This is a genomic window from Pseudomonas sp. VMV1 (genome assembly GCF_056790235.1).
The window spans coordinates 336,254-393,924 of the sequence record NZ_JBXGSE010000004.1; the positions used below are offsets into that span (position 1 = coordinate 336,254).

Annotated in this window: 46 protein-coding genes (1 of these 46 cut by a window edge); 34 read left to right on the forward strand and 12 right to left on the reverse strand. The window is 65.8% G+C overall.

The features are described 5' to 3' along the window. Window positions 1-95 precede the first annotated feature (95 nt). The 8 genes from ACUCV0_RS15875 (at window position 96) to pncB (ending at window position 7,245) form a co-directional block, all read left to right on the forward strand. Entirely contained in the window at window positions 96-389 is a 294-nt protein-coding gene (locus ACUCV0_RS15875) for a co-chaperone GroES (protein ID WP_007161933.1), read from the forward strand. A 39-nt stretch (window positions 390-428) separates the two neighbouring features. Further along, complete coding sequence (gene groL, locus ACUCV0_RS15880; protein ID WP_017640087.1) at window positions 429-2,069, forward strand: chaperonin GroEL; 1,641 nt, start codon at window positions 429-431, stop codon at window positions 2,067-2,069. Window positions 2,070-2,274: 205 nt separating this feature from the next. After that, window positions 2,275-2,949, forward strand: coding sequence for a response regulator transcription factor (locus ACUCV0_RS15885; RefSeq protein WP_059313698.1), 675 nt, complete (start codon window positions 2,275-2,277; stop codon window positions 2,947-2,949). 2 nt (window positions 2,950-2,951) lie between these two features. Next, the gene (locus ACUCV0_RS15890) at window positions 2,952-4,241 is read left to right on the forward strand and encodes a sensor histidine kinase (RefSeq protein WP_482213098.1); all 1,290 of its coding nucleotides are present in this window, start codon (window positions 2,952-2,954) and stop codon (window positions 4,239-4,241) included. A 90-nt stretch (window positions 4,242-4,331) separates the two neighbouring features. Then, a complete protein-coding gene (locus tag ACUCV0_RS15895) occupies window positions 4,332-5,018 on the forward strand; it encodes a class I SAM-dependent methyltransferase (protein ID WP_059313700.1) in 687 nt (228 codons plus the stop codon). A 27-nt stretch (window positions 5,019-5,045) separates the two neighbouring features. After that, window positions 5,046-5,744 carry a lipopolysaccharide kinase InaA family protein gene (locus ACUCV0_RS15900; protein ID WP_059313701.1) on the forward strand — a complete coding sequence of 233 codons (699 nt, stop codon included), beginning with the start codon at window positions 5,046-5,048 and terminating at the stop codon, window positions 5,742-5,744. Beyond that, window positions 5,741-5,959: a hypothetical protein gene (locus ACUCV0_RS15905; RefSeq protein ID WP_174523126.1), complete on the forward strand. Its 219-nt coding sequence runs from the start codon at window positions 5,741-5,743 to the stop codon at window positions 5,957-5,959. Before ACUCV0_RS15900 ends, ACUCV0_RS15905 begins: the two co-directional genes overlap by 4 nt. 83 nt (window positions 5,960-6,042) lie before the next feature. Then, the gene (gene pncB, locus ACUCV0_RS15910) at window positions 6,043-7,245 is read left to right on the forward strand and encodes a nicotinate phosphoribosyltransferase (protein ID WP_059313703.1); all 1,203 of its coding nucleotides are present in this window, start codon (window positions 6,043-6,045) and stop codon (window positions 7,243-7,245) included. Window positions 7,246-7,272: 27 nt separating this feature from the next. Here the strand turns inward: pncB and selO are convergent, their stop codons facing one another. The 3 genes from selO to ACUCV0_RS15925 all read right to left on the reverse strand — a co-directional run bounded on the left by selO (window position 7,273) and on the right by ACUCV0_RS15925 (window position 13,946). Further along, the gene (selO, locus tag ACUCV0_RS15915) at window positions 7,273-8,733 is read right to left on the reverse strand and encodes a protein adenylyltransferase SelO (RefSeq protein ID WP_454252460.1); all 1,461 of its coding nucleotides are present in this window, start codon (window positions 8,731-8,733) and stop codon (window positions 7,273-7,275) included. A gap of 30 nt (window positions 8,734-8,763) precedes the next feature. Continuing rightward, entirely contained in the window at window positions 8,764-12,108 is a 3,345-nt protein-coding gene (mscK, locus tag ACUCV0_RS15920; RefSeq protein ID WP_482213099.1) for a mechanosensitive channel MscK, read from the reverse strand. 98 nt (window positions 12,109-12,206) lie between these two features. Further along, window positions 12,207-13,946, reverse strand: a complete 1,740-nt coding sequence (locus ACUCV0_RS15925; RefSeq protein ID WP_313647447.1) for a potassium/proton antiporter — start codon at window positions 13,944-13,946, stop codon at window positions 12,207-12,209. A gap of 129 nt (window positions 13,947-14,075) precedes the next feature. On the opposite strand from ACUCV0_RS15925, the gene ACUCV0_RS15930 reads away from it, so the two are divergent. Next, complete coding sequence (locus ACUCV0_RS15930; RefSeq protein WP_313647446.1) at window positions 14,076-14,912, forward strand: 23S rRNA (adenine(2030)-N(6))-methyltransferase RlmJ; 837 nt, start codon at window positions 14,076-14,078, stop codon at window positions 14,910-14,912. 227 nt (window positions 14,913-15,139) lie between these two features. On the opposite strand, the gene msrA is transcribed toward ACUCV0_RS15930, so the two are convergent. The 4 genes from msrA to aceE all read right to left on the reverse strand — a co-directional run bounded on the left by msrA (window position 15,140) and on the right by aceE (window position 23,428). Continuing rightward, window positions 15,140-15,799: a peptide-methionine (S)-S-oxide reductase MsrA gene (msrA, locus tag ACUCV0_RS15935; RefSeq protein WP_059313708.1), complete on the reverse strand. Its 660-nt coding sequence runs from the start codon at window positions 15,797-15,799 to the stop codon at window positions 15,140-15,142. A gap of 80 nt (window positions 15,800-15,879) precedes the next feature. Then, window positions 15,880-18,486 (reverse strand): putative bifunctional diguanylate cyclase/phosphodiesterase, encoded by a 2,607-nt coding sequence (locus ACUCV0_RS15940; protein WP_482213100.1) that lies wholly within the window; start codon window positions 18,484-18,486, stop codon window positions 15,880-15,882. 282 nt (window positions 18,487-18,768) lie between these two features. Next, window positions 18,769-20,757, reverse strand: coding sequence for a dihydrolipoyllysine-residue acetyltransferase (gene aceF / locus ACUCV0_RS15945; protein WP_059313710.1), 1,989 nt, complete (start codon window positions 20,755-20,757; stop codon window positions 18,769-18,771). A gap of 28 nt (window positions 20,758-20,785) precedes the next feature. Continuing rightward, complete coding sequence (gene aceE, locus ACUCV0_RS15950) at window positions 20,786-23,428, reverse strand: pyruvate dehydrogenase (acetyl-transferring), homodimeric type (protein WP_059313711.1); 2,643 nt, start codon at window positions 23,426-23,428, stop codon at window positions 20,786-20,788. 329 nt (window positions 23,429-23,757) lie between these two features. On the opposite strand from aceE, the gene glnE reads away from it, so the two are divergent. From glnE to ACUCV0_RS16015, 13 genes are all read left to right on the forward strand, one after another. After that, window positions 23,758-26,718, forward strand: coding sequence for a bifunctional [glutamate--ammonia ligase]-adenylyl-L-tyrosine phosphorylase/[glutamate--ammonia-ligase] adenylyltransferase (gene glnE / locus ACUCV0_RS15955; RefSeq protein WP_482213101.1), 2,961 nt, complete (start codon window positions 23,758-23,760; stop codon window positions 26,716-26,718). A 113-nt stretch (window positions 26,719-26,831) separates the two neighbouring features. Then, a complete protein-coding gene (gene waaF, locus ACUCV0_RS15960; RefSeq protein WP_482213102.1) occupies window positions 26,832-27,866 on the forward strand; it encodes a lipopolysaccharide heptosyltransferase II in 1,035 nt (344 codons plus the stop codon). Next, window positions 27,867-28,874 (forward strand): lipopolysaccharide heptosyltransferase I, encoded by a 1,008-nt coding sequence (gene waaC / locus ACUCV0_RS15965; protein WP_482213103.1) that lies wholly within the window; start codon window positions 27,867-27,869, stop codon window positions 28,872-28,874. It begins immediately after the preceding gene. Beyond that, on the forward strand, window positions 28,871-29,989 hold the full coding sequence (locus tag ACUCV0_RS15970) for a glycosyltransferase family 4 protein (RefSeq protein ID WP_482213104.1): 1,119 nt from the start codon (window positions 28,871-28,873) through the stop codon (window positions 29,987-29,989). The genes waaC and ACUCV0_RS15970 overlap by 4 nt, the downstream gene beginning before the upstream one ends. Further along, window positions 29,986-30,792 carry a lipopolysaccharide core heptose(I) kinase RfaP gene (rfaP, locus tag ACUCV0_RS15975; RefSeq protein WP_434775847.1) on the forward strand — a complete coding sequence of 269 codons (807 nt, stop codon included), beginning with the start codon at window positions 29,986-29,988 and terminating at the stop codon, window positions 30,790-30,792. The genes ACUCV0_RS15970 and rfaP overlap by 4 nt, the downstream gene beginning before the upstream one ends. Further along, a complete protein-coding gene (locus ACUCV0_RS15980; RefSeq protein ID WP_482213105.1) occupies window positions 30,792-31,523 on the forward strand; it encodes a lipopolysaccharide kinase InaA family protein in 732 nt (243 codons plus the stop codon). Before rfaP ends, ACUCV0_RS15980 begins: the two co-directional genes overlap by 1 nt. Continuing rightward, the gene (locus ACUCV0_RS15985; protein ID WP_271653983.1) at window positions 31,520-32,275 is read left to right on the forward strand and encodes a lipopolysaccharide kinase InaA family protein; all 756 of its coding nucleotides are present in this window, start codon (window positions 31,520-31,522) and stop codon (window positions 32,273-32,275) included. Before ACUCV0_RS15980 ends, ACUCV0_RS15985 begins: the two co-directional genes overlap by 4 nt. Further along, on the forward strand, window positions 32,272-33,693 hold the full coding sequence (locus ACUCV0_RS15990) for a phosphotransferase (RefSeq protein WP_482213106.1): 1,422 nt from the start codon (window positions 32,272-32,274) through the stop codon (window positions 33,691-33,693). Before ACUCV0_RS15985 ends, ACUCV0_RS15990 begins: the two co-directional genes overlap by 4 nt. A 186-nt stretch (window positions 33,694-33,879) precedes the next feature. Next, window positions 33,880-35,622 carry a carbamoyltransferase family protein gene (locus ACUCV0_RS15995; protein ID WP_482213107.1) on the forward strand — a complete coding sequence of 581 codons (1,743 nt, stop codon included), beginning with the start codon at window positions 33,880-33,882 and terminating at the stop codon, window positions 35,620-35,622. Continuing rightward, window positions 35,619-36,752 (forward strand): glycosyltransferase, encoded by a 1,134-nt coding sequence (locus ACUCV0_RS16000; RefSeq protein WP_482213108.1) that lies wholly within the window; start codon window positions 35,619-35,621, stop codon window positions 36,750-36,752. Before ACUCV0_RS15995 ends, ACUCV0_RS16000 begins: the two co-directional genes overlap by 4 nt. Then, the gene (locus ACUCV0_RS16005) at window positions 36,749-37,708 is read left to right on the forward strand and encodes a glycosyltransferase family protein (RefSeq protein WP_482213109.1); all 960 of its coding nucleotides are present in this window, start codon (window positions 36,749-36,751) and stop codon (window positions 37,706-37,708) included. Before ACUCV0_RS16000 ends, ACUCV0_RS16005 begins: the two co-directional genes overlap by 4 nt. Window positions 37,709-37,758: 50 nt before the next feature. Next, window positions 37,759-38,520, forward strand: a complete 762-nt coding sequence (locus ACUCV0_RS16010; RefSeq protein ID WP_482213110.1) for a glycosyltransferase family 2 protein — start codon at window positions 37,759-37,761, stop codon at window positions 38,518-38,520. A gap of 5 nt (window positions 38,521-38,525) precedes the next feature. After that, window positions 38,526-39,692 carry an O-antigen ligase family protein gene (locus ACUCV0_RS16015; RefSeq protein WP_482213111.1) on the forward strand — a complete coding sequence of 389 codons (1,167 nt, stop codon included), beginning with the start codon at window positions 38,526-38,528 and terminating at the stop codon, window positions 39,690-39,692. Here ACUCV0_RS16015 and ACUCV0_RS16020 read toward each other — a convergent pair. Further along, window positions 39,689-40,330 carry a lipopolysaccharide kinase InaA family protein gene (locus ACUCV0_RS16020; protein ID WP_482213112.1) on the reverse strand — a complete coding sequence of 214 codons (642 nt, stop codon included), beginning with the start codon at window positions 40,328-40,330 and terminating at the stop codon, window positions 39,689-39,691. The two genes, ACUCV0_RS16015 and ACUCV0_RS16020, sit on opposite strands and share 4 nt — an antisense overlap. A 117-nt stretch (window positions 40,331-40,447) precedes the next feature. Between ACUCV0_RS16020 and ACUCV0_RS16025 the strand changes: the two genes are divergently transcribed. Beyond that, a complete protein-coding gene (locus tag ACUCV0_RS16025; protein ID WP_482213113.1) occupies window positions 40,448-41,497 on the forward strand; it encodes a glycosyltransferase family protein in 1,050 nt (349 codons plus the stop codon). A gap of 26 nt (window positions 41,498-41,523) precedes the next feature. Continuing rightward, on the forward strand, window positions 41,524-42,363 hold the full coding sequence (locus ACUCV0_RS16030) for a glycosyltransferase family protein (RefSeq protein ID WP_482213114.1): 840 nt from the start codon (window positions 41,524-41,526) through the stop codon (window positions 42,361-42,363). Here ACUCV0_RS16030 and ACUCV0_RS16035 read toward each other — a convergent pair. Continuing rightward, window positions 42,338-42,934, reverse strand: coding sequence for a serine acetyltransferase (locus ACUCV0_RS16035; RefSeq protein WP_434775856.1), 597 nt, complete (start codon window positions 42,932-42,934; stop codon window positions 42,338-42,340). The two genes, ACUCV0_RS16030 and ACUCV0_RS16035, sit on opposite strands and share 26 nt — an antisense overlap. A 104-nt stretch (window positions 42,935-43,038) precedes the next feature. Here ACUCV0_RS16035 and msbA point away from each other — a divergent pair, with 104 nt between their 5' ends. From msbA to ACUCV0_RS16060, 5 genes are all read left to right on the forward strand, one after another. Beyond that, window positions 43,039-44,853, forward strand: a complete 1,815-nt coding sequence (gene msbA / locus ACUCV0_RS16040; RefSeq protein WP_323149306.1) for a lipid A export permease/ATP-binding protein MsbA — start codon at window positions 43,039-43,041, stop codon at window positions 44,851-44,853. Continuing rightward, on the forward strand, window positions 44,843-45,739 hold the full coding sequence (locus tag ACUCV0_RS16045; protein WP_482213115.1) for a GNAT family N-acetyltransferase: 897 nt from the start codon (window positions 44,843-44,845) through the stop codon (window positions 45,737-45,739). The genes msbA and ACUCV0_RS16045 overlap by 11 nt, the downstream gene beginning before the upstream one ends. 1 nt (window position 45,740) lies before the next feature. Further along, complete coding sequence (locus tag ACUCV0_RS16050) at window positions 45,741-47,153, forward strand: PIG-L deacetylase family protein (protein WP_482213116.1); 1,413 nt, start codon at window positions 45,741-45,743, stop codon at window positions 47,151-47,153. A 91-nt stretch (window positions 47,154-47,244) separates the two neighbouring features. Beyond that, a complete protein-coding gene (gene hldE, locus ACUCV0_RS16055) occupies window positions 47,245-48,672 on the forward strand; it encodes a bifunctional D-glycero-beta-D-manno-heptose-7-phosphate kinase/D-glycero-beta-D-manno-heptose 1-phosphate adenylyltransferase HldE (protein WP_271653995.1) in 1,428 nt (475 codons plus the stop codon). Window positions 48,673-48,725: 53 nt separating this feature from the next. Then, complete coding sequence (locus tag ACUCV0_RS16060; protein ID WP_482213117.1) at window positions 48,726-50,201, forward strand: helicase HerA-like domain-containing protein; 1,476 nt, start codon at window positions 48,726-48,728, stop codon at window positions 50,199-50,201. Window positions 50,202-50,261: 60 nt separating this feature from the next. Here the strand turns inward: ACUCV0_RS16060 and lptF are convergent, their stop codons facing one another. The 3 genes from lptF to ACUCV0_RS16075 form a co-directional block, all read right to left on the reverse strand. After that, window positions 50,262-51,035 carry a lipotoxin F family OmpA-related lipoprotein LptF gene (lptF, locus tag ACUCV0_RS16065; protein WP_059313728.1) on the reverse strand — a complete coding sequence of 258 codons (774 nt, stop codon included), beginning with the start codon at window positions 51,033-51,035 and terminating at the stop codon, window positions 50,262-50,264. A gap of 45 nt (window positions 51,036-51,080) precedes the next feature. Next, window positions 51,081-51,512, reverse strand: coding sequence for a DUF4398 domain-containing protein (locus ACUCV0_RS16070; protein WP_007161972.1), 432 nt, complete (start codon window positions 51,510-51,512; stop codon window positions 51,081-51,083). Between the two features lie 268 nt (window positions 51,513-51,780). Further along, window positions 51,781-52,116, reverse strand: coding sequence for a hypothetical protein (locus tag ACUCV0_RS16075; protein WP_059313729.1), 336 nt, complete (start codon window positions 52,114-52,116; stop codon window positions 51,781-51,783). 164 nt (window positions 52,117-52,280) lie between these two features. On the opposite strand from ACUCV0_RS16075, the gene ppc reads away from it, so the two are divergent. The 5 genes from ppc to ACUCV0_RS16100 all read left to right on the forward strand — a co-directional run. Then, a complete protein-coding gene (ppc, locus tag ACUCV0_RS16080; RefSeq protein WP_482213118.1) occupies window positions 52,281-54,917 on the forward strand; it encodes a phosphoenolpyruvate carboxylase in 2,637 nt (878 codons plus the stop codon). Window positions 54,918-55,107: 190 nt separating this feature from the next. Then, window positions 55,108-55,755 (forward strand): adenylate kinase, encoded by a 648-nt coding sequence (gene adk, locus ACUCV0_RS16085; protein WP_482213119.1) that lies wholly within the window; start codon window positions 55,108-55,110, stop codon window positions 55,753-55,755. Between the two features lie 137 nt (window positions 55,756-55,892). Beyond that, entirely contained in the window at window positions 55,893-56,576 is a 684-nt protein-coding gene (tsaB, locus tag ACUCV0_RS16090; protein ID WP_323149312.1) for a tRNA (adenosine(37)-N6)-threonylcarbamoyltransferase complex dimerization subunit type 1 TsaB, read from the forward strand. Window positions 56,577-56,714: 138 nt separating this feature from the next. After that, window positions 56,715-57,074 (forward strand): hypothetical protein, encoded by a 360-nt coding sequence (locus tag ACUCV0_RS16095; protein WP_482213120.1) that lies wholly within the window; start codon window positions 56,715-56,717, stop codon window positions 57,072-57,074. After that, window positions 57,074-57,671 carry the 5' portion of a DUF72 domain-containing protein gene (locus ACUCV0_RS16100; RefSeq protein ID WP_323149314.1) on the forward strand. 260 nt of this gene lie beyond the right edge of the window, so 598 of the gene's 858 nt are visible here — the first part of the coding sequence; the start codon lies at window positions 57,074-57,076; its stop codon lies off the right edge, out of view. Before ACUCV0_RS16095 ends, ACUCV0_RS16100 begins: the two co-directional genes overlap by 1 nt.

Sequence of the window (57,671 nt, forward strand, 5' to 3'; positions counted from 1 at the left end):
GTCATGGATGGGGCGCACCCGGCGCAGCCGGTTAAAACAAACTGCCGATGCAGTCATCGGCGCTGGAAACACTCAGAACTTTGGGAGATACGACAATGGCGCTTCGTCCTCTGCATGATCGCGTTGTGATCCGTCGCAGCGAAGAAGAGACCAAATCCGCTGGCGGCATCGTGCTGCCGGGCTCGGCTGCCGAAAAGCCGAACCGCGGTGAAGTGGTTGCCGTAGGCACTGGACGCGTGCTGGACAACGGTGATGTCCGTGCTCCGGCAGTAAAAGTGGGTGACAAGGTGGTTTTCGGTCCCTATTCCGGCAGCAACGCCATCAAGGTCGATGGCGAAGAACTGCTGGTCATGGCCGAGTCCGAAATCCTGGCCGTCATCGAAGGCTGATCTCCACTCACTTTTCGAATTTCTTAGAGGAAACAGAACATGGCTGCAAAAGACGTCAAATTCGGTGACTCCGCGCGCAAGAAGCTGCTGACCGGTGTCAACACCCTGGCCGACGCTGTCAAGGCTACCCTGGGCCCGAAAGGCCGCAACGTAGTTCTGGAGCGTAGCTTCGGTGCTCCCCTGATCACCAAGGACGGCGTTTCCGTCGCCAAGGAAATCGAGCTCAAGGATCGCATCGAGAACATCGGCGCCCAGCTGGTGAAAGATGTGGCCTCCAAGGCCAACGACGCTGCCGGTGACGGCACCACCACCGCCACCGTGCTGGCCCAGGCCATCGTGACCGAAGGCCTGAAGTCCGTGGCCGCTGGCCTGAACCCGATGGACCTGAAGCGCGGCATCGACAAGGCTACCGCTGCCGTCGTCGCCGAGCTGAAGAACCTGTCCAAGCCCTGCGCCGACAGCAAGGCCATCGCCCAGGTAGGCACCATCTCCGCCAACTCCGACGACAGCATCGGCAACATCATCGCCGAAGCCATGGAGAAGGTTGGTAAAGAAGGCGTCATCACCGTCGAAGAAGGCTCGGGTCTGGAAAACGAACTGTCCGTCGTCGAAGGCATGCAGTTCGACCGTGGCTACCTGTCGCCCTACTTCATCAACAAGCCCGACACCATGTCGGCCGAGCTGGACAGCCCGCTGCTGCTGCTGGTCGACAAGAAGATCTCCAACATCCGCGAACTGCTGCCGGTGCTGGAATCCGTTGCCAAGGCTGGTCGTCCGCTGCTGATCGTCGCCGAAGACGTCGAAGGCGAAGCCCTGGCCACCCTGGTGGTCAACAACATGCGCGGTATCGTCAAGGTCGCGGCCGTCAAGGCTCCGGGCTTCGGTGATCGTCGCAAGGCCATGCTGCAGGACATCGCCATCCTGACCGGCGGTACCGTCATCTCCGAAGAAGTCGGCCTGAGCCTGGAAAGCACCACCCTGGAGCACCTGGGTCAAGCCAAGCGTGTGGTCCTGAACAAGGAAAACACCACCGTCATCGACGGCGCTGGCGTCGAGGTCGATATCCAGGCCCGTATCAAGCAGATCCGTGCCCAGGTCGAAGAAACCTCTTCCGACTACGACAAAGAGAAGCTGCAAGAGCGTCTGGCCAAGCTGGCCGGCGGTGTTGCCGTGATCAAGGTTGGCGCTGCCACCGAAGTCGAGATGAAAGAGAAGAAAGCCCGCGTCGAAGACGCCCTGCACGCTACCCGCGCTGCTGTGGAAGAAGGCGTGGTGCCTGGCGGCGGTGTCGCTCTGGTCCGTGCCCTGGACGCGCTGAAGGATCTGAAAGGCATCAACGAAGAGCAGAACGCCGGTATTAACATCCTGCGTCGCGCTGTTGAAGCCCCCCTGCGCCAGATCGTGACCAACGCCGGTGACGAAGCCTCCGTCGTGCTGGACAAGGTCAAGCAGGGCAGCGGCAACTACGGCTACAACGCTGCTACCGGCGAATACGGCGACATGCTGGAATTTGGCATCATCGACCCGGCCAAGGTGACCCGCAGCGCGCTGCAGGCTGCTTCCTCCATCGCTGGTCTGCTGATCACCACCGAAGCCATCGTGGCTGAGCTGCCGAAAGACGACGCAGCCCCGGCTATGCCCGACATGGGCGGCATGGGTGGCATGGGCGGCATGATGTAAGAGTCGCTCCGGCCCTAGGGCCGAGCCCGAACCCCGGTGATCCTCACGGACGCCGGGGTTTTTTGTGGCCGGCGTTTCCTGGCGGCTACCCTTTGGTGGTCAGTATCCAGGCGGCGCGCTGGTCGCGGTCCGCGGACGCGGTTAGGCTCTGTGCCTAACAGCAAGCATGCGGGCGCCCGAAGAGCTCGCAGAAGAGGTCAGCGACATGCGTATCCTGGTGGTGGAAGACAACCGCGACATTCTCAGCAACCTGCTGGATTACCTCAGCCTCAAGGGCTACAGCGTGGACTGTGCCCAGGACGGCCTGTCCGGGCTGCACCTGGCCGCGACCGAGCATTATGATCTGCTCATCCTCGACATCATGCTGCCCGGCATCGACGGCTACACCCTCTGCCAGCGGCTGCGCCAGGATGCCCGCCGCGATACCCCGGTGATCATGCTCACCGCGCGCGACCAGCTCGACGACCGCCTGGAGGGCTTTCGCTCCGGGGCCGACGACTATCTGGTCAAACCCTTCGCCCTGTCCGAACTGGCCGCGCGCGTCGAGGCGGTGATGCGCCGGGCCAAGGGTGGCGGCCGTCGCCAGCTGCAGGTCGCCGATCTCAGCTACGACCTGGACACCCTGGAGGTGAGTCGCGCTGGCAAGTCGCTCAAGCTCAATCCCATCGGCTTGAAGATTCTCGCCCTGCTGATGCAGAAGAGTCCCCACGTGGTGCGTCGCGAGGTCCTGGAAGAGGCGGTCTGGGGGGAGGACTACCCTGACAGCGACAGCCTGCGCAGCCATGTCCACCAATTGCGGCAGGTGATCGACAAGCCTTTCGAGCAACCGTTGCTGCGCACCATCCATGGGGTGGGCTACAAGTTGGTCGAGCAGGATTAGCCATGGAATATCACCTGAGCCTGTCACGCCGGATCGTCATCGCCTTCGTGCTGATGACCTTTCTGGTCGGTGGCGTGTTTTCCCTGGGCATCGTCGCAGTGGTGCACACCGTCGAGGAGCGGCTGATCTCCACCGATCTGCACAACGAGCTGGAGCGCATGGTGCAACGCGACATGCGCCGGGGCGGCCAGCCGGTGCTGGATCCGGATATGCGCCTGTATTTCGTGCCCCTCGCCGAGACGGCGCAGTTGCCCGACCACCTGCGCGATCTGCCGCCAGGCTTCAGCGAGGTGCAAGAAGACCAGCAGTATTTCTATGCCTATGTGGCGGAGCTGGAGGGCAATCACTTCGTCCTGCTGCAGAACCAGAGCGATTTCGAGGCGCGTGAGCGACTGCTCTACAAGGTGGTGCTGGTGGGTTTCCTGATCAGCGTGGCGCTGGCCTGGCTACTCGGCTGGGCCCTGGCGCGGCGAGTGATCGCTCCGGTGGTGCGCCTGGCCCGCCAGGTGCGCCGCCGTGACCAGATTCTCGACGTCACCCCACCACTGGCGCCGGACTACGCCAAGGACGAAGTGGGCGAGCTGGCCGCCGCCTTCGACGATGCCTTCGACCGCCTGCGTGCCGCCTTGGCACGGGAGCAGCTGTTCACCAGCGATGTCAGTCACGAACTGCGCACCCCGCTGATGGTGATCCAGTCTTCTTGCGAACTGCTGGCCGCTACCCCCGATCTGCCCCCCCGAGCGACGGGGCCACTGGAGCGCATGACCCGCGCCGGGCGGGAGATGCAGGAACTGGTACAGACCTTCCTGGCGCTCGCGCGTAACCAGGGCGACAACGACACCCAGGCGCCGCGGGCCAGCCTGGCCGCGGTGGCGCGCCGGCAGACGGCGGAGTGGCAGGCGCTGGTGGAGGCCAAGGGTCTGCAATGGCGCCTGAGCGTCGCGCCGGAGGCCGATCACTATCTCTGGCACGAGCCCTTCCTACGCTCGGTAATGAGCAATCTGTTGCGCAATGCATTGCACTACACCGAGCACGGCTATATCGCCCTCCAGGTCGGACCTACGGGCTTCGTGGTCGAAGACAGCGGGATCGGCATTCCCGAAGAGCAGCGCGAGGCGATGTTCCAGCCCTTCGTGCGCGGCGCTGGGGGGCGTGGCGAGGGCCTGGGGCTGGGTCTGTCGCTGGTCCGGCGGATCTGTCAGCTGCAGGGCTGGAGCGTGGCGTTGGGCGACAGCGACGTGGGCGGGTGCCGCTTCCAGATTTCTCTCGGCACTGACAGGATAGCGGCCTAGCATTACAGAATTTTCACAAAGGCTTGACCGGTGTTTGACAGCGGCCTGGGTAGGGTAGCGCCATCTCTTTACTCCCCAGGAGTCACCGCCGTGAAAGCGCCCATCGACCTGCCTTTTTCGCAAAAGTACGATGCCGACCACGCCCGCCAGTACTTCCTGAAGCATCAGGATGGCCTGGCGCGCCGCCTGTCCAACTGGCGTGACCAGCAACTGGCACGCCAGGCCCTGAGCATCGCCGGCCAACCCAACCTGGTGCTGGATCTGCCCAGCGGCGCCGGGCGCTTCTGGCCCCTGCTGGCAGAAAAGCGCAATCGCGTGATCATTGGCGCCGACTATTCGGAAAACATGCTGGCCACCGCCCGTGAACAGCAACCTCCGGAAGTCGTGGCCCGGGTAAAGGCGCTGCAGACGTCGGCTTTCGCTATCGACCTGTCCGACAATTCTGTAGATTGCATTTTCTGTATGCGTTTGTTTCACCATGTGGGCGAATCAGCGGACCGTCTGGCGCTGCTGCAGGAGTTTCACCGGGTGACCCGCGACAGCGTCATTCTGTCGCTATGGGTAGACGGCAACTTCAAGGCCTGGCGCCGCCAGGCGCTTGAGCGCCGTCGGCAGGCCCAGGGCCGCGATCGTGGCGGTTACCAGAACAGATTCATCGTCGAGCGCAGCCAGTTCGAGGCAGAAGTCGCCCAGGCCGGCTTTGTCGTCGACCGGGCCCTGGATTTCCTGCCGGGCTATGCCATGTGGCGGGTCTACGTCCTGCGCAAGGCCAATTGAGGTTATTCAGAATAAGAGAGGCAGCTGATGGGCGTCGTGACGCAAGGCGAACAGGGTTTCGATCGTTGGTGGAACACCGCGGGTGACTGGGTGGAAGCCCCCAACGTGCGTCGTGGCGGAGAAAGCGGCGTGCAGCGCCTGCAGCTGCCCGACGGGACTCTGGCTTACGTCAAGCGCCAGGTCGGCCATCTCTATCGCAGCTTGCGCCATCCGCTGGGGCGTCCTACCGCCCTGCGTGAGCGCGATGCGCTGATCGCCTTTCGCGACCTGGGCATCCAGGTCCCCGAATTGCTGTTCTGCGATGCCCAGCATGCTCAGGGCGGCTGGCGCGCGCTATTGGTGAGCGCCGCTCTGGAAGGCTATCAGGATCTCGATCACTGGTATGCCGAAGGCGCTGGCCAGCAGCTCAGCGAGGCCGAACACGAGCGCTTCCTGACTACCCTGGGCGAGGTGCTGGCGCGCATGCACCGGCACCGCTGGCAGCATGGTTGCCTCTATCCCAAGCATATTTTCGTAGCCGAGCGGCCCGGCCCTGAAGGCCGGGAGTTCTCCGTGGCACTGCTCGATCTGGAGAAATGCCGGCAGCGATTGTCACTAGACACGGCCGCTCGTCGGGATATGCTGCAATTACGTCGCCATTCGTCGTGGAACGCTGCGCAATGGCGAACTCTGCTCTACGGTTACCACCAAGCGCTGGGACGGAAAATCAGAGGGTTGGAGCCATGACTTCACAAATTACTCGAGGTTTGCTGGTGGCGGCCTTTTGTGGGGTCACCACGTTGGCCTATGCGAGCTGGTTGCGACCGGCGGCCGTGGTCGTGGGTAGCGAAGGCCTGGAATATTGTCAGACGCCAGTTGCTCGGACCCTCACTAGCTCCAGCACCGGTAGCCAGGATCTGCTGCTGTTCCTCTTCGGCATGACCCAGACGCACAACCGCTAGGCCCCCAGGCGGTCAAGCGCCTTTCGCTTGCCTGGCAAGTTCGGCATGCTGTCGATTGACCAATTAGCTGCCGAGCCCCGCCAATGATGGCCGATAGTTTTTCCGAGCAGGCCGTGCAAAGCCTGCTGGACACCGATTTCTACAAGCTCACCATGATGCAGGCCGTCCTGCACAACTACCCCAATGCGGAAGTCGAGTGGGCCTTCCGCTGCCGCAACGACGAAGACCTGCGGCCCTATCATGCGGCCATCCAGGCCGAGATCGATGCCCTCGCCGATGTCGCCATTAGCGACAGCCAGCTGGCCTTTCTCGAGCGCATTCCCTTCATCACGCCCGACTTCATCCGCTTCCTGCGGCTGTTTCGTTTCAATCCCTCCTATGTATTCCTGGGGGAAGAAGAAGGGCGCTTCACCCTGACCCTGAAAGGCCCCTGGCTGCACCTGATCCTGTTCGAAGTGCCAATCCTGGCGCTGATCAGCGAGGTGCGCAATCGCCAGCGCCATGCCGACCTGCCGCTGCAGGTGGCCCAGGATCAGCTCTATCGCAAGTTCGACTGGCTGGCACGGGAGGCGGGTGCCGACGAGTTGGCCGAATTCAAGATGGCCGACTTCGGTACCCGGCGGCGTTTCTCCTATGGCGTACAGGAAATGGTGGTGCGCAGCCTGAGGGACGACTTTCCCGGGCGCTTCGTTGGCACCAGCAATGTCCACTTGGCGTGGAAGCTGGGCGTGGCGCCCCTGGGGACCATGGCTCATGAATGGCTGATGGCGCACCAGCAACTGGGGCCGCGCCTGATCGACAGCCAGATCGCCGCCCTTGATTGCTGGGTGCGCGAGTATCGCGGTCAGCTTGGCATCGCTCTGACCGATACCATCACCATGGAAGCCTTTCTGCGCGATTTCGATCTCTACTTCGCCAAGCTGTTCGACGGCCTGCGCCACGACAGCGGCGATCCTCTGCAGTGGGCGGAAAAGGCCATCGCCCACTATCAGCAGCTGGGCATAGATCCCTTGACCAAGACCCTGGTGTTCTCCGATTCACTCAATCTGGAAAAGGCCCTCGCCCTGTTCCGCGCCCTGCGCGAGCGGATCAACGTGAGCTTTGGCATCGGCACCCATTTCACCTGTGACATTCCCGGGGTGCAGCCGATGAACATGGTGCTCAAGATGAGCCGCTGCAACGGTCAGCCGGTGGCGAAGATCTCCGATGCCCCGGGCAAGGCCCAGGGCGGTGAGCCGGACTTCCTGCACTATCTGCGGCACGTCTTCCAGGTCAACGGCGCCTGAGGCACGGCGCCTGGCTGGAGCCGGACTTCAAGACGAGCAGCTGATCTCCAGGTGCTTGCCCCAGTCCGGTGGCCGCTGGGCGAAGCGCTCGCGTCCTGGCTGGGCCTCGAAGGGGCGCGACAGCACCTCGTGCAGCAGCCGCACCTCGCTGTAGTCTCCCGCTTCGGCTTTCTCGATGGCCTGCTGCGCCAGGTAGTTGCGCAGCACGTACAGCGGATTGACCGCGTTCATGCGGGCAGTCCGCTCCGCCGTCGTGCCGCCTTCGGCGTCCAGCCGGGCGCGATAGGCCTGGCTCCAGTCGTCGAAGCCACGCAGGTCGATGAAGTCTTCGCGCACCCGGGCGAGGGCGGCGGCAGGTTCGTCTTCGCCCAGGTGGCGGAAGAACAGGTGATAGTCCACACCGCCCTGCTGCATCAGGGCGAGCAGACGTTCGACCAGCTCCTGGTCTTCCTCCCGGCCTTCCTGCAGGCCCAGGCGGCGGCGCATCAGATCCAGGTAGTGCGCCTGATACAACGGCAGGAAGAGCGCGATGCTCTCCTGCAGCGTCTCGACCGCCACCTTGGGCGTCAGCGCCTGGGCCAGGGCCGCCAGATTCCAGTGGGCGATGGGCACCTGGTTGCTATAGGAGTAGCGCCCGGTGTGATCGGAATGGTTGCAGATGAACTGGGCGTCGAAGTCGTCGAGGAAGGCGAAGGGACCGAAGTCGAAGGTGAGGCCCAGGATCGAGAAGTTGTCGGTGTTCATCACCCCATGGCAGAAGCCATAGGCCTGCCAATGGGCGATCAGCCGGGCGTTGCGTTCGACCACTTCGCGGAACATCGCCGCCCAGGGCTCGGGGGTGGCTAGCAGTTCGGGGAAGTGCGCGGCCAGCACATGCTCGCCGAGTTGTTCCAGCAACTGATGCTGGCGGGTGTAGTAGAAGTACTCGAAGTGGCCGAAGCGCACGTGGCTGGGGGCCATGCGCAGCAGGGTGGCGCCGGTTTCCAACCGCTCGCGCACCACCTGGGTGGAGGAGCCGATCACGCAGAGGGCGCGGGTCGTCGGGATCTGCAGGGCGTGCAGGGCTTCCGACGCCAGGAATTCGCGGATCGACGAGCGCAGCACGGCGCGGCCGTCGCCCATGCGCGAGAAGGGCGTGAGGCCGGCGCCCTTGAGGTGCAGGTCCCAGTGCTCGCCACGCGCGTTCACCACTTCGCCCAGCAGCAGGCCGCGACCGTCGCCCAGGCGCGGGTTGTAGGAACCGAACTGGTGGCCGGAATAGACCATGGCCCGGGGTTCGGCGCTGTCCCAGAGCTGGGCGCCAGCGAACACCTGGGTGAACTCGGGCGTCTCGGCCACCGCTGGATCCAGGTCCAGCAAGGCCAGGGCCGTGGGCGAGGCGACCACCAGCCGCGGATCGTCCAGCGGCCGGGGATCGATGCGGGTGGAGAAGTCATCGCCCAGGCGGGCGAATCTGTTGTCGAAGGTCAGGTCTAGCAGCTGTTTCATGGGTGTCCCGAGATGTCCGTGCAGGGGCCGTCAGGCCTTGGATGGCTTGGGATCCTCGGCCTCCTGCTGGGCATCCCCTTCAGGTAGGAGAGGCTTTTTGCCCAGTTGTTTCTCCGCGCCATGACGATTCTTCAGGGTGATCTCCATTTGCGGCGTGGACAGCAGGTTGATGCCGGCCTCGCGCAACAGCTGGTCGACCCGGCGGATCAGCTCATCGGTGGCGGCGCTGCGATCGCCCAGTTCGCGCACATAGATGCGCAATTCGTGGTCCAGGGTGCTGGCGCCGTACTGGGTGACGTACAGCGAGGGCTCGGGGTCGTGCAGCACCCGCGGATTCTCCTTGACCGCCTGCATGATGAGGCGCTGCGCCTCGGCCAGATCGCTGCCGCGATTGACGCCGAAGGTCAGCACGATGCGGGTGACGGTGTCGGTCAGCGTCCAGTTGATCAGCTGACTGGTGACGAAGGTCTTGTTCGGTACCACCACCGACTTGCGATCGGCGTCGGTGATGTGGGTGGCGCGGATACGGATCTTGTTTACCGTACCGGTCACGTTGCCGATGGTGATGAGGTCGCCAACGCGTACCGGGCGCTCGAAGAGAATAATCAGGCCAGAGATGAAGTTACCGAAGATCTCCTGCAAGCCGAAACCCAGACCGACCGAGAGGGCCGTGGCCAGCCACTGCAGCTTGTCCCAGCTCACCCCGAGGGTCGCCAGGGTGGTAACGGTGCCAAAGCCGACGATCACGTAGGACAGCAGGGTGGTGGTGGCGTAGGCGCTGCCCTGGGCCAGGTTCAGGCGCGAGAGCACCAGCACCTCCAGCAGGCCGGGCAGGTTGCGCGCCAGGGCGACGGTGAGACCGGCGATCACCAGGGCGATGATGAACACCCGCAGCGTCAGGGGCACCTGGGTGGCGGCGGCGCCGGTACCGCTGGTGTACTGGTAGAGGGTGACGTTGTCGAGGTAGGAGAATACCGCCACCACGTCGGCCCAGACCAGGTAGAGCACGCCGAGGAAGGCCAGCAGCAGGGTCAGGCGCAGCAGGCGCGAGGACTGCTGGTTGACCTGCTCCATGTCCAGGGTCGGCTCCTGCACCACCTCGACGCCCTCGGCGTCTTCCTGCTGGGCCTGGCGTTTCTGGATGGCGCGCTGGTAGGCCAGGCGCCGTGCGGCCACGCTCAGACCGCGGGCCAGGGTCGCTTCGAGGATGATCCAGGCCATCAGCACATAGAGGGTGTCCACCAGGCGGTCAGTGAGCTTGAGCGCGGTGTAGTAGTAGCCGAACAGCACGGCGAAGAACAGCACGGCCGGGATGGCGGTGATCATCAGGCCGAGCAGCAGGCGGAAGAAGGGCAGGCGCTCGCGAGCCGTGGCGTTGAGCAGGGAGCGACCCAGCATCCAGGCCAGACTGGCATAGGCGACCAGGACGATGAGGATGCCCAGGACATCGTCGGCCAGCCCCGCCAGCTGGCGCTCGGCGATGGCCACCACCGCCATGAGTGCCAGGGCCAGCAACCCCACGCGCCTGACCAGCCGCCGCAGGGACTGTGCCTGGGGTCGGGCCCAGCGGAAGTGGGTTTCGGCCACGCCGCCAGAGGCCAGCAGGCGATACACCGTGTAGAACACCAGCCAGCCAGCGGCGATCTCCAGCAGCGCCGCGCCGATGGCAGCGTTGACCCCGCGTTGGTCACCTTCCAGGGTCACCCCGCCCAGCCAGAGCACCAGGCTCGCCGGTAGGCCGAGCAGGATGGTGAGCAGAATGGCCTGGGGCGTGTGCAGCTGGCTGTCGCGCTGATAGTGGCCGATGTCCTGATTGAGCTTGCTGACCCGTGCATAGAGCCGCGGGCGCTGCCAGATCAGGGTAGCGAAGGCCAGGACCAGCGGCAGCAGCAGCAGCGGCCGTTCGGCCAGGCCGACATAGAGTTCATGGACGCTGGAAGCCCAGGGAACATCACGCAGCTGCTGCATCAGCTTGCCCGGCGCGGTCTTCACCCAGTTCCAGTCCAGCGGCTTGTTGCTGGGAATCCAGAACATCTGCTCGTCGAGGGTGCTGCGCAGGCTGCTGATGGTGCCCTGCAACTGCCGCTGGTTGAGTTGCAGATCGATGGACTCGCTGAGCAGCGCATTGAGTTCGGTGTTGAGGCGCTCCTGCAGTTCGGTACGGGTCCGGAGCAATTCGAGCAGCTGTTGGCGCAGTTGTGGTGTGGCCTTTTCCGGCGGCTGCTGGGCCAGCAGGGTGGCGACGTAGCCTTCCGGATTGGCAATCTGGGCGCGTTGCTGATTGAGTTCGAACTGGTAGAGACGCAGGTCGGCGATATCGTCGGTGAGATCCTTGTTGACCTTGACCGAAGGCAGGGCCGCGCGTTGCTGGTAGAGCAGCTTGGACAGCAGCACGCTGCCCTTGAGCACGCCAATCTGCTGCTCCATGTTCTCGGAGGTCTGCTTGAGCTGATCCAGCTGCTGGCGAGACTCGAGATTGCGCCGGTTGAGGTCGTTGAGTCGGTCGGTGGCCCTCAGCAGGTAGTCGGACAGCTGCAGGTTGAGCCCGGTCTCCTGGGACAGCACATCGTCCCCGGCGGTCTCCTGAGACTCGCGGGAGGCCTCGGCCAGGGTCTTTTCCGACTGCTGGCGGCGCTTGCCACTGATCAGCGTCTGCAGGTCCAGGGTCTCCTGCTCGTAACGCTTGACCTGCTCGGTGAAGAGTTCGCGGCGAGCGGCGCCCAGATCCTGCAGGACACTGTTGCCGGCCAGCTCCTGGCGCAGCAGCTGAATCTGGGCGCTGGCGGCTGCCTGCTCCGCCAGCAATTGGCTGCGCCGTTCGGCGGTCAGGGGCTTGGCGTTCTCGCGGCCGCTCTTGAGTTGATCGGCGATCTGCTGCAGGCGGGTCTGCAGGTTGGCGATGTCGACCTGGGCGCGCTCGGGCCGGGTCTGGGCATTGATCACCAGGCTGTTGGCCGCGTTGAGGTCATCCTGCACGCTGTTGAGCGCCAGGCTGGTCTCGCTCAGCCGCTGTTCCAGGACCTGGGGCGTGGCGCCGGCATAGCGTTGCTCGGCTGGCTTGATCGGCTCGGCGCGCAGCCGCGCCAGTTGCCGTTGGGCATCCTTGGTCTGCTGGGGTGCCTGCGCCAATTGCTGGCGTAGATCGGCCAGTTGCTTGACGTACTGATCCCGCTGATCGAGCAGCTTCAGCGTCTGCTGCAGATTGTCCTGGGCGGCGCTCTGCTCGGCAGCGGGCAGCTTGCGATCGGCCAGACCATTCAGGTTCTGCTGAACCTGCTGCGCATCGGGTGGCCCGGAATCCTGGGCCACGGCGGGAAGGGCGAACAGGCAGCCGCAGAGAGCAGCGGCGCGAAGCAGAGCGGGCAGGCGGTGCATGCGGCAGGCGTCGGGCAGTGGAAAGGCGCGAGGTTAAAGCCAGGCTGCCTGAGGTGCAAGACGGCGCCCGCCAAGCCGCGAACCCCGTTCATCCACCGTTAAAGAAAGAGCGCGGGCCCGCTGCTGCGACCCTCCGGAAACTTCACCCCGACCTTGCGCACGCGCTTGTTCTCGATGGCTGCGACGATCCACACCAGGCCGTTCCATTCCACCAGGTCGCCGACGATGGGTTCGCCGCCGATTTCGTGGGTGATGAAGCTGCCGAGGCGCTGATTGCCGTCCACGCTGCCCAGTTGCAGGCCATACAGGGCCGCCACTGCGCTGAGTTCGGCATCGGCTTCGAGGACGAAGTCGCCGAAGAATCTCTGGGTCTGTTGCGGCGCCTGACTGAACAGACGTCCCAGGGCCGGCAGGTCATGTTCATGACCGACTACGCAAAGGATGTCACCGGCTTCCAGGGTGGTACTACCAGACGGGTGCAGCAGCGTCTCGCCGCGGAACAAGGCGGCGATACGGGTGCCTTCGGGCATCTTCAGCTCGCGCAGGGCGGCGCCGATGCACCATTTCTCGGCACCCAGGCGGTAGATGAAGAGCTCCCATTCGCTGGTGGGATGGACCTGCAACCCGGCGCGGGAGAAGGGCGCCGGCTCCGGCGGTACCGTCACCTTGAGCAGCTTGGCTGCCAGCGGCAGGCTGGAACCCTGTACCAGCAGCGACACCAGCACGATGAAGAAGGCCACGTTGAAGAACAGCTGGGCCTGGGGCAGCCCGGCCATCATCGGGAACACCGCGAGGATGATGGGCACCGCACCGCGCAGGCCGACCCAGGCGATAAAGGCCTTTTCGCGATCATGGAAGGCGCGGAAGGGCAGCAGGCCGATCGCCACCGACAGCGGGCGGGCGACCAGGATCATCCATAGCGCCAGGCCCAGGGCGGGCAGGGCGATGGGTAGCAGGTTGTGCGGCTCCACCAGCAGGCCCAGCACCAGGAACATGCCGATCTGCGCGAGCCAGGCCATGCCGTCGAGCATGTGCAGCATGCCGTGGCGGCTGCGGATTGGTCGATTGCCCATCAGCAGGCCCGCCAGGTACACCGCGAGGATGCCGCTGCCATGAACGGTGTTGGTCAGGGCGAAGACCAGCAGGCCACCGCTGATGGCCAGCAGGGGATAGAGGCCGTCGGCGAGGTGGATGCGGTTGATCAGCTGCAGCAGCAGCCAGCCACCCCCCAGGCCGATGATGCCGCCGATGGCGAATTCGCTGACGAAGTGGCCGAGCAGGCTCCAGGTGAAGCCGCTCTCGCCGCTGGCGAGCATCTCGATCAGGGTGACGGTGAGAAATACCGCCATGGGGTCATTGCTGCCGGATTCGATTTCCAGGGTCGCGGTGACCCGCTCGTTGAGGCCGCGCCCTCCGAGCAGGGAAAACACCGCCGCGGCATCGGTGGAGCCGACGATGGCACCGATCAGCAGGCCCTGCAGCAGGCTGAGGTCGAACAGCCAGGCCGCGGCCAGGCCGGTCAGGCCGGTGGTAATCATCACCCCCACCGTCGCCAGTGACAGCGCCGGCCAGAGCGCTACCCGGAAGCTTGACACCCGGGTGCGCATGCCGCCGTCGAGCAGGATCACCGCCAGCGCCAGGTTGCCCACCAGGTAGGCCATCGGGTAGTTGTCGAAGGCGATGTGACCGGGACCGTCGACGCCGGCGAACATGCCGACCACCAGGAAGATCACCAGGATCGGGATGCCGACGCGCGAAGAAATCGAGCTGACCAGAATCGACAGGCCGATCAGCACCGCACCGATCAAGAACAAGCTGTTGATGGTGACGGCGTCCAAGCGTGACTCCTAAGGCAAAGAATTGAACAACCTGGGGATTTAACCCGCTGGGCAGCCAGGGTGTCAAAGCGCAGCGCCGCCTGGGGCGAAGGAAGGCGGTACACTGTAGGGCTGACGCTGGAGTATCCCATGAATTACCGACACGCCTTTCATGCCGGCAACCATGCCGACGTCTTCAAGCACGCCACCCTGTTGCGCCTGGCCGCTCTGCTGGCGCGCAAGGAGACCCCTTTCGCCTATCTCGACAGCCATTCCGGTGTTGGTCGCTATGACCTGGCTGGCGATCAGGCCAGTCGTACCGACGAATGGCGCGAGGGCATCGGCCGGCTCTGGGCCTTGGAGTCCGTACCCGCAGCGTTCGTTGGCTATCGTGAGGCGGTGGCGGCGCTCAATACCGGTGACGCCTTGCGCTACTACCCCGGTTCGCCCGAGCTGATGCGCCAGGCCTTGAGACCCCAGGATCGTCTGCTGCTCAACGAGCTGCACCCCGAGGATGGTCAGCTGCTCAAGGAAAACATGGCGGGTGATCGCCGGGTGGCGGTGCATCAGAAGGATGGGTGGCTGCTGCCGCGGGCGCTGCTGCCGGTTCCCGAACGCCGGGCGCTGCTGTTGATCGATCCGCCCTTCGAGAAGGCCGATGAGCTGGAACGCTGCGTCAAGGCGGTGCAGGAGGCCATCGGCCGGATGCGCCAGACGGTGATCGCGCTCTGGTATCCGATCAAGGACCGCCGTCAGCTCAGGCGTTTCTATGCAGGGTTGCAAGCCAGCGGTGCGCCCAAGCTGTTGAGCGCCGAGTTGCTGATCCGCGCGGCGGACGATCCCACGCGGCTCAACGGTTCAGGATTGGCCATCGTCAACCCGCCCTGGGGCTTGGAAGAGGAGCTGCGCGAATTGCTGCCCTGGCTGGCTGAGCATCTGGCCCAGGGCGAAGGCAGCTGGCGGCTGGACTGGCTGGTCGCGGAATAGCGAGGCCCGGCGCTGTTGGGCTTCGCTGCGCTCAACCCAACCTACGAGAACAACTTGGCGTAGGCTGGGTTGGGGCGGCTCTGCGCCGAAGCCCAATGGCATTGCCGAGCGTAGAGGGTTGGGCTTCACTGCACTCAACCCAACCTACGAGACAGCTTGGCGTAGGTTGGGTTGAGGCGGCTCTATCGCCGAAGCCCAACAGAGAGAGTCGCCGGAGCGGCTCGGGATCAGACCGCCAGGCTGGGCGGCAGGCAGACGCCGGTGCCGGCCAGGCCGCAGTAGCCGTTGGGGTTTTTCGCCAGATACTGCTGGTGATAGGCCTCGGCATAGTAGAAAGGCGGTAGCGGGGCGATCTCGGTGGTGATCTCGCCATAGCCGGCCTCGGCCAACTGGGCCTGGAAGGCGGCCTGGCTGGCTTCGAAGACTTCACGCTGGCTGTCGTCGACGTAGTACAGCGCCGAACGATACTGGGTGCCGACGTCGTTGCCCTGGCGCATGCCCTGGGTCGGATCATGGGCCTCCCAGAAGATCTTCAGCAGGGCTTCCAGCGAGGTCTGGGCCGGGTCGAACACCACCAGCACCACCTCGGTATGACCAGTCAGGCCGGAGCACACCTCTTCGTAGGTCGGGTTGGGGGTATGGCCGCCCGCGTAACCGGCCGCGGTGGTCCAGACACCCGGCTGTTGCCAGAAACGCCGCTCGACGCCCCAGAAGCAGCCCATGCCCACCACCAGGCTCTGCAGGCCGGCAGGGAAGGGGCCTTGCAGCGGATTGCCGTTGACGAAATGGGCCGCGGGGACGGTCATGGCCGTCGCCCGGCCAGGCAGCGCCTGCTCGGCGGCGGGCAGATGGGTCTTCTTGGTCAGAATTTCGGAACGCAGGACCATGGGATACCTCGTGGGAAAAGGCCAGGCGAAAAGCTCAGTGTACGCAAAATCGTCGCGGCAGGGTCTAGCCACCCGGCGACTCAGCGGGTCGGCAGATAACGCGCCAGGGCGGCGTCGAGCTGGTCGGCCGGAATAGGCTTGTCGAACAGGTAGCCCTGGCCGATATCGCAACGATGATGGCGCAGGAAAGCCAGCTGTTCGGTCGTCTCGATGCCCTCGGCAACCACCTGCAGGCGCAGGTTGTGGGCCATGGCGATCACCGCGGAGGTGATTTCCATGTCGTCCTGGTTGTCCGGAATGTCCTTGATGAAACTCCTGTCGATCTTGATGATGTCGATGGGGAATTTTTTCAAGTAGCTGAGCGACGAATAACCGGTGCCGAAGTCGTCCATCGCCAGGCTCATGCCCAGGCGCTTGAGGGCTTCGAGGGTGTTACGGGTGGCGTCAGTGGCGTCCAGCAACAGGCTTTCGGTCAGCTCCAGCTCCAGGCGCTCGGGGGCGATGCCTTCCTCGTCGAGGATGGTGACGAAGGACTGCACCAGATCGGGATCGGTGAACTGCTTGGGCGACAGGTTGATGGCGATCTGGAGATCGTCGAAGCCGGCGGCGTCGAGACGGTGCAACTGGCGGCAGACCTCCCGGATGATCCACTTGCCGATGGGCACGATGAGCCCGGTTTCCTCGGCGATGCTGATGAACTGATCGGGGCGGATCATGCCCTTTTCCGGGTGCTGCCAGCGAATCAGGGCTTCCAGGCCCAGCAGCTTGGCGCGCTTCAGGCAGACCTTGGGCTGGTAGTGCACCAGCAGCTCGTTCTGCTCCAGGGCGCGACGCAGGTTGTTCTGCACGAACAGCTTGTTGCTGGCCTCGGCGATCAGTGCCTCGGTGAACACCTGGACCTGATGGCCGCCTTTGGCCTTGGCGCGGTGCAGGGCGAGACCGGCATGCTTGATCAGGGTCTGCGGATCGGTTTCGTGCGGCCGTGCGGTGGTCAGGCCGATCGAGCAACTGATCAGGGTGGGGTGGCCTTCCACATAGAGCGGCGGATCCAGAGATACCAGGGTGTCGTGGGCCAAGACGGTAGCGGCGACCGCATCCATGCCCTCGAGCAACACGGCGAACTCGTTGCTAGCGATGCGGGCGATCAGTGCGCCCTTGCCCAGGGCACTGCGCAGGCGCCGGGCCAGACCGACCAGCAGCTGATCGCCGATGCGATGGCCTAGGCTGTCGTTAACCCTCTTGAAGTTGTCGACGTCCACCAGCAGCAGCGAGTGCTCCTGACCTGGATTGGATTGCTCCAGGCGCGCCTCCAGCCGGGCGATGAAGTGGCTGCGATTGGCCAGGCCGGTGAGGCTGTCGCGAAACACCAGTTGGTCGTTGTGCTGCTGGGCGAAGCGGGTCTTGCTGGTGTCCTGGAAGATGCCGAGATAGCCCTGCAGGTCGCCATTGGGCTGCTGGATCTTGGAAATCGACAGCTGGCCCCAGTAGGTCTCGCCGTCACGGCGATAGCAGCGCATTTCCCCTTGCCAGCTATCTTGGCGAGACAGGCGCTCCCAGGCTTCGTAGAGCAGTTCGCTCCAGTTTTCCAAGGCTGGCAGGGACTCGATGAGCAGGCCCTGGAGCTTGCCGATGGGATAGCCGGTGATGCGGGCGAAGCTGTCCGTGGCATGCTCCAGGCGGCCTTCGGCATCCAGTAGCAGGAAGGCATCGGCGCTGGCCTGCATCACCCGGGTAAGCGGATGGAGGGTCTCGGGCGGGCTGTCCGGCTGCTGGATGAGGATCGCCAGGCATTCGGCCAGGCCGCGGGCGAAGGCGACATCCTCGGCTTCCCAGGTGGCCGGCCGATCTCGTCTCAGGCTGAGCAGCCCAACCAGCTGATCCTCCAGCAGCAAGGCCACATCCAAAGCCGTTCCGCCCGCGGTATGGGGCGCCTGCAAGACCTGGCTGGCGTCCTCGATCACGCCCTGCTCGCGCAGCCGGCGGCGGTGATCGCTGCACAGGGTTGGCAGGCGCCCTTCCTGGCACAGGGTGACCAGGCCATTGCCCTCGTAGCGCCACAGGCCGATCTCGTCGACGGCGAAGGCGGTCGGGCCCTCGGTGCGTAGCAGTTGCACGAGCTCGTCGTTGACCGCTTCCTGGCGCAGTGCCAGACGGGACAGGCCGAGCAGCAGGCGCTGGCGCGCCTGGGCCATCGCCAGGCGCTGCTGGCTGTGATCGTTACTTTCCTGCAGCAGCGACAGGGTCGAGCGCAGGGCCAGGGTATGGGCTTCCCATTCACCATTCACCGCATCATCGCTGACGACCCGCAGCAGGTAGCCGCGCAACAGCGGTCGGCCATGGCGCTGCAAGCTTTCGCCGACTTCGATGACCTCACAGGGCACGCTGGTGGAATGGAACAGGTAACGCACCTGGTAGCTGCCGTGTTCGGCGAGCTGCAGCTGGATGTCTTCGTGCAGCCGATGGCGAACGCTGGGCTCCATCAGGCTGGCATAGGGAGATTCGATGAGCGAGCAGAGCGCCTGCGCGGGCAGGCCAAGGCTGGTTTCACAGCGGGGGTCGAGATAGAGCATCGCCCAGGAGGCTTCATTCAGACGCTCGAAACGCAGCAAGCCCAATCGGGCAGGAGCGCCGAGCGCGCCCGCCTGATCGGCTACCGCAGCATCGGCAGCATCGGAGTGAATACTCATGCGAGGGTCCGCGTCCTTGTGAAGACGGAAAGATGTCCTGGGTTTATCGGAAAGGACAGACAAATCATTAATCCTTTTCCTCTCCGCCTCGCCAGCGCTCTGGGATAGCTGACAAGGTTGCCCGATAGGGCCCGGCGCGTGCAAGGGGCGGCGCTACGAGGCGCTTATCCTACCTTTTTCCTGCATCTTTCGGTTGATCTGACAGCAGAAACCCCGCAAAAGCGGGGTTTCCGATCTACATCAGAGGACGGTAGCGGGATCCCGTTACCGTCCTGTGGCGGCTTACAGCAGCAATCCGCGGATTTCCGCCAGCAGATCGCCCAGACGCTTGGTGAAGCGCGCTGCGGCGGCCCCGTTGATCACGCGGTGATCATAGGACAGCGACAGCGGCAGCATCAGGCGTGGCTGGAAGGCCTTGCCATCCCAGACCGGCTGCATGCTGGCCTTGGACACGCCGAGGATCGCCACTTCCGGGGCATTGACGATCGGCGTGAAGCCGGTGCCGCCGATGTGACCCAGGCTGGAGATGGTAAAGCAGGCACCCTGCATGTCGTCGCCGCTGAGCTTCTTGGTCCGCGCCTTTTCCGCCAGCTGGGCGGCTTCGGCAGCGAGTTGCAGGAGGCTCTTCTGGTCGACGTTGCGGATGACCGGGACCAGCAGGCCGTCCGGGGTGTCCACGGCGAAGCCGATATGCACGTACTTCTTGCGGATCACCGCCTTGCCGCTGGGGGCCAGGGAGGCGTTGAAGTCCGGCAGTTCCTTGAGCACATGGGCACAGGCCTTGAGCAGGAACGGCAGGATGGTCAGCTTGACGCCGGCCTTTTCCGCGACGGCTTTCTGGCCGACCCGGAAGGCTTCCAGATCGGTCACGTCGGACTGGTCGAACTGGGTCACGTGGGGCACGTTCAGCCAGCTGCGATGCAGGTTGTTGGCACCGACCTGCATGAGGCGCGTCATCGGCACCTCTTCGATCTCGCCGAACTTGCTGAAGTCCACGGTAGGGATCGGCGGGATGCCGGCACCACCGGTGGCGCCTGCAGCCGCGGCCGGAGCCGCCTTGCTCTTCTGCAGCTGATCCTTGACGTAGGCCTGGACGTCTTCCTTGAGGATACGACCCTTGGGACCGGTCGGGGTCACCTCGCCCAGGTCGACGCCGAACTCGCGGGCGACCATGCGCACGGCTGGACCGGCATGGACCTTCTTGCCCTTGCCCGCAGCGGGTGCGCTGGCGGGTGCGGCGGCCTTGGCCGGAGCCTCGGCTTTCTTCTCGGCAGACGGCGCGCTGGCAGCGGTGTTGCCGGCAGCCGGCTTGGCCGCCTGCTTGGGCGCGGCGCCAGCCACCTTCAGGGTCAGGATCAGATCGCCGGTCTTGGCCTGGTCATTGACCTTGATCGCGACGCTTTCCACCACGCCCGCCTTGGGCGCCGGGATTTCCATGCTGGCCTTGTCGGACTCCAGCACGATCAGCGACTGCTCGGCCTTGACCTGGTCACCGGCCTTGACCAGCACCTCGATGACGTTGGCACTGCCGGTGGAGCCGATGTCGGGGACCTTGATCTCCTCGACCGACTCACCGGCCGGCTCGGCGGCGGCTTCTTCGTGCAGCTCCGGCTCGGCGGCTTCCTTGGCGGGCGTGTCGCTGGCCTTGGATTCGACGCTCTTGCTCGGCTTGGCATTGGCGGCGCCCTTGAGCACCAGGATCAGATCGCCGGTGCCGACTTCGTCGCCGACCTTGACGGAAATGCTCTCCACCACGCCAGCGGCGGGGGAGGGGATTTCCATGCTGGCCTTGTCGGATTCCAGGGTGATCAGCGTCTGCTCGGCGGCGATGGTGTCGCCGGGCTTGACCGCCACCTCGATGATGCTGGCCTTGCCGCTGGAGCCGATGTCGGGGACATGGATCTCCTGAGCCTCGCCTTCGCCGGCGGACGCCGAAGCGTCCTCGTCGCCGGCCGGCGTCGGGGTTTCGCTTTCCTCGACCTGGGTCTGCTTGGACTCGGCCTTGGGCTCGGCGGCGGGCTCGCTGCCAGAGGCGGCGTCCTCGCCTTCCAGGTCGATCAGCAGATCACCGGTCTTGAGGGTATCGCCGACCTTGATGTGCAGGGCGGCGATCTTGCCGGCCTTGGGGGCCGGGATCTCCATGCTGGCCTTGTCGGACTCCAGCACCACCAGGCTCTGTTCGGCCTCGACGGTATCGCCGACCTTTACCAGCAGCTCGATGACTTCGCCGTCGCCACTGCCGATGTCGGGTACGCGGATGGTCTCGCTCACAGTTGTTTCCTCTTATCCGTGTGCCGCATCAGCAATCCAGGGGATTGCGCTTCTCGGTGTCGATGCCGAACTTGGTGATGGCATCAGCCACGACCTTGCGTTCGAGCTTGCCTTGGTTGGCCAGCGCCTGCAGAGCGGCGACGGCGACCCAGCGGCGGTCGACCTCGAAGTGATCACGCAGCTTCTTGCGGCTGTCGCTGCGACCGAAGCCGTCGGTACCCAGCACCTGGAATTCGGTGGGGACCCACTGGCGGATCTGGTCGGCGAACAGCTTCATGTAGTCGGTGGACGCGATGACCGGGCCCTGGCGCTCGCCCAGGCACTGCTCGACGTAGGTCAGGCGGCGCTCTTCCAGCGGGTGCAGGCGGTTCCAGCGATCCACGGCCAGGCCTTCACGGCGCAGTTCGTTGAAGCTGGTGACGCTCCAGATGTCGGCGCCGACGCCCATCTCGCGCAGCAGGCTCGCGGCAGCGCGGACCTCGTTGAGGATGGTGCCCGAGCCCAGCAGCTGGACGCGGTGCTTGAAGTCGCCCTGCTCTTCTTCCAGCAGGTACATGCCCTTGATGATGCCGTCTTCGACACCCTGCGGCATGGCCGGCTGCTGGTAGTTCTCGTTCATCACGGTGATGTAGTAGAAAACGCTCTGCTGCAGTTCCATCATCTGATGGATGCCTTCGCGCATGATCACCGCCAGCTCGTAGGCGTAGGTGGGATCGTAGCTGCGGCAGTTGGGGATGGTGCCGGCCAGGATGTGGCTGTGGCCGTCCTCGTGCTGCAGGCCTTCACCGTTGAGGGTGGTACGCCCGGAGGTGCCGCCCAGCAGGAAGCCGCGGGTCTGGGCATCGCCTGCCGCCCAGGCCAGGTCGCCGATCCGCTGGAAGCCGAACATCGAATAGAAGATGTAGACCGGCAGCATGGGCTGGTTGTAGTTGCTGTAGGCGGTACCGGCGGCGATGAAGGAGGACATGGCGCCGGCCTCGTTGAGGCCTTCCTGGAGGATCTGGCCGTCCTTCTCTTCGCGGTAGTACATCACCTGGTCGCGGTCGACCGGCTCATAGAGCTGGCCGTGGGGCGAGTAGATGCCCAACTGGCGGAACATGCCTTCCATGCCGAAGGTACGGGCCTCGTCGGCGAGGATGGGCACGATGCGCTTGCCCAGGTCCTTGTCCTTGACCAGTTGCGACAGGATGCGGCCGAAAGCCATGGTGGTGGAGATCTCGCGATCGCCGGAACCGTCCAGTACTGCCTTCAGGGTTTCCAGGGGCGGGGTGGGGATGCTCAGGCTACGGGCGCGACGCTGGGGCAGGTGACCGCCCAGGGACTCGCGGCGACCCATCAGGTACTTCATCTCGGCGCTGTCGTCGGCCGGACGATAGAAGGGCAGCTCGCTGAGCTGGGAGTCGTTCAGCGGGATGTCGAAGCGATCGCGGAATTTCTTCAGCGACTCCACATCGACCTTCTTGGTGTTGTGCGCGGTGTTCTTGGCTTCGCCCGCACCGGTGCCGTAGCCCTTGATGGTCTTGGCCAGGATGACGGTGGGCTGGCCCTTGTGGTTGACCGCCTGGTGGTAGGCCGCATAGACCTTGTAGGGGTCGTGACCGCCACGGTTGAGCTTCCAGATCTCGTCGTCGGATAGGTCCTCGACCATCTTGAGCAGCTCGGGATTGGCGCCGAAGAAGTGCTTGCGCACATAGGCACCGTCCTTGGCCTTGTAGTTCTGGTATTCACCGTCGACCACGGCGTCCATGCGTTGCTGCATGCGACCTTCGGTGTCGCGGGCGAACAGCGGATCCCACATGCGGCCCCAGAGGACCTTGGTGACGTTCCAGTCGGCGCCACGGAAGATGCCTTCCAGTTCCTGGACGATCTTGCCGTTGCCACGTACCGGGCCGTCGAGGCGCTGCAGGTTGCAGTTGATGACGAAGATCAGGTTGTCGAGGTTCTCGCGGCCGGCCAGGGAGATGGCGCCCAGGGTTTCCGGCTCGTCGCACTCGCCGTCACCGATGAAGCACCAGACCTTCTGCTTGCCTGCGGGGATGTAGCCGCGGTTCTCCAGGTACTTCATGAAGCGGGCCTGGTAGATGGCGGTGATCGGACCCAGACCCATGGAGACGGTCGGGAACTGCCAGAAGTCAGGCATCAGGTGCGGGTGCGGGTAGCTCGACAGGCCCTTGCCGTCCACTTCCTGACGGAAGTTGTTCATCTGGTCTTCGGAGAGGCGGCCTTCCAGGAAGGCACGGGCGTAGACGCCGGGGGAGGCATGGCCCTGGTAGTAGATCAGGTCGCCGCCGTGCTCTTCGTTGGGCGCCTTCCAGAAATAGTTGAAGCCGATGTCATAGAGGGTGGCGCTGGAAGCGAAGGTGGAGATGTGGCCACCCAGATCCGGATCCTTGAGGTTGGCGCGCATGACCATCGCCAGGGCGTTCCAGCGAACCAGGGAGCGGATACGCCGCTCCATGAACAGGTCGCCCGGCATATGGGCTTCCTTGGTCACTGGAATGGTGTTGCGATAGGGGGTATTGATGGAGTAGGGCAGCTGGGTACCACTGCGGGTAGCCAGTTCGCCCATGCGGGTCATCAGATAATGAACACGCTCCTCGCCTTCGTGGTCGAGGACGGACTCAAGGGCGTCCAGCCATTCCTGGGTTTCGACGGGATCGAGATCTTGCATGGCTTGCTCCAGGGCGGAAAGGCTTCCAAAATCGGTCGCCTCAGGGTCGCCGCCGGCCTCTTGGGGGCAGCGAAAATTCTTGGATTTATGACCGGACGGTTCCGATCGGCGTGTAGTTTTACTACAAATTCAAATCCGTTTCAGCTCCGAGCTGTAATGCGATAAAAAACAATTCGACGTTTGTCGAACGCGCTGCTCAAGGGCTCGCGAACTCCGAACCACGGACGTGATAACGGTTCCCGCTCGGACCAGGTGGTCCGTCGGAATGTCCCTGGTAGGGGGTTCGTGGCAAGGCGGTGGGGTTCGACCGTCCCTGCGCAGGACTGCCCATGATACCCCTCCTTCGTCCCGATCTGCCTCCGACTCTCGTCGCATGTGCCGAGCTCGCCGACCGGCGTCTGGCCGACGCCCTGGTCGAGGCGCCCGCGGCGGCGGCCCGCCAGGCGAACTGGTCCGCAGAGCGGCGCGCCGACTGGCGGCGGGTTGCCGCCCTCAGCGATTTCGTCGTCGAGCAGTTCTGCCGCCTGCCGGAACCGTGCCTGGCGCTGGTCGACAGCGGTGACCTGGATAGGGCACTGGCGGCGGGGGAGATGGCGCAACGGCTGCGCGAGGTGCTCCTCGATTGCCCGGACGAAGCCGAGCTGGGTCGCCGGCTGCGGCGCTTTCGCATGCTGCAGCAGATACGCATCGTCTGGCGCGACCTGACCCGCCAGGCCGATCTGGTGGAGACCTGCCGCGACCTCAGCGAGCTGGCCGATGCCTGCATCGACCAGGCCTGCGCCTGGTTGTACGCCCAGCAGTGCGCCCAGTTCGGCGTGCCGACCGGGCGCTACAGCGGTGAGCCGCAGCAGCTGGTGGTGCTGGGCATGGGCAAGCTGGGCGCGGGCGAGCTGAATTTGTCTTCCGACATCGACCTGATCTTCGCCTACGGCGAGGCAGGGGAGACCCGCGGCGCACGGCGCGAGCAGGACAACCAGGAATTCTTCACCCGCCTCGGGCAGCGCCTGATCAAGGCGCTGGACGCCACCACCGTGGAAGGCTTCGTCTTTCGCGTCGACATGCGCCTGCGCCCCTATGGCAGCGCCGGCGCCCTGGTGCTGAGCTTTGCCGCCATGGAGCTCTATTACCAGGACCAGGGCCGCGACTGGGAGCGCTACGCCATGATCAAGGCGCGGGTGGTCGGTGGCGACCAGGCCAGCGGTGCCGAGCTGCTGACCCTGCTACGACCCTTCGTCTACCGGCGCTACCTGGATTTCTCCGCCATCGAGGCCCTGCGCAGCATGAAGCAGCTGATCCGCCAGGAGGTGCGGCGGCGCGGCATGACCGACAACGTCAAGCTGGGGGCGGGCGGCATCCGCGAGGTGGAATTCATCGCCCAGGCCTACCAGCTGATCCACGGCGGTCGCGATCCGGCGCTGCAGCAGCGGCCGCTGCTCCAGGTGCTGACCAGCCTGCGTGAGCGGGACTATCTACCCGCGGCGGCCGAAGCCGAGCTCCGCGAGGGCTACTGCTTCCTGCGCTATGTCGAGCATGGGCTGCAGGCCATCGCCGACCAGCAGACCCAGACCCTGCCGGTGGATCCCCAGGGGCGGGCACGGGTGGCCTTCCTGATGGGTCATGCCGACTGGGATGAATTCAGCGCGGCGCTTGACGGCTGGCGCAGCCGCATCGACTGGCACTTCCAGCAGACCATCGCCGATCCCGAGGAGGAGACCCAGAGCGCTGAGCTGGAGGACAGCTGGCTGCCGTTGTGGGAAGACCTGCTCGATCCTGAAGAGAGTGTGGCGCGACTGCGCGAGGCGGGCTTCCAGGGTCCGGAACAGGCGCTGGAATTGCTGGCCAACCTGCGTACCAGCGGCCAGGTGCGTGCCATGCAGCGCGCCGGTCGCGAACGCCTGGATGCCTTCATGCCGCGGCTGCTGGATGCCGTCAGCGCCGACGAGCAGCCCGACCGCGCCCTGGAGCGGGTGCTGCCGCTAGTGGAGGCGGTGGCACGGCGGTCCGCCTATCTGGTCCTGCTCAGCGAGAATCCGCCGGCCCTGGCGCGGCTGCTGGAACTCTGCGGCGCCAGTGCCTGGGTGGCCGAGCAGATCGCCCGCTATCCGGCGCTGCTTGACGAATTGCTCAACGAGGGGCGGCTCTATCATCCGCCGCAGAAGCCCGAGCTGGCCGCCGAATTGCGTGAGCGCCTGATGCGCCTGCCCGAAGAGGACCTGGAGCAGCAGATGGACGTGCTGCGCCATTTCAAGCGCGCCCACAGCCTGCGGGTGGCGGCGGCGGAGATCGCCGGCAGCCTGCCGCTGATGAAGGTCAGCGACTATCTCACCTGGCTCGCCGAAGTGATCCTCGAAGAGGTGTTCGGGCTGGCCTGGCGCCAGTTGGTGCAGCGCCATGGCACGCCGCTGCGGCGCGACGGTTCGCCCTGCCAGCCGGATTTCATCATCGTCGGTTACGGCAAGGTCGGCGGCATCGAACTCGGCCATGGCTCGGACCTTGATCTGGTGTTCATCCACGACGCCGATCCCCTGGCCGAGACCGACGGCGCCAAGCCCATGGATGGCGCCCAGTTCTTCAACCGCCTGGGCCAGCGGATCATCCACCTGCTCACCACCACCACCCCGGTGGGCACCCTCTACGAGGTGGACATGCGGCTGCGGCCATCCGGCGCGGCGGGGTTGCTGGTCAGCTCGCTGGAGGCCTTCGAGCGCTATCAGCGCAGCGAGGCCTGGACCTGGGAACACCAGGCGCTGGTGCGAGCTCGGGTGGTGGCGGGCTGTGCGCACCTGGGCGAGCGCTTCGACGAGGTACGGGCACGAATACTCGGGCAGCAGCGAGAGCTGGCGGGGCTGCAGGCGGACGTGGCCGGGATGCGCGAGAAGATGCTCGACAACCTGGGCACCCCCGCGACCGCCGGCGGACTGGGGCCGAACGCGCGCCGGCCGGAGCAGCTGTTCGACCTCAAGCAGGATGCCGGCGGTATCGTCGATATCGAATTTATGGTCCAATACGCCGTTCTGGCCTGGTCGTGGCAGCATCCCGAATTGCTGCGTTTTCCCGACAACATCCGCATCCTGGAGTCCCTCGAGGCGGCTGGTCTGTTACCGGCCACGGACGCCATCGTCCTGCGCGAAGTCTACAAGACCTACCGCGCCGCGCTGCACCGCCTGGTCTTGCAGAAGCAGCCGGGCAAGGTGCCGGCCGACGGCTTTCTCGCCGAGCGCGACGAAGTGCGGCGCATCTGGCATGGCCTGGGGCTGGACATGGCCTCTGGCAATCCGGCCACCTTTTAGGCCGCCATCAGTAAGGAGAGGCAAGATGTCGATGTCCGTGCGCGACCTTTCGATCAGGCATGGCCTGACGGAGCGGGAGTCGGCCACCCGCTAGGTGCCGATCACCTTCCAGCATGAATATTCTGATCATCGGACCCAGTTGGGTCGGCGACATGGTGATGGCGCAGACCCTCTTCGTCTGCCTCAAGCGCCAGCATCCCGACTGCCAGATCGACGTACTCGCCCCCGAGTGGAGTCGCCCGCTGCTCGAGCGCATGCCCGAGGTGCGCGCGGCCCTGAGTTTTCCGCTCGGCCATGGCGCCTTCGAGCTGGCCACGCGTCGGCGCATCGGCCAGGAGCTGCGCGGTCGCTATGACCAGGCGATCCTTCTGCCCAACTCGTTGAAGTCGGCGCTGGTGCCCTATTTCGCCGGCATCCCCCAGCGCACCGGTTGGCGCGGCGAGATGAGATTCGGTCTGCTCAACGACATCCGCACCCTGGACAAGGCCCGCTATCCGCTGATGATCGAGCGCTTCATGGCGCTGGCTTACCCACCGGGCGCCGAGTTGCCCAAGCCCTATCCCGAGCCGCGCCTGGTCATCGACCCGGCCAGCCGCGACGCCGCCCTGGAGCGCTTCGGCCTGGCTCTGGACCGGCCGGTGCTGGCGCTCTGCCCGGGCGCCGAGTTCGGCGAGGCCAAGCGCTGGCCGGCCGAGCACTACGCTGCCGTGGCCGATGCTCGCCTGCGCCAGGGCTGGCAGGTCTGGCTGTTCGGTTCGCAGAAGGATGCCCCGGGGGGCGAGGAGATCCGCGAATGGGTCACCCCCGGCTTCGAAGAGGATGTCTACAACCTCGCCGGGCGCACCTCCCTGGCCGAGGCCATCGACCTGCTCTCCTGCGCCAGTGCGGTGATCAGCAACGATTCCGGCCTGATGCACGTGGCCGCTGCCCTGGATCGCCCGCTGGTAGCGGTCTATGGCTCCACCTCGCCGGGCTTCACGCCGCCGCTGGCCAGCCAGGTCGAAGTGGTGCGCCTGGGTCTGGAATGCAGCCCCTGTTTCGACCGCACCTGCCGCTTCGGCCATTACGACTGCCTGCGCCTGTTGCAGCCGAGTCTGGTGCAGGAGGCCCTCGGCCGCCTGGTCGCCGATCCGGTAGAGGTGGGCTAGATGCGCGTGCTACTGATCAAGACCTCGTCCCTCGGCGATGTCATCCATACCCTGCCGGCGCTGACCGATGCGGCCCGGGCTATCCCAGGCATCTGCTTCGACTGGGTGGTGGAAGAGGGCTTTGCCGAGATTCCCGCCTGGCACCCGGCCGTAAGCCAGGTGATCCCGGTAGCCCTGCGCCGCTGGCGCAAGCAGCCCTTTTCCGCCTGGGCCAGTGGCGAGTGGGGCGAATTCAAGAATCGGGTGCGCGAGCAGCGCTATGACCGGGTGATCGATGCCCAGGGCCTGCTCAAGAGTGCCTGGCTGACCCGTTACGCCGAGGCACCGGTCGCCGGTCTCGACCGCAATTCCGCGCGCGAGCCGCTGGCCAGCCGCTTCTATGACGAGCGCTACCACGTCGCCAAGGGGCAACACGCCCTGGAGCGCATCCGCCAGCTGTTCGCCCAGGCGCTGGACTATCCGCTGCCGACGGGCGTGGGTGACTACGGTCTGGACCGGCAACGCCTGGCCGGTCCCAACGAGACGCCCTATGTGGTGTTCCTCCACGGCACCACCTGGGTCAGCAAGCACTGGCCCGAGGCCTACTGGCGCGAGCTGGCCGAGCGCATGAGCCAGTTGGACTGGCCGGTGCGACTGCTGTGGGGCAATGAGACGGAACATGCCCGTGCCGAACGCATCGCCGATGGGCTCGACGGCGTCCAGGTGCTGCCGCGGCTGAATCTGGCCGGGGTGGCCAAGGTGCTGGCCGGTGCCCGTGCCTGCGTGGCGGTGGACACCGGTCTCGGCCATCTGGCGGCCGCCCTGGACGTGCCTACCGTCTCGCTCTATGGCCCGACCAGTCCGAAGAAGGTCGGTGCCTATGGCCGTTCCCAGGTGCACCTGAGTGCCGTGGGCCTGGACGGCACCGACGAGCCGCGTGACCAGCCCGCGGCCAGTCTCGCCGCCCTGACTCCGGAACGGGTCGAACTGGAACTGGAAACCCTGCTGTTGGAAGACCTCCCCGCATGACCCTGGCTTTCGTGCTCTACAAGTACTTTCCCTTTGGCGGCCTGCAGCGGGACTTTCTGCGCATCGCCCAGGAGTGTCAGCGCCGTGGCCACGCCATCCGCGTCTATACGCTGATCTGGGAAGGTCCGGTGCCGGAAGGCTTCGACGTGCGGGTGGCCCGGGTCAGCGCCCTGTTCAATCATCGCCGCAACGAGAAATTCCACGCCTGGCTGCAGGCGGACCTGGCCCGTGATCCGGTGGACCGGGTGATCGGCTTCAACAAGATGCCAGGGTTGGACGTCTATTACGCCGCCGACCCCTGTTTCGAGGACAAGGCCCAGACCCTGCGTAATCCGTTGTATCGCCAGTGGGGCCGCTATCGCCACTTCGCCGAGTACGAACGGGCGGTGTTCGCCCCCGAATCGCCGACCGAGATCCTAATGATCTCCGAGGTGCAGCAGCCGCTCTTCGTCAAGCACTACGGGACCCCGGCCAAGCGTTTCCATCTCTTGCCGCCGGGCATCGCCGCCGACCGGCGAGCGCCGGCCAATGCCGCCGAGATCCGCGCCGACTTCCGCCGTGAATTCGAGCTGGAAGAGGGCGAGCTGCTGCTGGTGCAGATCGGCTCCGGCTTCAAGACCAAGGGCCTGGATCGCAGCCTGCGGGCCCTGGCCTCCTTGCCCAAGGAGCTGCGCCGCCGCACCCGGTTGTTCGCCATCGGCCAGGACGATCCCAAGCCCTTCCTGCTCCAGGCCAAGGCCCTGGGCGTGAGCGACCGGGTCGACATCCTCAAGGGCCGCAGCGACATCCCGCGCTTCCTGCTCGGCGCCGATCTGCTGATCCATCCGGCCTACAACGAGAACACCGGCACCGTGCTCTTGGAGGCGCTGGTCGCCGGGCTGCCGGTGCTGGTCACCGACGTCTGCGGCTATGCGCATTACATCGACGAGGCCCGCGCTGGCGCGGTGGTGCCGTCGCCCTTCGCCCAGGAGACCCTGGACCGGATGCTCGCCGAACTGCTGGCCGATTCCGAGCGCCGCGCGGTGCAGGGCCGCAATGGCCTGGCCTTCGCCGACAGCGCCGATCTCTATTCGCTGCCCGAACGTGCTGCCGACGTCATCCTGGGGGCGGCATGACCCTGGAGTTGCGTGAACCCTTCGCCAGCCTCTGGGCCGGCCAGGATCCCTTCGTCGCCGTGGAAGCCTTGCAGGGCCAGGTCTATCGCGAGCTGGACGGGCGCCGTACCCTGCGCACCGAGGTGGCCGGACGGGGCTATTTCGTCAAGATCCACCGCGGTATCGGCTGGGGCGAGATCGCCAAGAATCTGCTGCAGGCCAAGCAGCCGGTGCTGGGTGCGCGCCAGGAATGGCAGGCCATCGAGCGCCTGCACCAGGTCGGCGTGCCAACTATGACCGCCGTGGCCTTCGGCGAGCGCGGTGCCAATCCGGCGACCCAGCATTCCTTCATCATCACCGAGGAGCTGGCGCCCACCGTCAGCCTCGAAGACTTCAGTCTCGACTGGGTCCGCCAGCCCCCCGAACCGGGACTCAAGCGGGCGCTGATCGCCGAGGTGGCGCGCATGACCGGCACCATGCACCGCGCTGGCGTCAATCATCGTGACTGCTATATCTGCCATTTCCTGCTCGACACCGCCCAGCCGGTCACGGTGGCCAACCTGCGGCTGTGGCTGATCGACCTGCACCGTGCCCAGTGCCGCACCCAGGTGCCCCGGCGCTGGCGCGACAAGGACCTGGCCGGGCTGTATTTCTCCGCCCTGGGCATCGGCCTGACGCGGCGCGACTTTCTGCGCTTTCTGCGTGGCTACTTTCAGCGGCCGCTGCGCGAGGTCCTGCGCGACGAGGCGCCCCTGCTGGCGCGTCTCGAACGCAAGGCCGCCGCGCTGCTGGAGCGCAAGGAACGCTATGGGGACCGGCTCTGATGGCTGACTGGCGGATCGATTCCAGCGTCGCCCACCTGCTCGAATTCGCGACCCTCGAAGCGGTGTTCGCCCTCAGCGGCGAGCGCCTGACCAGCGATCCGCTATCGGAAGTGGTGCGCATCGAGCGCGACGGCATCCGCTACTACGTCAAGCGCTACCACGGCGCCGGCAAGGGGCTGCGCCGCTATGTGGGGCGGCCGCGGGTCAAGGCCGAATGGCAGAATCTCAAGCGCTTCGCCAAATGGGGCATCGCCACCGCACCGGTGGTGGCCTGGGGCATGGAGCGCTCGCCACGGGGCTTCGCCCGGGGCGCCATGATCACCCGCGAGATTCCCAACACCCTGGATCTGGCCGAACTCGCACGGCGCGAAGATCCACGGCTGCGCGACCGGGTCTGGGTGGACAACGTCAGTCGCCAGCTGGCCGCGGCGACCCGCACCCTGCACGACCACCATTTCGTCCACAACGATCTCAAGTGGCGCAATCTGCTGGTGGATGGCCAGGGCGTGCTCTATCTCATCGATTGCCCGGCCGGCGCCTTCTGGGTCGGCCACTGGCTGCGCTGGCGCATCGTCAAGGACCTGGCCTGCCTGGACAAGGTGGCCAAGTACCAGCTGTCGCGCACCCAGCGCCTCAGGTTCTATCTGCAATACCGTGGCCGCGCGCGCCTCAGCGACAACGACAAGGGGCGCATCCGCGAGGTGCTGGACTATTTCAAGGGGCGGGAATGAACGAGGTATGGGCGGCCGAGGACAAGGCCGTGCTGGCCGGCCAGGGCCTGGACAGCTTCGAGGCGCTATGGGCGCTGGAGCTGGCCGCGGTGGACGAGCCCAATCGCGGCCGTGGCGGCTTCAGCCAGGTGTTTCGCCTGGATGTGGCTGGGCACGGCTACTACCTCAAGCGCCAGCGCGACTACCTGACCCGCACCCTGGCCCGTCCCCTGGGCGAACCGACCTTTGCTCGCGAGAGCCGCAACATCCGCCGCTACGCCGCGCGCGGCATCCCCGCGCTGGAGCTGGCCTACTACGGCGAGCGCCGCGATGAGCAAGGCTGGCGCGCCATCCTGGTGACCCGTGCGCTGGACGACTGGCGCGACCTCGACAGCTGGCTGCGCCTCTGGCCGCACCTGGCCCCGGACGAGCGCCAGGCGGTGCTGGTCGCCGTGGGTGACCTGGCCCGGCGCCTGCACGGTGCTGGCCAGGTGCATGGCTGCTTCTATCCCAAGCACCTCTTCTTGCAACGCCAGGGCGAAGGCCTGGTCGCGCGGCTGATCGATCTGGAAAAGACCCGCCCGCTGCTGTTCGGCCGGCGTGATCGCCTGCGCGATCTCGAACCCCTGCTGCGCCGTGCGCCCGAGTGGAGCGAGCAGGACGTCGCGCGACTCCTGGCCAGCTACCTGCAACAACCCCAGGACAGCGCCGCGGTGCGTGACTGGAGTCGCCGCCTGGCGGGTCGGCGGCGTCACAAGGAGCGCAAGGCATGACCCTGGAACAGCTGGCCAAGGCCGGCCGTGCGCCAACGCTGCCACTGGGGATCGAGCTGCCCGGCGGTGAGCTGGAGCTGCTGTCGCTGCTGCGGGTGCTGCCCGGCCAGCGCTATGTTGGCGAGGCGCGTTGGCAGGGGCGGCGGGTGCTGGCCAAGCTGCTGGTAGGCGAGCGCGCCGCCCGGCAATTCGCCCGGGAGCGCGAGGGCTGTCGCCTGCTGGCCGCCGCCGGGGCGCCGACCCCAGCGCTGCTCGACAGCGGCGAGGCGAGCGGGCAGGGCGCCTGGCTGCTGTTCGACTTCATCGAGGCGGCGCCCAGTGTCGAGCACCTCTGGCAGCGGATCGCTGGCGAGCCGCCCCTGTCACCCGCGCAGAACGACCTGCTCGGCACGGCCCTCGCCACCCTGGCGCGGCTGCACGCCCAGGGCCTCTGGCAGGCCGATCTGCATCTCGACAACCTGCTGGTCAAGGATGGCGCGGCGTTGGTCATAGACGCGGCGGACATCCAGGCCGAAACGGTCGGCCAGCCGCTGTCCCAGGCGCGGGTGCAGGAGAATCTGGCGGTGTTCTTCGCCCAGTTGCCAGCCGCCCTGGATGCCCAGCTGGAAGAGCTGCTGATCCACTACCTGCTGGTCAATGCCGAACACGCCTTGCGCCTGGAGGCCTTGCTGGCGCGGACCGCCGAGATCCGTCGCTGGCGCCTGACCGATTACCTCAAGAAGAGCGGCCGGGAGTGCACCCTGTTCGCCGTCACTCGCAGCGCCTTCGGCCTGATCGCCGTGCGGCGCACCTGGCTTAGCCGCCTGGAAGGCCTGCTGGCCGATCCCGATGCGGCCCTGGCCGGCCTGCCGACCTTCAAGGACGGCGGCGCCGCCACCGTGGCCCGGCTGCCCTGGCAGGGTCAGGACCTGGTGCTCAAGAGATACAACATCAAGGGCTTCGGCCACTGGCTGACGCGTTTCTGGCGACCGAGCCGGGCCTGGCACAGCTGGCGCGAAGGGCATCGGCTGCTGTTTCTCGGCATTCCCACGCCGGAACCGCTGGCCGTGCGCGAGCGCCGCTTCCTCGGCCTGCGCGGTCGCGCCTACCTGGTGACGCCCTTCGTCGACGGGCCCAATCTGCTGGAGCGCTTCGCACCCTACGTGGATTCCGCGCCGCCGGCGGCCGAGCTGGACGCCCTGTTGGCGTTGGTCGAGGCCCTGCGTCGCGAGCGCCTTGGCCATGGCGACTTCAAGGGCACCAACCTGATCTGGCACGACGGCCGCTGGCTGGTGATCGACCTCGACGCCCTGCAGGCCCATGACAGCGACCGGGCCTACGCTGGTGCCTATGCCCGCGATCGTGCCCGGTTGCTGCGCAACTGGCCGGCGGACAGTGCCCTGCATCGCCTGCTCGACGCGCGCCTGCCGCTGGCCTGACTGGCGTACCGTCATCTGTACCGGGGCTGAATCGCCGTGCGCTAAGCCCCGGTCCGGCGTGCGGCCATTACCCGTGGCCTGCCTGAACGGCTATAATTCGCCGTTTTTGAGGCGAGGCGGGCCTGCAGCGGCCTCGCGAAACCCCGGCGAACTCCCCTGGCTTCGCCCTGTACAGAGGCTTTACCTGTGTCCCTGACCGTCCTTGGCCTGTCCGGCGCCCTCAGCCACGATCCCTCCGCCGCGCTCTACATCGACGGCAAGCTGATCGCCGCGGTGGAAGAAGAACGCTTCGTGCGCGACAAGCATGCCAAGAATCGCATGCCCTACGAGTCGGCCAAGTTCTGCCTGGAGCAGGCCGGGATCACCCCCGCGGATGTCGACGTGGTGGCCATCCCCTATGCGCCCATCAGCCTCTTCGGTGAAGCCCGTTGGCACTACGCCAAGCGCTACGCCTATGCCCCGGATCGTGCCCTGGACGCCATCCTGTTCGGCAATCGCCGCTACCACCGCTACCAGAAGCGCATCGAGTGGTGCCTGGTGCAACTGGGCTTCGACCTGAAGAAGGTCAAGCTGGAGGCCGTCGAGCACCACCTGGCCCACGCGTCCAGTGCCTATCATTGCTCGGGTTTCAGCGAGAAGACCGCCATCCTCGGCATCGACGGCAAGGGCGAGTACGCCACCACCTTCTTCGGCTACGGCGAGAACGGCAAGATCCACAAGATCAAAGAGTTCTACGATCCGGACTCCCTGGGCGGCCTCTATGGCGCCCTCACCGAATTCCTCGGCTTCGAGATGCTCGACGGCGAATTCAAGGTCATGGGCATGGCGCCCTATGGCGACGCCAGCAAGTACGATTTCTCGCGCCTGGCAAAATTCGAGAACGGCGAGCTGATCATCAACACCGACTACGCCAACGTCATCGGCTTCCGTCGCTACAAGGAAAAGGGCAAGGGCTACTACTTCTCGCCCAAGCTCATCGAGTGGCTGGGGCCCAAGCGCGAAGGCGACATCGCCGACGATCCCTACATCCATTACGCCGCCAGCATGCAGGCGCTGTTCGAACGCCTGGCGCTGGAGATGATGGACTACTACCTGGGCGACATCATCCGCGAAACCGGCAAGATCGCCTTCGCTGGCGGCTGCGCGCTCAACGTCAAGCTCAACCAGAAGATCATCGCCCGTCCCGAGGTCAAGGAGCTGTTCGTCCAGCCCGCCTCGGGCGACGCCGGCACCGCCGTCGGCGCTGCCGCCTACGTCTCCCACGCCCGTGGCGTGCCGGTGGAGAAGATGGAGCACGTCTATCTCGGCCCCGGTTACAGCAACGAGGACGTCATCGCCGCCTGCGCCCGCCATCCCAACGCACCCAAGTGGGAGCGGATCGACAACATGCCCCAGCGCATCGCCGAGATCATGGTGGCCGGCAATCCGGTGGCCTGGTTCCAGGGTCGCCTGGAGTTCGGTCCGCGCGCCCTGGGCGGTCGCTCCATCATCGGCTGCCCCAGCGTGCCGGGCGTGGCCGATCGCATCAACGCCCAGATCAAGTTCCGCGAGCGCTGGCGGCCCTTCTGCCCGTCCATGCTCGATACCGTGGCGCCGCAGATGCTCAAGGTCGATCACCCTTCGCCCTTCATGACCTTTACCTTCGAGGTCAACGAGGAGTGGAAGAACCGAGTGCCCGAGGTGGTCCACGAAGACGGTACCTCCCGCGCCCAGGTGCTGGAGCGCCGCCATAATCCGCGCTGGTACGACCTCATGGTCGAGCTGGAAAAGCTCACCGGAAATGGCGTTTCCCTCAACACTTCGCTCAACCGCCGCGGCGAACCCATGGTCTGCTCGCCTACCGACGCCCTGAACATGTTCTTCGGCTCGGACCTGCAGTACCTGATCATGGAAGATGTCCTGGTGATCAAGGAGGGGGCCGGCCTATGACGCGTTCCGCCGAACCGCGAGTGCTGCAGTTCTGTCATGGCTACGACGGTCCCTTTCTCGACTGCGCCCGCCAGACCGCCAGCCTCTTCGCGGGCAGCGGCTATCGCGTCACCACGGTCTTTCTCACCGGCACCGCCGATGCCGAGGTGGCCGCCGGCTGCGGCAGCGACGAGGTGCTGTTCCTGGAGTATTCCTCGCGCGACGTGCGTGGCCTCAAGCTCGGCGCCATCCAGGCGCTGCGCGAGATCGTCCGCTCGCGGGGCATCCGCTTCGTCATCGCCCATCGCTTCAAGCCGATCTGGATCGCCTGCCTGGCCACCAATCTGCCAGTGATCGGCGTCCACCACGCCTTTGGCGACTACGACCGAGTCGGTCGCCGGCTGTTCGCCAAGCTGATGAGCAAGCGCCTGACGCTCCTGGCAGTCTCCGATGCGGTGCGCGACGAGATCCGCCAGCGCCTCAAGGACTGGCCGGCCGAGCGTATCGAGACCCTCTACAACCGCCTGGATGTCGATGCGGTGGAGCGTGAGCTGTTGCCGGCCGATCAGGCCCGCGCCGAGCTCAAGCTGCCCCAGGAGGCCTGGATCGTCGGCAACGTCGGCCGCCTGCACCCGGACAAGGACCAGGCCACGCTGCTGCGCGGCTTCGCCGCCGCCCTGCCGACCCTTCCGGCCAACGCCCTGCTGGCCATTCTCGGTAAAGGCCGCCTGGAAGACGACCTCAAGGACCTCGCTCGCGAACTGGCCATTGCCGACCGGGTGGTCTTCCTGGGTCAGGTGGAAGGCGCACGGCGGTATTTCAAGGCCTTCGATGTCTTCGCCCTGAGCTCCGATCACGAGCCCTTCGGCATGGTCCTGCTGGAAGCCATGGCCGCCGGCGTGCCGCTGATCGCCACCTCCTGCGGCGGCGCCCGCGAGATCGTCGAAGGCGTCGGCTTCCTCTTCCCCCTGGGGGACGCCGAAGCCCTCGGTCAGGGCCTGCAGCATCTGGGTCGGCTGGCGCCGAGCCAGCGACGTGCCTGTGTACAGCACATGCGCGAGCGCCTGGCCGAGCGCTTCTCCGATGAGGCCGTGCGCCGCGACTTCTGGCGTTTGCCCATGGTCGCCGCCTTCAAGGCCCCGGCGCCGTGAAAGTCCTGTTCCTGGTCCAGAAGGAGCAACGCATCCTGCTGGACCACTTCTATGCCAGCATCGCCGCCCAGTGCGATTGCGACCTGCGCTGGCTGAGCGACGAGGAACAGGCCGATCTGAGCGGCTATTTCCGCCGTGCCGTGCCCCGGCCCGAGCAATACGATCGCATCCTGCTGTTTCTCAGATTCAAGAAACAGCTCAAGCAGGTCTCGTTCATCCGCAGCCTGCCCAATCTGGTGGAGCTGGAGCACGACGCCTACCAGAATTTCATTCCCTGCAAGTACACCGGCAAATTCAGCCGCTACTACCAGGCCATGCCCCACGTGCGCGTGCTGGTCTCCGGCGCCGGCGTGGCGCGCCGATTGCGGGAGGAGGGAGTGGATGCCGTCTTCGTGCCCAAGGGCTACGACGACAGCCGCCTGCGCGACCTCGGGCTTGAACGTGACATCGAACTGGGCTTCGTCGGCAGCCTGGGCAGCGTGGCCTACAGCGGGCGCAAGCAGCTGCTGGAAGATTTGGCCAAGGTCGAGCCGTTACTGATCACCAAGACCCGCTCGGGCGACGAATACCTGCAGACGCTCAATCGCATCCGCTTCTTTGTCGGCGCCGATGTCGGCATGGGCGAATACATGATCAAGAACTTCGAGGCCATGGCTTGCGGCTGCGTGCTCTTCACCTTTGATCAGGGCGAAGAGGAGAATCGCGCGCTGAAGTTCGAGGATGGCGTCAACGTGGTGCTCTATCGCTCGCTGGACGAGTTGCGCGAAAAACTCGCAAGGCTGCGCAGGGATCCAGCGCACGCGGCGGCCATCGCCAAGGCCGGAGAGGCCCTGGCACGTCACTCTTTCGCCTTCGGCCACTTGGGTGAGCGAGTGGTTTCGGCTATAACCCCAGCGCTGCGACCGGCAGTCGCCCCGGGGTTCCTGCGCCGCCTGCTGGCCAGGCTGGGACGCTGATGCGCCGCGCAAGGTCCGGCTTTCGACTCACCTGGCAGAAAGGGTAGAACGTGCAGTTTTCCGCCGACAGCGATATTTCCCTGGTCGTCACCAGTTGCGGGCGCTTCGACCTGCTCACGCAGACGCTGGCAACCTTCGATGAATTCAACACGGCCCCCATCCGCCGGGTCTTCATCACCGAGGACTCCGGTGACGAGCGGGTGCGCGACTGCATCCCGGCGCACTGGCGCGAGCATACCGAGTTCATCGTCAACAACCCCAAACTCGGGCAGATGCGCAGCGTCGACGCAGCCTATCAATGCGTCGAAACGAGCTGGATCTTTCATTGCGAAGACGACTGGGCTTTCTATCGCCCCCGTTTCATCGAGGATTCCCAGGCGCTGCTGGAGGCCGATCCCCAGGCGTTGCAGGTCTGGCTGCGCAGCCATGCCCATGACCTGGCGATCCACAGCCCCTATGTCTATCTCAAGCCCCGGCAGGTGCATGCCGGCATCGCCTTCCATGAGGTCGGCTCGCACAAGGCCGAATGGCAGGGCTTCTCCTTCAATCCCGGACTGCGGCGACGTGCCGATTATCTGCTGCATGCCCCCTATGGCGAGTTGAGCGGTGAGAAGGAATTGTCCCGGCGCTATGCCGACGCCAATCGCCACGCCCTGATCCTGGAAAACGATGCCGTGCTGCATACCGGCTTCGGCCAGCACGTGGTCAGCGACAAGGATCTGGACGACAAGCAGCGTCGCCGTCGGCTGGACCGTATCAAACTGGCGCTGGCCTTCCTGGTCGGCGCACTCCTGGGAGCCCTGTTGTGGTGACACCCTTGCTCGATCGTCTGCAGCAGAGCCGCTACTTCACCCTGGCGGTGCTGGTGTTCCTGATCGCCTATCTGTGCATTCCCACGGCGAAGTTGATCAACAGCTACTACTACGCGGCGATCGCCCTGCCGGCGCTGATCCTCTTCGTCATGCGGCCGCGGCTGATCGACTGGCAATCACCCTTGCTGCTGCTCTGGCTGGTGTTTCTCGCCTGGTTCATCGTGCCGGGCGCCCGCGCCGAAGAAGGGCAGTTCTTCAAGCACATCCTCTATGTGCTGTTGTTTGTCCTCACCCTGGCTTGCCTGGTCGATGGTGACTTCTTTCGCCGGCCGGGGTTCGTGCGTCTGGCCTTCTGGGTGGTTTGCGTCTATGCCGTGGGTTCGAGTCTGGTCTTCTGGCTCACCGGCCACTATGCCGTCGGCCAGCGGGTCATCCACCTCCCCGGGCGGATCTCCAACCCCATCTATGTGAGTATCTGGATGGTCTGCCTGGGTGGACTCGCGGCGCCTACCTGGATTCGTGAGCGGCGCTGGGGCGAACTGCTGGCCGCGGTAGTGATCACCATCGTTGGCATCTCCTTCGCCCTGCAGACCCGTACCGGCCTGGTCGGGATCGGCTTTCTCGCCGCGTTGGGCGTGCTCTTCGCCTTTCCACGCTTTCCATTGCGTACCCTGGCCCTGGTCGTCCTGGTCAGCGCCCTGATCGCCGGGGTGGTCCAGGTGGTCCATACCGAAGCCTGGTTCGTCGCCTTCTGGGGACGGGCGGATTCCGGGCGCATCGAGCTGTTCCACTTCATGATCAAGGATTGGGAGGCTTGCGGCTGGTGGCTCGGCTGCGGTCTGGGCTATCAGAGCCACGATCTGCTGCATGGCACCGAGGCCATTCAGCACCCGCACAACATCTTCGTGTCCTTTGGCATCTACACCGGGCTAGTCTCGCTGCTGATCTTTGCCGTGCTGATGCTGGCTACCCTGGGCGCGGCCCTGCGCCAGCGCGATCCCTGGGGACTCTATCTGGCCGTGGCTCTGCTGATGCTCAACTTCGACGGGGCCAAGCTGATCGGCAATCCGGACGAACTCTGGCCGCTGGTGCTGTTGCCCGCCGCCATGATTGCCGGCGCCGAGGTGCAGCGTCGGCGCAAACTGGCGCTGGGGCAGGCGCTGCCGGTCTAGTCCTGGAGCTGACGGTCGAGTTCGCGCCAGTCCAGGGGCTGGCAGCAGGCCTCGGCATAGGCCCGCAGGAAAGGTTCGCGGCCGGGTTCGAATAGCCAGTCGCGGTCCTCGCTGTAGCGCAGCAGGTGATGGAAGTTGCGTACCCGCAGGCGCAGCGGCAGGCGCCGGCTGTGGCAGCGCAGATCGGCAATGTCGATCAGGCCTAGTTCGCCTTCGGGGGTCAGCACCACGTTGCCCAGGTGCAGCGAGCGGAAGTAAACACCGCTGTCGTGCAACCCGGCGATAAAGCGACCCAGCGCCGGGCGCAGCGCCGCGGCCTGGCTTGAAGCGCGCAATTGGCGCAGGGTTTCACCGGGTAGCGGCGCATAGTGGACCAGATCGCGCTGCAGCGAGGCGGCACGATAGACCTGCAGCACCCGTGGACAGGGAATGCCGCGCTCGGCCAGCTGACGGGCGTTGTCGGCGAAGCGCTGGGCGTAGGGAAACAGCGCTGCCGAAGTCAGCAGTCGCTTGCGACGAAAGAGCTTGAGGTAGCTGCCATCGGTAAGGCGCAGGACCTTGTCGCCGTGATGATCGGCTTCCACTACCTGGGCGGCGTCGCGCAGTTCGAGATAGCGCGAATGTTCGAGAGGCTTCATGCAGGACCCGTCAACGTCAGGGCGTGCATGTTACCCGAAGGTGGCAAGCTGTGAAGTGACCCTTGCGACCTATCCGGGCGCTTGTTGCTAGAATCAGATTTTTGCCGGCAGCTTTACATGCGCCCCACACGTCAACTCCTGTATTTCGTCTACGGCGGTGCTCAGGCTTATCGGCAGGAGCTCAAGTTCAGCCTGCTCAGTGCCCTGCACTGGCGACAAGGGCAGGACATCGCCATCCGCATCTTGACCGATCGACCGCAGGATTATCGCGCCTGGCCGGTGGACGTGCTGCCGGTCGACAGCCTGACCTTGAAGGCGTGGCAGGGGCAGCACGGCTATCTGCACCGTAGCAAGGCCTGCGCCATCGCCTGGGCGCTGCCCGAGGCCGACAAGACGCTGTTTCTGGATAGCGATACCGTGGTTCAGGCACCACTGGCGTCCTTGTTCGACAGCATAGATAGCCATCGCGGAATGATGGACATCGAGGAATGGTCCTGGCGCAAGGCTCGTGTCCGTCCCGAATTCGTCCGTTTCGCCGCCGCGCTGGCCGAGCGCGGGCAGGAGCCGGCGGATGAGACGCGGCTCTACAATAGCGGCGTCTGCGGCCTGGCACGGGTCCATCTGTCGCGGGTCGAGCGGGCGATCGCCCTGATCGACGACTGGCATGGTCACGACGACGAGGTCCATACCCTGGAGCAGATCGCCCTGTCGTTCAGCCTGGCCGATCTGTCCATCAGCGAGGCCCGGGGACCCATTCGGCACTACTACGCGGAAAAGCGCTTTCTGCACTTCATGCTGGCGCACTTCTTCGAGCGCTATGGCGAAGACTATTCGCCAGAGCTTGAACGCCATTGGCAGGAGGTGCCCCTGACCAAGCCGCTGCCCGATGTCTGGACGCGTCTGCGGGTGAAGTGGCAGCTGGCCGGACTGGACAAGCAGCGCGCGAGCCTGGGACGCAAGTTGCTTTATGGCTGTCTGGCGCCCCAGGACAGCTATGCCCGCGCCTGTCGTCACGTCTGGTGGGAGAGGGCGCTCAGCGAACGTCTCGGCGGTGGTGATCGCCAGGCCTTCGCCGAAGGCATCTGGCCCAACGATCTGCCGCGTCCGCATCTGGCCGACGAAGCCAGCGCGGCTCTCGACTACTTGCGCAAGCGGGTGCGCGGCTAGGCCCACGCCCTCTCAGGATTTTCTGCATGCGAACGCTCTTTCTCGTCGTCCTCTATGGCTTGCGCCCGAAGGAATCGGCCACCCTGAACAGTCTGCTGGCGCAGCCCGTCGCCAGCCTGCCGGCCGACAGTGCCCTGTTGGTCTGGAACAACGGGCCCCAGGCCCTGGAGGAGACGGAACGCCAGTGGCTGCTGGCCGCACCGGGCTGGGCGGAGGTGCTCATCCGGGAAGACCTCGGCAATCCGCCCCTGAGTCGGGTGTACAACGAGGCGCTGCGGCTGGACGCGAAACGCCTGGTGGTCTTCGATCAGGACACTGTGGTGGACGAGCGCTATCTGCAGGCGCTTGGACGGGAAGCCGAGTTGCTGGTGCCCCTGGTGCTGGGGGCGGGGGCCATTCGCTATCCTCACCAGTTCAAGACGGTGGTGACCGAGGAGGGGCCCCTGGATCCTCGGGCCACCGTCACCATCAGCTCTGGCTTGTGCCTGTCCCAGAGGTTGGCCGCGCGTATCGCTGCTCGCCATGGCGATGTCTTCGACGAGCGCTTTGCCCTCTATGGGGTCGACGTCTCCTTTTTCCTGAGGGTCCAGGCACTGGCCCGGGAAGCGTCCGTCGACTTGCTGTGTGCCGGCATACTGGATCATTCGCTATCCGAACTGGAAGCGGAAACCCCGGCCCAGCGGCGCTTTCGCGACATCGAGAAGTTCTACGTCGCCCTGCTGCTGCGGCTGCACTACAAGGGCGCCTCTCGCGGCAAGGTGCTGCGCTACCTCGGGCGGCAGTTGCTGGGCAACCGTCCCTATCTGTATGGCGTCCTGCCGCGGATGCTGCAGACCGTCTTCAGAGGCCGTCATCCCCGGGCGTAGCGCCGGGTAGCGGACGGATCACCGCCTCGTGGCGACTGTAGTAGAGGCTGTCGGCGGGGATGTCGCGCATGACCAGGGCACCGGCGCCAACCACCACGTTGTCGCCGATGGTCAGGTGGTCGCCAACGATGCAGACGTGGGCGCCAAGGCTGACGTTGTCACCGATGAAGATGCCCACCAGCCGCGCCGGATCGTCGCTCTTGATGCCTATGGTGGTGTGCTGACGGATCATCACGTTGCGCCCGATCACGGCCAGATTGGAGACACAGATGCCCATGCGGTGGGGGAGGCGCAGTCCCGGCGCGATGCGCGCGCCCAGCAGGATCTCGATATTGTGCTGGCGGATCAGCCGGCGATTGATCCGCTCGGCCAGCTTGCGGTAGTTGAGCAGGCCGCGTGGGCGGCAGTAGAGAAATTGCGCCAGGCGATACCAGAACAGAAAGCTCGGGCTCTCTTTCGCCGCCACGCGCCGCAGCAGGCGCTTGATCCGGATTGGCTTGCCGGGCGCCTCGAGCACCTCCACGCGCCAATGGTCCTTGAGTTCGGCAAAGGTGGCGATGAGCGGTTGCATGACGGACGTTCCGGAGCAGGGGAGGGCAAGCCTAGCGGAAAATCCGGCCGCTGGGTCGGCGGCGGGTGCGTGTTAACATGGCGCTTTTGCGTCACGACGAGACCATGAGCCAAGACTCCCCTGCACAGACTTCCAGCCTGAAGATCTATTTCCGCCTGCTCGGCTACGTGCGGCCCTACATCGGCATGTTCGCCCTGAGTATCGTCGGCTTTCTGATCTTCGCCTCCACCCAGCCGATGCTGGCCGGCATCCTCAAGTACTTCGTCGATGGCCTGAACAATCCCAACGCCTCCATGTTTCCGGGCTGGCCCATCGTCGGTGGCCTGCACCTGGTACAAGCGGTGCCGCTGATGATCATCCTGATCGCCGCCTGGCAGGGTGTCGGTTCCTTTCTCGGCAACTACTTCCTGGCGCGGGTCTCCCTTGGCCTGGTGCACGACCTGCGGGTGGCGCTGTTCAACCACATGCTGCGTCTGCCCAATCGCTATTTCGACGCCAACAACTCGGGCCACCTGATCTCGCGCATCACCTTCAACGTCACCATGGTCACCGGTGCCGCCACCGAGGCGATCAAGGTGGTGATCCGCGAGGGCATGACCGTGATCTTCCTGTTCGCATCCCTGCTGTGGATGAACTGGAAGCTGACCCTGGTGATGGTCGCCATCCTGCCGCTGATCGCCCTGATGGTGACCAGCGCCAGCCGCAAGTTCCGCAAGCAGAGCAGCAAGATCCAGTCGGCCATGGGTGACGTCACCCACATCACCTCCGAGGCCATCCAGGGCTATCGGGTGGTGCGCAGCTTTGGCGGCGAGACCTACGAGCAGCAGCGCTTCCTCGATTCCAGCATGGCCAACACCGACAAGCAGCTGACCATGACCAAGACCGGCGCGGTCTATACGCCCATGCTGCAGCTGGTGATCTACTCGGCCATGGCGGTGCTGATGTTCCTGGTGCTCTGGCTGCGCGGCGAAGCCTCTGCCGGTGACCTGGTCGCCTACATCACCATGGCCGGCCTCTTGCCCAAGCCGATCCGCCAGCTCTCCGAGGTCAGTTCCACCATCCAGCGCGGCGTGGCCGGTGCGGAAAGCATCTTCGAACAGCTCGACGAGCCCGCCGAGCGTGACGATGGCCGCGAAGAGCGCGAGCGCGTCCAGGGTCGCCTTGAAGTACGCAACCTGACCTTCCGTTACCCGGGCACCGACAAGCCCGTACTGGAAGGGATCGACTTCGCCGCCGAGCCTGGGCAGATGGTGGCCCTGGTGGGCCGCTCGGGCAGTGGCAAGTCGACGCTTGCCAATCTCATTCCGCGCTTCTATCAGCATGAAGAGGGCGAGATCCTCCTCGACGGCCTGGAGATCCAGGACTATCGACTGAACAACCTGCGCCGGCACATTGCCCTGGTGACCCAGCATGTCACCCTGTTCAACGACAGCGTCACCAACAACATTGCCTATGGCGACCTGGCCGGGGCGCCCATGGACCAGGTCAAGGCGGCAGCCGAGGCGGCCTATGCCGACGAATTCATCCAGCGCCTGCCGCAGCAGTACGACACCCAGGTCGGCGAGAATGGCGTGCTGCTCTCCGGCGGTCAGCGTCAGCGGCTGGCCATCGCCCGGGCGCTGCTGAAGAACGCGCCGCTGCTGATCCTCGACGAGGCCACCTCGGCGCTGGATACCGAATCCGAGCGTCACATCCAGGCGGCGTTGGACCGGGTCATGCAGGGCCGCACCACCCTGGTGATCGCCCACCGTCTCTCGACCATCGAGAAGGCCGACCTGATCCTGGTCATGGACAACGGCCGTATCGTCGAACGCGGTAGCCACCACGAGCTGTTGGCGCTCAATGGCTACTACGCGCGCCTGCACGCCAAGCAATTCGAGGAAGTCGCCCCTGCGGCGCCCGCGTCCCATGCTGAATAGATTCCGATTCTGGCGCGAACGCGGCTGGACGACGATTTCCGCCGCCGACTACGCCGCCACCTGGCAGCGCCATGGCGGCAGTGTCGCGACTCACCCCGAGATCATCGCGCGCCTGGCCGAGCTGGCCGGGATTCCAGTGCGTTACCTGGGCTGGCCCGGCGAGGATGGCTGGCAGGCCGCGGTGCCCTGTTGGGGGCGCGAACTGGCGCTCTCGCGCACCGTGCTGAAGAAACGCCGCCAGCGCGCCCTGTTCGACCTGGGCAACGCCGAGATCATCCTGCCTGCCGCTGCGGGCGCTGCTGCCCCCCTGCGCCAGCGCGCCCGCTACCTGTCGCCGCTGTGCGCCGAGCGCTTCGCCGGTCTGCGGCGGCAGAGCGAAGAGCTGGCCATGCTCCGTGAGCCGGAAGCTTGGTCGAAGAAGTTCCGTTACAACCAGCGCCGCGAGCAGCGGCTCTTTGAAGATGCTGGCGGCCGCGCCATACCCATGGCCGAACTGGATAGCACCGAGCAGGCGCGGATCTATGCAGAGCTGTTCGAGGCGCGCTGGGGCTTCGAGGTGCCGGGCAAGGAGCGCCTGGCCGAGGTGTTCGCCCTGCTGCGCGAATTCATGACCGGTTCGCTGCTGATGCTCGGCGAGCGCCCCGTGGCCATCCAGGTGCTCTATCGGGTGGAAGCGCCTGAATGGATCAGCGTCGAGTACGTCAACGGCGGTGTCGACCCCGCTTCCAGCGACCTGAGTCCCGGTAGCGTCCTCACCTATCTGAACACCCAGGCCGCCTGGCAGGATGCCCGGACCCTGGGCAAGGCGCTACGCTACTCCTTCGGCCGTGCCGACCGCGATTACAAGGATCGCTGGTGCCACCGCGTCACCGTCTTCGAGAGCTGAGATGAGCGCCCGCAAACAAGCCTTGCTCAAACGTCATCGCCGGCACAAGCGGCTGGCCCTGCTGGTCATCGTCGGGGTGCTGCTCGGCTGTCTGCTGCTGGGGCCCTGGTGGAGCGCGCCGCTGCTGGCGCTGCTGGTCTGGCTCGGCCACGAGGCCTGGTTCGCCGATCACCTCTTCTATTCGCCGCGCGACAACTACAGCTACCAGTTCCCCGCCGATACCCTGGTGCTGGGCCTGCATCTGCAACAGGGCCGGCTGGCGGCAGTGGAATTGCCGCCGGGCGAGCTGACGCTGTTCATGGAGTGCCGCCTGCGTGCCGGTTGGCTCGGCCGACTGCTGGATCCCCAGGTGCGGCTGCGGGCGGGCAACGATAGCGATCGTCAGGACTTCGAGCGCGGCGTGGCCGGGCGTCGCTATGTCAATCTCAGCGGTTACGCCGAGGCCCTGCGCCGTGGCGACTTGCACCTCTGGACCCGCTTCTGTCGCCTGCAAGGCGAGCTGCGTCTGCACGTCTTCGCCCAGCCGGATTTCAGCGCCAAGCGGGTGATGGTCATCGCGCCCCACGCCGACGATGCCGAGCTGGCCGCCTTCGGGCTCTACAGCCAGGTGCGGGAAGCCAGCATCGTCACCCTGACCCAGGGCGAGATCGAGGCCGAGCACTACCAGCGCCTGGGCCTCGACCGTCAGGCAGCCGCTCGGCTCAAGGGCCGGCTGCGCACCTGGGACAGCCTGGCCACCCCACTGTGGGGCGGGGTGCCGCCGGAGCGTTGCGTCCAGCTGGGCTACTACTGCCTGCAACTGCCGGCCATGCGTCAGGCGCCGGATGCCGCCTTCGGCTCCCGCGAGTCCGGTGACAGCGATGTTCGCAGCGCTCGTGGCCATAACGCCCTGACACTGCCTGGGGATGCCGATGGCGCCCCGACCTGGCCCAATCTGGTGGCGGATCTGGTGGCCCTGCTGGAGCACTTCCGCCCCGAGGTGGTGGTGCTGCCGCATCCGGAGATCGATCCCCATGCCGATCACGTGGCCAGCACCCAGGCCCTGCGCGAAGCCATGAGCGCGAGCGACTGGCAGCCCGAGTTCGAACTGCTCTACGCCAACCACCTGCACGACAACGATCGTTGGCCCATGGGCCCGGCCGAGGGCGGCATTGCCCTGCCGCCGGCCATCGATACGCCCACGCCGCTGGTACCCTGGAGTCCATTGCTGACGCCCGAACGGCGGCTGGACAAGGCCATGGCCCTGGGCATGCAGCACGACCTGCTGGTGCCGCTGCCGGCCAAGAAACGGCTGCGCCGCGCCATCCAGTGGCTGCTGGCCGGGCGCCGCTGGCCGCGTACCGGCGAAGACGAGTTCTTCCGCAAGGCCGTGCGCCGTCACGAGCTGTTCTGGATCAGCCGCCGCACGCCCTGAGCGCCCGGCGTCCCCACGGGCAGGCGCTTCCGGGGCGCCTTGGCCCCTATGCTATGATCGCCGCCATTTTCGCGCTTTGGAGCCTGTCCCTATGAAGCTGACCATGCCTCGCTTCGATCTCGCGCCGGTCCTGGTGGTCGGTGACGTGATGCTCGACCGCTACTGGCACGGCACCACCTCGCGGATCTCTCCCGAGGCGCCGGTACCCGTGGTGCGCGTCGACCAGCACGAGGATCGTCCCGGTGGCGCGGCCAACGTCGCCCTCAATATCGCTGCCCTGGGCGCGCCAGCCTATCTGGTCGGCGTCACCGGCCAGGACGAGGCCGCCGACGCTCTCACCGACAGCCTGAGAGCCGCCCATGTACAGGTGCGTTTCCAGCGCATCGCCCAGCAGCCGACCATCGTCAAGCTGCGCATCATGAGTCGCCATCAGCAGCTGATCCGCGTCGACTTCGAAGAGCCCTTCGACACCGATGCCCAGGCGCTGGCCTCGGACACCGCCGCCATGCTGGCCGGGGTCAAGGTGCTGGTGCTGTCCGACTATGGCAAGGGCGCGCTGAAGAACCATCAGGCGCTGATCCAGCTGGCCAGGGCGCGCAATATCCCGGTGCTGGCCGATCCCAAGGGCAAGGACTTTTCCATCTATCGCGGCGCCAGCCTGATCACGCCGAATCTGTCCGAATTCGAAGCCATCGTCGGCGTCTGCGCCGATGACGCCGAGCTGGTCGCCAAGGGTAATGAGCTAATGGCGCGCCTGGATCTGGGCGCCTTGCTGGTGACCCGTGGCGAGCATGGCATGACCCTGCTGCGTCCTGGCCAGGCGGCATTGCACCTGCCGGCCCGCGCTCGCGAAGTGTTCGATGTCACCGGCGCTGGCGATACCGTGATCTCCACCCTGGCCGCCGCCCTGGCGGCCGGCGAGGAGCTGCCCCAGGCCGTGGCCCTGGCCAACCTGGCCGCCGGCATCGTGGTCGGCAAGTTGGGTACCGCCGCCATCAGCGCCCCCGAACTGCGGCGCGCGGTGCAGCGCTCGGAAGGCTCCGAGCGCGGTGTCCTGACCCTGGAGCAGTTGCAACTGGCCATCGAGGATGCCCGTGCCCACGGCGAGAACATCGTCTTCACCAACGGCTGCTTCGACATCCTTCATGCCGGTCACGTGACTTATCTGGAACAGGCGCGCGCCCAGGGCGATCGGCTGATCGTGGCGGTCAACGACGACGCCTCGGTCACCCGCCTCAAGGGACCGGGTCGGCCGATCAACAGCGTCGACCGGCGCATGGCCGTGCTGGCAGGTCTGGGCGCGGTGGATTGGGTCATTCCCTTCAGCGAGAACACCCCGGAGCGCCTGCTCGAACAGGTACGGCCGGATGTCTTGGTCAAGGGCGGCGACTACAAGAGCGTGGAAGAGGTGGTCGGTGCCCAGATCGTGCAGGGCTACGGCGGCGAAGTCCGCATCCTCGGCCTGGTGGAGAACAGTTCCACCACCGCCATCGTCGAGCGCATCCGCAACCGCACCTGACCATTGCCGGCACTCGGGTTAAGCTGGGCGCAGAACCGTTACGGAGCTGCGCCATGTCCTCGACGCCTCAGCTGATCCTTGGTACCTGGCCCGATGGCCAACCCCTCGGTCATCCTCTCAAGCTGGCCAACCGCCATGGCCTCATCGCCGGGGCCACGGGTACCGGCAAGACCGTGACCCTGCAGCGCCTCGCCGAAGCCTTCAGCGAGGCGGGCGTCGCCGTGTTCGCCGCCGACATCAAGGGCGATCTCTGCGGCCTGGGTGCAGCCGGCACGCCCCAGGGCAAGCTGGCCGAGCGCATCGCTGTCCAGGGGCTACCGCATCAGTCCCAGGCCTATCCGGTCACGCTCTGGGACATCGATGGCCTGCGCGGCCATCCGCTGCGCACTACCCTGAGCGAGATGGGGCCGCTGCTGCTGGGCAATCTGCTGGAACTGACCGACAGCCAGCAAGCCGCCTTGCACGCCGCCTTCAAGGTAGCCGATCGTGAAGGCCTGCTGCTGCTCGACCTCAAGGATCTCAAGGCAGTCCTCAATCACTTGCGCGAACAGCCCGAAATCCTTGGCGAAGACCGCGCCCTGTTCACTGGCGCTTCGGCCCAGGCGTTGTTGCGGCGCCTGGCGACCCTGGAGCAGCAGGGCGCCGAGGCCTTCTTCGGCGAACCGGCGCTGCAACTGGAAGACGTACTGCGCCCCGAGGCCGATGGCCGTGGGCGTATCCACTTGCTCGACGCCACCCGGCTGGTGCACGAGGCACCCAAGGTCTATGCCACCTTTCTGATCTGGCTGCTGGCCGAGCTCTTCGAGCAACTGCCTGAGCGCGGCGATGCCGAAAAGCCGGTACTGGCGCTGTTCTTCGACGAAGCGCACCTGCTGTTTGGTGATACGCCCAAAGCCTTGCGCGAGCGCCTGGAGCAGGTGGTGCGGCTGATCCGTTCCAAGGGCGTCGGCGTCTATTTCGTCACTCAGTCGCCTGCCGATCTGCCGGACGCCATCCTGGCCCAGCTGGGGCTGCGCATCCAGCATGGTCTGCGCGCCTTTACCGCCCGAGAGCAGAAGGCCCTGCGTGCGGTGGCGGATGGCTTCCGCCCCAATCCAGCCTTCGATAGCCTGCAGGTGCTGACCGAACTTGGCATCGGCGAGGCCCTGGTGGGGAGCCTGGAAGATAAAGGCACTCCCGCGATGGTCCAGCGGGTGGCCATCGCGCCACCGCAGTCGCGGGTCGGTCCGCTGGGCGAAAACGAGCGCCAGACGTTGATTCGTCAGTCGCCCCAGGCGGGGCGCTACGACCGGCCGGTGGACCGCCAGTCGGCCTATGAGATCCTGCGCGACCGTCAGGCCGAGCGCCTGCCCGCAGAGGCGCCTGTGGTCGAGACGGCGCCAAAAGGGCAGGGTGGTGCGCTGGGCAATCTGGTAGGCGAACTGGCTGGCCAGGCGATCAGGAGCGCGGCCCGGCAGGCGGCGAATCAGCTGGGTCGCCAGCTGGTGCGCGGTCTGCTCGGGTCCCTGCTGGGTGGCAAGCGCCGCTAGCAGGAACTGCGGACAAAAAAAGACCCCGCCTAGGCGGGGTCTTGTCGTCCTACGCAGAGATTACATGCGCGGGGCGACCGGGTTGGCATCGTTGGAGATGGTCACTTCCACGCGGCGATTCAGCGCGCGGTCGGAGGCGTTGCTGTTGCTGGCCACGGGGAAGGCCTTGCCATAGCCACGGGTCTGGATGCGGCTCGGCTCGACACCGGCGCTGATCAACGCGGTCTGGATGGCCTGGGCGCGACGCTCGGACAGTTGCTGGTTGTAGGAGTCGCTGCCGACGCTGTCGGTGTAACCCTCGACGATCACCTTGCGCTCGGGATTCTGCTTCAGGTACTCGGCCAGCTTCTGAGCATTGGCATAGCCCTGGGGCTTGAGTTCGGCCTTGTTGAAGTCGAACAGCACATTGCCGAAGGTCACCACGGTGCCGCGCTCGGTCTGCTTGGCCTGCAGGGCATCCTGCAGCTGCTTGAGCTGGGCGGTACGAGCATCCAGGCGGGCCTGGGTGCGCTCAGCGTCGACACTCTGCATCTGGGCTTCGGTCATGCGCAGCTTGATGGTCTGCATGGCCGTCTGGATGCGCTGATTGGTCAGGTAGGCCAGCTGGTCGACGGTCTTCTCGTTTTCACCGTCCTTGTAGGCCTTCTCGGCCTTCTGCAGCCAGGTACCGGCGTCCTTGGTTTCCAGGGCGGCCAGCTGGGCAGCCTGGGGCTGGGACTCCAGCGCGGAATAGTCGGACTTGGCCTGTTCCAGGTTGGGGTTGGGCGGCGTGGAGCACGCGGCCAGGGCCAGGCTGAGCAGCGACACGGCAGGGATCAGAATGTGTTTACGCATGATGGTTGTCCTTTGAATTCGTGAAGGGAGGAAAGGGGCGGTCGCTTACTGCTGGACCTTCTTCTGCAGGTTCTGCTGGAGCTGCAGGTTGATCTGACCTTCCTCACGGATCTGCTGGATGCTGTTCTGGGCATCCTTCAGTGCGGCGTCGGCCTTGGCGGCCTGGGTCTTGCGGGTGGCCAGGCGGGCATCCCATTCGGCCTGTTCGGCCAGTTGCTTGGCTTCGTCGTACTTCTCGTTGGAGAGCGCGGTCTGGGCCTGCGTCCACTTGTCCTGGGCGGACTTGGTCTCGATGGGCGCGAACTGGTTGCCACCGGAGCTGACGGCCTCGTTGACGGCGGACTGGGTCACGGCCATCTGCGCGGTCGGCGGATTGCCGGCGCAACCGGCCAGCAACAGCGAGCTGCCCAGCGCGAGGGCTGCCAGTTTCAGGGTGCAGGCTTTGGACAGGGACTTTTGGGCAGTGGCACTCTTCATGGATTCAAGCTCCGTTGTTGATCCTAAAAGCACGCCGCCGGCACGGGCAGGGCGGGCGCCTTGTCAGTAAAAGCCGCAAGTGGAAGAAAGCCCTGCCCGGTCCTTTTTGGGGGCCGTAGTGGGCGCTGGTAACCAGCCCTCGTCCAGCGCTGCGGTCTGATCCTGTGACCGCTCATCCGCCAAGAATGTTCACTGGCTATCGAATTTCGCCCGACGCCGAAGTGCTTGGCAGAGCGGTAGCGCCGTAGGTAAAGGTGCAGGTCGGCGTCTAGACGCCGTCTTTCGTCTGCAGCTGATGCAGGTGCTTACGCGCCAGCTCGAGGAAGCGCGGCGTCGTCCCGGCGTCCGCGTACAGGGGGTCACCCAGTTCGTCCGTGGCGACCACCTCGTCCCCCTTGACGTAGGGAAAGCTGGCTTCGAGTTCCTCGAACGCCGCCGCCAGCAATTCGCTGAGCAGCGCTTCGGGGGTGCGCTGGGGGTAGAGCTCGCACAGGGCTTCGAGACGGGCAGCGGTCTCCAGTTCCAGGTCGAGACGGTAGCTGCGGGTCGCGCCGGATGCGGGGGTCTGCTGCTCCCATTGGTGAGCGAGTTCGCGAATCTTCATGGCATCTCCGGAAAGGTTAGGCAAAGGTCGGATGGTCAGCCCGACCACGGCTGGGCACCCTGCAAAAAACCGGGGCTTGCAACCGTGGCAGTAGGGTGCTGTCCTCTGCGCTAGACCGCAGCGGTTGCCGTGAGGTCCGAACCGGTACTTTCAAGGAGCACGAGATGGTGGAAATCGACGTTCGCCTGCGCGAGCAGGTGCGGTTGCTGGGTGAGCTCCTGGGGCAGACCATCGCCGACCAGCATGGCGCAGCCTTTCTCGACAAGATCGAGCGGATTCGCAAGGGCGCCAAGGCCGCCCGTGGCGGGTCCGCGGAAGGCGCCCGTCAATTGGGCGATACCCTGGATACCCTGGCCGAAGACGAACTGCTGCCCGTGGCGCGGGCCTTCAGCCACTTTCTCAACCTTGCCAACATTGCCGAGGAATACCACAAGGTCAGACGGCGCACCGAGGACGAGCCGCCACCCTTCGAGCAGCAGGTACTGCCCGAGTTGCTGGAGCGCCTGGCCGCGGCCGGTCACTCCGGGCAGGAGCTGGCCGAGCGGGTCGCGGCGCTGGACATCGATCTGGTGCTGACCGCCCACCCCACGGAGGTTTCGCGGCGCACCCTGATCCAGAAATACGACGAGATCAGCGCTCAGCTGGCCGCCCTCGATCATCGCGACCTGAGCGCTGCCGAAGTGGCCGCCATCGAGGCGCGGCTGCGCCGGCTGATCGCCGAGGCCTGGCACACCGAAGAGATCCGTCGCCAGCGCCCGACGCCGGTGGACGAAGCCAAGTGGGGCTTCGCGGTGATCGAGAATTCGCTCTGGCAGGCGGTGCCCAATCTGCTGCGCAATCTGGATGTCTGCCTGGAGGAACGCACCGGCCAACGACTGCCGCTGACGGCCGCCCCGGTGCGCTTCTCGTCATGGATGGGCGGCGACCGCGACGGCAATCCCAATGTCACCGCCGCCATCACTCGCGAGGTATTGCTGCTGGCGCGCTGGATGGCCGCGGATCTCTATCTGCGCGATGTCGACCGGCTGGCCGCCGAGCTGTCCATGCAGGCGGCGAGTCCGGCCTTGCGCGAACAGGCCGGTGATCACCCCGAGCCCTATCGCAAGGTGCTCAAGGTGCTGCGCGAACGCCTGCAGATCACCCGCAGCTGGGCCGCCCATGCGATCACCGACCCCCATGCCGGCGCCCGTCACATCCTCAGCGACAACGCCGAGCTGATCGCCCCGCTGCAGCTGTGCTACGACTCCCTGCAGCGCTGCGGTCTGGGCGTCATCGCCGACGGCTCCCTGCTCGACACCCTGCGCCGGGCGCGCACCTTCGGGCTCTATCTGGTCAGGCTGGACATTCGGCAGGACGCCGCGCGGCATGCCGCGGCCATGGCCGACATCTGCCGCTACCTGAAGCTGGGCGACTACGCCGCCTGGAGCGAGGAGCAGCGCCTGGACTTCCTGCGTGGGGAGCTGAGTGGCCGGCGGCCGCTGTTGCCCCAGGACGCCCAGCTCGACGCCGATACCCAGGAGGTGCTCGCCACCTGTCGCGTCATTGCCGCCTCGCCGCCCGATGCCCTGGGCTCCTATGTCATCTCCATGGCCGGCGCGGCCTCCGACGTGCTCGCCGTGCAGCTGCTGCTGCGCGAGTGCGGCGTGCGCCAGCCGATGCGCGTGGTGCCCCTGTTCGAGACCCTCGACGACCTGGATCACGCCGGTACCGCCATCGCCAGCCTGCTGGACCTGCCCGACTATCGCGAGCGCCTGGCCGGACCTCAGGAGGTCATGATCGGCTATTCGGATTCGGCCAAGGACGCCGGTACCCTGACGGCCGCCTGGGCCCAGTATCGCGCCCAGGAGACGCTGGTGGAGATCTGCGCCAGCCGCGAGGTGGAACTGCTGCTGTTCCATGGCCGGGGCGGCACCGTGGGGCGGGGCGGCGGTCCGGCCCATGCGGCCATCCTGTCGCAGCCGCCGGGCTCGGTTGCCGGGCGGTTCCGCACCACCGAACAGGGCGAGATGATCCGCTTCAAGTTCGGCCAGCCGGCCATCGCCGAGCAAAATCTGGCGCTCTATCTGGGCGCCGTGCTGGAGGCCACGCTGTTGCCGCCCCCAGCCCCGGAGCCGGCCTGGCGCGAGCAGATGGATCGCCTGGCCCGCGACAGCCTGCAGTCCTATCGCGGCGTGGTGCGCGAGGATCCGCACTTCGTCACCTATTTCCGCCAGGCTACGCCGGAGCAGGAGCTGGGCCGCCTGCCGCTGGGCAGTCGGCCGGCCAAGCGCCGCGAGGGAGGCGTGGAAAGCCTCAGGGCCATCCCCTGGATCTTCGCCTGGACCCAGACCCGCTTGATGCTGCCCGCCTGGCTCGGCTGGGAAGCTGCGCTGGAAGAGGCCGAGCGGCGGGGCGAGTCGCCACTGCTGCGCGAGATGCGCGAGCGCTGGCCGTTCTTCCAGACCCGCATCGACATGCTGGAGATGGTGCTGGCCAAGGCCGAGGCCGAACTGGCACGGCTGTATGACGAGCGCCTGGTCGAGGCGGACCTGCAGGTGCTTGGCAGCCAGCTGCGCGAGCGGCTGCGCCAGGCGGGCGTGGCGGTATTGCGGCTGACCGGGCAGGGGGAGTTGCTCGAACACCATCCGGAAACCCTGGTGTTCATCGCCGTGCGCAACACCTATCTCGACCCGCTGCACCTGCTGCAGATCGAGTTGCTGGCCCGGGCGCGGGCGGCGGGCGAAAGCCAGCCGGCGGCGCTCGATCAGGCCCTGCTGGTGAGCGTGGCCGGTATCGCCGCGGGACTGCGTAATACCGGTTGAACAGACTGTCGCTTTTGCCGGTGCCCGGGGTCGTCTGGACGGGCCCGGCACCTGCGACGCTTGGTAACTTGTGCGGCCAGGGGGCGCTGTGTATGGTTGGTCCCTTTGGCCGTCTCGTGTCGTCGACAACAATCATCGCGACAGCGCCCTGCGCGGGCTGCCAGTCCGAGACCATTCTAAGGAGCAACAGATGCGCGTAATCCTGCTGGGAGCGCCCGGTGCCGGCAAAGGTACTCAGGCCCGGTTCATCACTGAGAAATTCGGCATTCCGCAGGTTTCCACCGGCGACATGCTGCGTGCCGCGGTCAAGGCCGGCACGCCCCTGGGGCTGCAGGTCAAGGACATCATGGACAACGGCGGCCTGGTCTCCGACGAGATCATCATCGCCCTGATCAGCGAACGCATCCTCGACGCCGATTGCGCCAAGGGTTTCCTGTTCGACGGCTTCCCGCGCACCATTCCCCAGGCCGAGGCCCTCGAAGCCGCGGGCGTCAAGATCGACCACGTGCTGGAGATCGCCGTCGATGACGAAGAAATCGTCCAGCGCCTGTCCGGTCGCCGCGTGCACCCGGGTTCGGGCCGCGTCTATCACGTCCAGCACAATCCGCCGAAGATCGCCGACACCGACGATGTGACCGGTGAGCCGCTGGTACAGCGTGAAGACGATCGCGAAGCCACCATTCGCAAGCGCCTGGAGCTCTATCATTCCCAAACCAAGCCGCTGGTAGCGTTCTACCAGAAGCTGGGCGCCGCCCAGGGCACGCCCAAATGCAGCCGCATCGAAGGCGTGGGTTCGGTGGATGCCATCACGGCCAAGGTGCTGCAAGCCCTGAACTGATCCCGACTCCGACCGCCTGCGCCCGCAGGTGGTCCGCTCAAGACGCCGGCCTGGTGTCGTGAGCGATGGGCGGGTCCCCTTGGGTCCCGTCTTCCTCTAGAATGCGCAGCCCTCCTAATCGTTGCGGATTCGCCCCCATGTCCATCCTGCTCGCCCTCGACACCGCCACCGAAGCCTGTTCGGTCGCCTTGCATCTGGGCGACGAGATCATCCATCGCTACGAGATCGCGCCACGTCTGCATGCCCAACGGGTACTGCCCATGGTGCAGGAGGTGCTGGCCGAGACCGGCATGAGTCTGTCGCAGGTGGATGCCATCGCCTTCGGTCGTGGTCCTGGCGCTTTCACCGGGGTGCGGATCGCCATCGGCGTGGTGCAGGGCCTCGCCTTCGGGCTGGACCGGCCGGTGCTGCCGGTGTCGAATCTGGCGATCATCGCCCAGCGCGCCTGGCGCGAGCGGGGCGTGACCCAGGTGGCCGCGGCCATCGATGCGCGCATGGACGAGGTCTACTGGGGTTGCTACCGCCTGGAAAGCGAGGCCATGGTCCTGGCAGGCGTGGAAGCCGTGCTGGCGCCCGAAGCCATCGCCCTGCCCGAGGACGCCACGGGTGACTGGTTCGGCGCCGGGACCGGTTGGGGCTACGAGGGGCGCATGGCCGTGCCGCTCGGCGAGAGGGATGCCACTCTGCTGCCCCATGCATGGGATCTGGCGGTGCTGGCCGCCGCTGGCTGGCAACGCGGCGAAGCCATGTCGGCGGAGTCCGAGGCCGCGCAACCCGTCTATCTGCGTGACCGGGTCGCCACTCCTAAACAGTCGGTCTGATGGCAAGGAACCAGGGGGTAATGGTCAGACGTCTAAGATCTGAACGCCGCTCGTCCGCCCATCGTGACGGACGTCCGGCTCTTGATTGTCATAGTTTTCGACCCTACTTAGAGTAGCGTCATCCGTTCGGGACCTGCCATGCGCATCGACAGCGGCTATTCCTCCTCCGCCTACCCCCTGAATCGTTCTTCGCGCGCGGTTACACCCGTACGTGAAGTGGCGCGGGACGAGAACGCCCGGCAGAATGCCATCGCCAAGGAGGCGGCGGGCAATCCCCAACCCAATGTCGTACCTGTGCGCCGGGTCGAGGCGGCTGCTGCCACCGACACTAGCCGTGGCGATACCAATGGTCTGGTGCTCAGTGAACGGGAAGGGCGTTTCGCCAGCCAGCTCACCGGTCGCGCCCAGCAGGCCCTGGCCAGCTATGGCAGCACCGCTGCCTTTGGCGCAGAGCCCGATGGCTCTTCCAGCGTCGTGGGCCTCGATCTCTACGCCTGATGCTGCCGTACTTTCTCGGCTGTCCTTCCTGGAACGATAACGCCTGGCGCGAAAGCCTCTACCATGGCCTGCGTCCAGGTGACTTCCTGCCGCGCTATGCCCAGGTGTTCAATGCCGTGGAAGGTAATACCACCTTCTATGCCTGGCCCTCGGCGGACACCATCCGCCGCTGGGCCGAGCTGATGCCTAGCGGCTTTCGCTTCTGCGCCAAGTTTCCCCGGGACATCAGCCATGCCGAGGATCTGCGGGTACAGCTTTCCAGCGCCCGCACCTTTCTCGACTTGCTGGCGCCGCTGGGCGAGCGGGCCCGCCCGCTGTGGCTGCAATTGCCGGCCGGTTTCGGTCCGGACCGGCTCAATGAACTGAGGGTCTTTCTCTCTGCCATGGCCCCACGCTGCGCCCTGGCCGTCGAAGTCCGACACCTGGCCTTCTTCGACAAGGGCGAAACTGAGCGTGCCCTCAACCGGCTGCTCATGGAGCTGGGCGTGGAGCGCGTTGGACTGGATTCCGCCGCCCTGTTCAGCGCCGACCCGAGTGAGCCGGCGGTACGCCTGGCCCAGGCCAAGAAGCCGCGAGTACCGGCGCGCGCCCTGGCAT

Bases quoted from the DNA above. Each gene is read 5' to 3' on its own strand.
- ACUCV0_RS15875 (WP_007161933.1), top strand. From the start codon at position 96: ATGGCGCTTCGTCCTCTGCATGATCGCGTTGTGATCCGTCGCAGCGAA.
- groL (WP_017640087.1), top strand. From the start codon at position 429: ATGGCTGCAAAAGACGTCAAATTCGGTGACTCCGCGCGCAAGAAGCTG.
- ACUCV0_RS15885 (WP_059313698.1), top strand. From the start codon at position 2,275: ATGCGTATCCTGGTGGTGGAAGACAACCGCGACATTCTCAGCAACCTG.
- ACUCV0_RS15890 (WP_482213098.1), top strand. From the start codon at position 2,952: ATGGAATATCACCTGAGCCTGTCACGCCGGATCGTCATCGCCTTCGTG.
- ACUCV0_RS15900 (WP_059313701.1), top strand. From the start codon at position 5,046: ATGGGCGTCGTGACGCAAGGCGAACAGGGTTTCGATCGTTGGTGGAAC.
- ACUCV0_RS15905 (WP_174523126.1), top strand. From the start codon at position 5,741: ATGACTTCACAAATTACTCGAGGTTTGCTGGTGGCGGCCTTTTGTGGG.
- pncB (WP_059313703.1), top strand. From the start codon at position 6,043: ATGATGGCCGATAGTTTTTCCGAGCAGGCCGTGCAAAGCCTGCTGGAC.
- selO (WP_454252460.1), bottom strand. From the start codon at position 8,733: ATGAAACAGCTGCTAGACCTGACCTTCGACAACAGATTCGCCCGCCTG.
- mscK (WP_482213099.1), bottom strand. From the start codon at position 12,108: ATGCACCGCCTGCCCGCTCTGCTTCGCGCCGCTGCTCTCTGCGGCTGC.
- ACUCV0_RS15930 (WP_313647446.1), top strand. From the start codon at position 14,076: ATGAATTACCGACACGCCTTTCATGCCGGCAACCATGCCGACGTCTTC.
- msrA (WP_059313708.1), bottom strand. From the start codon at position 15,799: ATGGTCCTGCGTTCCGAAATTCTGACCAAGAAGACCCATCTGCCCGCC.
- ACUCV0_RS15940 (WP_482213100.1), bottom strand. From the start codon at position 18,486: ATGAGTATTCACTCCGATGCTGCCGATGCTGCGGTAGCCGATCAGGCG.
- aceE (WP_059313711.1), bottom strand. From the start codon at position 23,428: ATGCAAGATCTCGATCCCGTCGAAACCCAGGAATGGCTGGACGCCCTT.
- glnE (WP_482213101.1), top strand. From the start codon at position 23,758: ATGATACCCCTCCTTCGTCCCGATCTGCCTCCGACTCTCGTCGCATGT.
- waaF (WP_482213102.1), top strand. From the start codon at position 26,832: ATGAATATTCTGATCATCGGACCCAGTTGGGTCGGCGACATGGTGATG.
- waaC (WP_482213103.1), top strand. From the start codon at position 27,867: ATGCGCGTGCTACTGATCAAGACCTCGTCCCTCGGCGATGTCATCCAT.
- ACUCV0_RS15970 (WP_482213104.1), top strand. From the start codon at position 28,871: ATGACCCTGGCTTTCGTGCTCTACAAGTACTTTCCCTTTGGCGGCCTG.
- rfaP (WP_434775847.1), top strand. From the start codon at position 29,986: ATGACCCTGGAGTTGCGTGAACCCTTCGCCAGCCTCTGGGCCGGCCAG.
- ACUCV0_RS15980 (WP_482213105.1), top strand. From the start codon at position 30,792: ATGGCTGACTGGCGGATCGATTCCAGCGTCGCCCACCTGCTCGAATTC.
- ACUCV0_RS15985 (WP_271653983.1), top strand. From the start codon at position 31,520: ATGAACGAGGTATGGGCGGCCGAGGACAAGGCCGTGCTGGCCGGCCAG.
- ACUCV0_RS15990 (WP_482213106.1), top strand. From the start codon at position 32,272: ATGACCCTGGAACAGCTGGCCAAGGCCGGCCGTGCGCCAACGCTGCCA.
- ACUCV0_RS16000 (WP_482213108.1), top strand. From the start codon at position 35,619: ATGACGCGTTCCGCCGAACCGCGAGTGCTGCAGTTCTGTCATGGCTAC.
- ACUCV0_RS16020 (WP_482213112.1), bottom strand. From the start codon at position 40,330: ATGAAGCCTCTCGAACATTCGCGCTATCTCGAACTGCGCGACGCCGCC.
- ACUCV0_RS16025 (WP_482213113.1), top strand. From the start codon at position 40,448: ATGCGCCCCACACGTCAACTCCTGTATTTCGTCTACGGCGGTGCTCAG.
- ACUCV0_RS16030 (WP_482213114.1), top strand. From the start codon at position 41,524: ATGCGAACGCTCTTTCTCGTCGTCCTCTATGGCTTGCGCCCGAAGGAA.
- ACUCV0_RS16035 (WP_434775856.1), bottom strand. From the start codon at position 42,934: ATGCAACCGCTCATCGCCACCTTTGCCGAACTCAAGGACCATTGGCGC.
- msbA (WP_323149306.1), top strand. From the start codon at position 43,039: ATGAGCCAAGACTCCCCTGCACAGACTTCCAGCCTGAAGATCTATTTC.
- ACUCV0_RS16045 (WP_482213115.1), top strand. From the start codon at position 44,843: ATGCTGAATAGATTCCGATTCTGGCGCGAACGCGGCTGGACGACGATT.
- ACUCV0_RS16050 (WP_482213116.1), top strand. From the start codon at position 45,741: ATGAGCGCCCGCAAACAAGCCTTGCTCAAACGTCATCGCCGGCACAAG.
- hldE (WP_271653995.1), top strand. From the start codon at position 47,245: ATGAAGCTGACCATGCCTCGCTTCGATCTCGCGCCGGTCCTGGTGGTC.
- ACUCV0_RS16060 (WP_482213117.1), top strand. From the start codon at position 48,726: ATGTCCTCGACGCCTCAGCTGATCCTTGGTACCTGGCCCGATGGCCAA.
- lptF (WP_059313728.1), bottom strand. From the start codon at position 51,035: ATGCGTAAACACATTCTGATCCCTGCCGTGTCGCTGCTCAGCCTGGCC.
- ACUCV0_RS16070 (WP_007161972.1), bottom strand. From the start codon at position 51,512: ATGAAGAGTGCCACTGCCCAAAAGTCCCTGTCCAAAGCCTGCACCCTG.
- ACUCV0_RS16075 (WP_059313729.1), bottom strand. From the start codon at position 52,116: ATGAAGATTCGCGAACTCGCTCACCAATGGGAGCAGCAGACCCCCGCA.
- ppc (WP_482213118.1), top strand. From the start codon at position 52,281: ATGGTGGAAATCGACGTTCGCCTGCGCGAGCAGGTGCGGTTGCTGGGT.
- adk (WP_482213119.1), top strand. From the start codon at position 55,108: ATGCGCGTAATCCTGCTGGGAGCGCCCGGTGCCGGCAAAGGTACTCAG.
- tsaB (WP_323149312.1), top strand. From the start codon at position 55,893: ATGTCCATCCTGCTCGCCCTCGACACCGCCACCGAAGCCTGTTCGGTC.
- ACUCV0_RS16095 (WP_482213120.1), top strand. From the start codon at position 56,715: ATGCGCATCGACAGCGGCTATTCCTCCTCCGCCTACCCCCTGAATCGT.